The sequence below is a fragment of the Celeribacter sp. genome (assembly GCF_048259695.1).
Lineage (GTDB): Bacteria > Pseudomonadota > Alphaproteobacteria > Rhodobacterales > Rhodobacteraceae > Celeribacter.
Map to the genome: position 1 here is coordinate 172,133 of NZ_JBLXHL010000006.1, position 50,158 is coordinate 222,290.

Annotated in this window: 44 protein-coding genes, 1 tRNA gene and 1 pseudogene (1 of these 46 only partly in view); 19 read left to right on the forward strand and 27 right to left on the reverse strand. The window is 56.0% G+C overall.

The features are described from left to right. The 3 genes in view from nirD to ACN0Q0_RS12765 are tightly spaced (each overlapping or abutting the next) and all read left to right on the forward strand, a layout consistent with a single transcriptional unit that may run on beyond the window. Positions 1-235: the 3' portion of a nitrite reductase small subunit NirD gene (gene nirD / locus ACN0Q0_RS12755; protein ID WP_417243780.1), read on the forward strand. Its footprint begins 101 nt before the window's first position; only the last 235 of its 336 coding nucleotides appear in the window; the start codon falls outside the window, past its left edge; its stop codon occupies positions 233-235. Then, on the forward strand, positions 232-2,811 hold the full coding sequence (locus ACN0Q0_RS12760) for a molybdopterin-dependent oxidoreductase (RefSeq protein ID WP_417243781.1): 2,580 nt from the start codon (positions 232-234) through the stop codon (positions 2,809-2,811). Before nirD ends, ACN0Q0_RS12760 begins: the two co-directional genes overlap by 4 nt. Then, positions 2,808-3,779, forward strand: a complete 972-nt coding sequence (locus ACN0Q0_RS12765; protein ID WP_417243782.1) for a glycosyl transferase family protein — start codon at positions 2,808-2,810, stop codon at positions 3,777-3,779. Before ACN0Q0_RS12760 ends, ACN0Q0_RS12765 begins: the two co-directional genes overlap by 4 nt. 87 nt (positions 3,780-3,866) lie before the next feature. Here ACN0Q0_RS12765 and ACN0Q0_RS12770 read toward each other — a convergent pair whose 3' ends face one another. From ACN0Q0_RS12770 to iolD, 6 genes are all read right to left on the reverse strand, one after another. Then, a complete protein-coding gene (locus tag ACN0Q0_RS12770) occupies positions 3,867-4,409 on the reverse strand; it encodes a hypothetical protein (RefSeq protein ID WP_417243783.1) in 543 nt (180 codons plus the stop codon). Between the two features lie 285 nt (positions 4,410-4,694). Beyond that, positions 4,695-5,681, reverse strand: coding sequence for an inositol 2-dehydrogenase (gene iolG, locus ACN0Q0_RS12775; protein ID WP_417243784.1), 987 nt, complete (start codon positions 5,679-5,681; stop codon positions 4,695-4,697). Positions 5,682-5,691: 10 nt separating this feature from the next. Further along, entirely contained in the window at positions 5,692-6,525 is an 834-nt protein-coding gene (locus ACN0Q0_RS12780) for a class II fructose-bisphosphate aldolase (RefSeq protein WP_417243785.1), read from the reverse strand. After that, positions 6,522-7,376, reverse strand: coding sequence for a 5-deoxy-glucuronate isomerase (locus ACN0Q0_RS12785; protein ID WP_417243786.1), 855 nt, complete (start codon positions 7,374-7,376; stop codon positions 6,522-6,524). The genes ACN0Q0_RS12780 and ACN0Q0_RS12785 overlap by 4 nt, the downstream gene beginning before the upstream one ends. A gap of 11 nt (positions 7,377-7,387) precedes the next feature. Continuing rightward, entirely contained in the window at positions 7,388-8,368 is a 981-nt protein-coding gene (gene iolC, locus ACN0Q0_RS12790; protein WP_417243787.1) for a 5-dehydro-2-deoxygluconokinase, read from the reverse strand. Further along, complete coding sequence (iolD, locus tag ACN0Q0_RS12795) at positions 8,368-10,233, reverse strand: 3D-(3,5/4)-trihydroxycyclohexane-1,2-dione acylhydrolase (decyclizing) (protein ID WP_417243788.1); 1,866 nt, start codon at positions 10,231-10,233, stop codon at positions 8,368-8,370. Before iolD ends, iolC begins: the two co-directional genes overlap by 1 nt. A 129-nt stretch (positions 10,234-10,362) precedes the next feature. On the opposite strand from iolD, the gene ACN0Q0_RS12800 reads away from it, so the two are divergent. Genes ACN0Q0_RS12800 through ACN0Q0_RS12810 form a run of 3 tightly spaced genes read left to right on the forward strand, consistent with a single transcriptional unit; the run spans position 10,363 to position 13,516 of the window. Next, positions 10,363-11,460 carry a Gfo/Idh/MocA family protein gene (locus ACN0Q0_RS12800; protein WP_417243789.1) on the forward strand — a complete coding sequence of 366 codons (1,098 nt, stop codon included), beginning with the start codon at positions 10,363-10,365 and terminating at the stop codon, positions 11,458-11,460. A gap of 19 nt (positions 11,461-11,479) precedes the next feature. After that, entirely contained in the window at positions 11,480-12,370 is an 891-nt protein-coding gene (locus ACN0Q0_RS12805) for a TIM barrel protein (RefSeq protein WP_417243790.1), read from the forward strand. Between the two features lie 12 nt (positions 12,371-12,382). Continuing rightward, complete coding sequence (locus tag ACN0Q0_RS12810) at positions 12,383-13,516, forward strand: Gfo/Idh/MocA family protein (protein ID WP_417243791.1); 1,134 nt, start codon at positions 12,383-12,385, stop codon at positions 13,514-13,516. A gap of 14 nt (positions 13,517-13,530) precedes the next feature. On the opposite strand, the gene ACN0Q0_RS12815 is transcribed toward ACN0Q0_RS12810, so the two are convergent. Further along, the gene (locus tag ACN0Q0_RS12815) at positions 13,531-14,547 is read right to left on the reverse strand and encodes a LacI family DNA-binding transcriptional regulator (RefSeq protein WP_417243828.1); all 1,017 of its coding nucleotides are present in this window, start codon (positions 14,545-14,547) and stop codon (positions 13,531-13,533) included. A gap of 186 nt (positions 14,548-14,733) precedes the next feature. On the opposite strand from ACN0Q0_RS12815, the gene ACN0Q0_RS12820 reads away from it, so the two are divergent. From ACN0Q0_RS12820 to ACN0Q0_RS12835, 4 genes are all read left to right on the forward strand, one after another. Next, positions 14,734-15,684: a sugar ABC transporter substrate-binding protein gene (locus ACN0Q0_RS12820; protein WP_417243792.1), complete on the forward strand. Its 951-nt coding sequence runs from the start codon at positions 14,734-14,736 to the stop codon at positions 15,682-15,684. A 70-nt stretch (positions 15,685-15,754) separates the two neighbouring features. After that, positions 15,755-16,867, forward strand: coding sequence for an ABC transporter permease (locus ACN0Q0_RS12825; protein WP_417243793.1), 1,113 nt, complete (start codon positions 15,755-15,757; stop codon positions 16,865-16,867). Continuing rightward, complete coding sequence (locus ACN0Q0_RS12830) at positions 16,867-17,643, forward strand: ATP-binding cassette domain-containing protein (protein WP_417243794.1); 777 nt, start codon at positions 16,867-16,869, stop codon at positions 17,641-17,643. The genes ACN0Q0_RS12825 and ACN0Q0_RS12830 overlap by 1 nt, the downstream gene beginning before the upstream one ends. Positions 17,644-17,881: 238 nt before the next feature. Beyond that, entirely contained in the window at positions 17,882-19,870 is a 1,989-nt protein-coding gene (locus ACN0Q0_RS12835) for a hypothetical protein (protein ID WP_417243795.1), read from the forward strand. A 78-nt stretch (positions 19,871-19,948) separates the two neighbouring features. Here ACN0Q0_RS12835 and ACN0Q0_RS12840 read toward each other — a convergent pair whose 3' ends face one another. After that, entirely contained in the window at positions 19,949-20,770 is an 822-nt protein-coding gene (locus ACN0Q0_RS12840; RefSeq protein WP_417243796.1) for a helix-turn-helix domain-containing protein, read from the reverse strand. A 126-nt stretch (positions 20,771-20,896) separates the two neighbouring features. Between ACN0Q0_RS12840 and ACN0Q0_RS12845 the strand changes: the two genes are divergently transcribed. Then, positions 20,897-22,432: a YjjI family glycine radical enzyme gene (locus ACN0Q0_RS12845; protein ID WP_417243797.1), complete on the forward strand. Its 1,536-nt coding sequence runs from the start codon at positions 20,897-20,899 to the stop codon at positions 22,430-22,432. After that, positions 22,404-23,267, forward strand: coding sequence for a YjjW family glycine radical enzyme activase (locus tag ACN0Q0_RS12850; RefSeq protein WP_417243798.1), 864 nt, complete (start codon positions 22,404-22,406; stop codon positions 23,265-23,267). Before ACN0Q0_RS12845 ends, ACN0Q0_RS12850 begins: the two co-directional genes overlap by 29 nt. A gap of 10 nt (positions 23,268-23,277) precedes the next feature. On the opposite strand, the gene ACN0Q0_RS12855 is transcribed toward ACN0Q0_RS12850, so the two are convergent. The 3 genes from ACN0Q0_RS12855 to ACN0Q0_RS12865 are packed head-to-tail and all read right to left on the reverse strand — an operon-like array spanning position 23,278 to position 26,234. Next, on the reverse strand, positions 23,278-24,771 hold the full coding sequence (locus ACN0Q0_RS12855) for a tripartite tricarboxylate transporter permease (protein ID WP_417243799.1): 1,494 nt from the start codon (positions 24,769-24,771) through the stop codon (positions 23,278-23,280). A 24-nt stretch (positions 24,772-24,795) separates the two neighbouring features. Then, positions 24,796-25,242, reverse strand: a complete 447-nt coding sequence (locus ACN0Q0_RS12860) for a tripartite tricarboxylate transporter TctB family protein (protein WP_417243800.1) — start codon at positions 25,240-25,242, stop codon at positions 24,796-24,798. Positions 25,243-25,274: 32 nt separating this feature from the next. Further along, positions 25,275-26,234 carry a Bug family tripartite tricarboxylate transporter substrate binding protein gene (locus ACN0Q0_RS12865; protein WP_417243801.1) on the reverse strand — a complete coding sequence of 320 codons (960 nt, stop codon included), beginning with the start codon at positions 26,232-26,234 and terminating at the stop codon, positions 25,275-25,277. Between the two features lie 81 nt (positions 26,235-26,315). Between ACN0Q0_RS12865 and ACN0Q0_RS12870 the strand changes: the two genes are divergently transcribed. Beyond that, positions 26,316-26,633: a hypothetical protein gene (locus ACN0Q0_RS12870; RefSeq protein ID WP_417243802.1), complete on the forward strand. Its 318-nt coding sequence runs from the start codon at positions 26,316-26,318 to the stop codon at positions 26,631-26,633. An 8-nt stretch (positions 26,634-26,641) separates the two neighbouring features. Here the strand turns inward: ACN0Q0_RS12870 and ACN0Q0_RS12875 are convergent, their stop codons facing one another. From ACN0Q0_RS12875 to ACN0Q0_RS12895, 5 genes are all read right to left on the reverse strand, one after another. Continuing rightward, a complete protein-coding gene (locus ACN0Q0_RS12875) occupies positions 26,642-26,974 on the reverse strand; it encodes an NIPSNAP family protein (protein ID WP_417243803.1) in 333 nt (110 codons plus the stop codon). Beyond that, positions 26,971-27,462, reverse strand: a complete 492-nt coding sequence (locus ACN0Q0_RS12880) for a TRAP transporter small permease (protein WP_417243804.1) — start codon at positions 27,460-27,462, stop codon at positions 26,971-26,973. Before ACN0Q0_RS12880 ends, ACN0Q0_RS12875 begins: the two co-directional genes overlap by 4 nt. Continuing rightward, a complete protein-coding gene (locus tag ACN0Q0_RS12885; protein WP_417243805.1) occupies positions 27,459-28,748 on the reverse strand; it encodes a TRAP transporter large permease in 1,290 nt (429 codons plus the stop codon). Before ACN0Q0_RS12885 ends, ACN0Q0_RS12880 begins: the two co-directional genes overlap by 4 nt. Positions 28,749-28,825: 77 nt before the next feature. Further along, positions 28,826-29,797 carry a TRAP transporter substrate-binding protein gene (locus ACN0Q0_RS12890; protein WP_417243806.1) on the reverse strand — a complete coding sequence of 324 codons (972 nt, stop codon included), beginning with the start codon at positions 29,795-29,797 and terminating at the stop codon, positions 28,826-28,828. A 40-nt stretch (positions 29,798-29,837) separates the two neighbouring features. Then, positions 29,838-30,731 carry an NAD(P)-dependent oxidoreductase gene (locus tag ACN0Q0_RS12895; protein ID WP_417243807.1) on the reverse strand — a complete coding sequence of 298 codons (894 nt, stop codon included), beginning with the start codon at positions 30,729-30,731 and terminating at the stop codon, positions 29,838-29,840. Between the two features lie 135 nt (positions 30,732-30,866). Between ACN0Q0_RS12895 and ACN0Q0_RS12900 the strand changes: the two genes are divergently transcribed. After that, a complete protein-coding gene (locus ACN0Q0_RS12900; RefSeq protein ID WP_417243808.1) occupies positions 30,867-31,607 on the forward strand; it encodes a FadR/GntR family transcriptional regulator in 741 nt (246 codons plus the stop codon). 26 nt (positions 31,608-31,633) lie between these two features. Continuing rightward, on the forward strand, positions 31,634-33,271 hold the full coding sequence (locus tag ACN0Q0_RS12905) for a thiamine pyrophosphate-binding protein (protein WP_417243829.1): 1,638 nt from the start codon (positions 31,634-31,636) through the stop codon (positions 33,269-33,271). Positions 33,272-33,383: 112 nt separating this feature from the next. Here ACN0Q0_RS12905 and ACN0Q0_RS12910 read toward each other — a convergent pair whose 3' ends face one another. The 7 genes and pseudogenes from ACN0Q0_RS12910 to ACN0Q0_RS12940 form a co-directional block, all read right to left on the reverse strand. Then, on the reverse strand, positions 33,384-33,572 hold the full coding sequence (locus ACN0Q0_RS12910) for a hypothetical protein (protein WP_417243809.1): 189 nt from the start codon (positions 33,570-33,572) through the stop codon (positions 33,384-33,386). A 419-nt stretch (positions 33,573-33,991) separates the two neighbouring features. Then, a complete protein-coding gene (locus tag ACN0Q0_RS12915; protein ID WP_417243810.1) occupies positions 33,992-34,852 on the reverse strand; it encodes a hypothetical protein in 861 nt (286 codons plus the stop codon). A 23-nt stretch (positions 34,853-34,875) separates the two neighbouring features. Next, complete coding sequence (locus ACN0Q0_RS12920) at positions 34,876-37,992, reverse strand: DEAD/DEAH box helicase (RefSeq protein ID WP_417243811.1); 3,117 nt, start codon at positions 37,990-37,992, stop codon at positions 34,876-34,878. Next, entirely contained in the window at positions 37,985-39,328 is a 1,344-nt protein-coding gene (locus ACN0Q0_RS12925) for an EH signature domain-containing protein (protein WP_417243812.1), read from the reverse strand. The genes ACN0Q0_RS12920 and ACN0Q0_RS12925 overlap by 8 nt, the downstream gene beginning before the upstream one ends. Further along, positions 39,325-40,275, reverse strand: a complete 951-nt coding sequence (locus tag ACN0Q0_RS12930; RefSeq protein WP_417243813.1) for an OmpA family protein — start codon at positions 40,273-40,275, stop codon at positions 39,325-39,327. Before ACN0Q0_RS12930 ends, ACN0Q0_RS12925 begins: the two co-directional genes overlap by 4 nt. 56 nt (positions 40,276-40,331) lie before the next feature. After that, the gene (locus tag ACN0Q0_RS12935; protein WP_417243814.1) at positions 40,332-42,392 is read right to left on the reverse strand and encodes a hypothetical protein; all 2,061 of its coding nucleotides are present in this window, start codon (positions 42,390-42,392) and stop codon (positions 40,332-40,334) included. Between the two features lie 131 nt (positions 42,393-42,523). Then, positions 42,524-42,670, reverse strand: a pseudogene (locus ACN0Q0_RS12940) (IS3 family transposase); the annotation flags it as partial. A gap of 207 nt (positions 42,671-42,877) precedes the next feature. On the opposite strand from ACN0Q0_RS12940, the gene ACN0Q0_RS12945 reads away from it, so the two are divergent. After that, a complete protein-coding gene (locus tag ACN0Q0_RS12945) occupies positions 42,878-43,030 on the forward strand; it encodes a hypothetical protein (protein WP_417243815.1) in 153 nt (50 codons plus the stop codon). Between the two features lie 231 nt (positions 43,031-43,261). On the opposite strand, the gene ACN0Q0_RS12950 is transcribed toward ACN0Q0_RS12945, so the two are convergent. Further along, a complete protein-coding gene (locus tag ACN0Q0_RS12950) occupies positions 43,262-43,825 on the reverse strand; it encodes a hypothetical protein (RefSeq protein ID WP_417243816.1) in 564 nt (187 codons plus the stop codon). Continuing rightward, positions 43,818-44,117, reverse strand: a complete 300-nt coding sequence (locus ACN0Q0_RS12955) for a hypothetical protein (protein WP_417243817.1) — start codon at positions 44,115-44,117, stop codon at positions 43,818-43,820. The genes ACN0Q0_RS12950 and ACN0Q0_RS12955 overlap by 8 nt, the downstream gene beginning before the upstream one ends. Before the next feature lie 314 nt (positions 44,118-44,431). Between ACN0Q0_RS12955 and ACN0Q0_RS12960 the strand changes: the two genes are divergently transcribed. From ACN0Q0_RS12960 to ACN0Q0_RS12970, 3 genes are all read left to right on the forward strand, one after another. Further along, positions 44,432-45,169, forward strand: a complete 738-nt coding sequence (locus tag ACN0Q0_RS12960) for a hypothetical protein (RefSeq protein WP_417243818.1) — start codon at positions 44,432-44,434, stop codon at positions 45,167-45,169. Between the two features lie 284 nt (positions 45,170-45,453). Then, entirely contained in the window at positions 45,454-47,487 is a 2,034-nt protein-coding gene (locus ACN0Q0_RS12965) for a hypothetical protein (protein ID WP_417243819.1), read from the forward strand. Continuing rightward, positions 47,468-47,764 carry a hypothetical protein gene (locus ACN0Q0_RS12970; RefSeq protein ID WP_417243820.1) on the forward strand — a complete coding sequence of 99 codons (297 nt, stop codon included), beginning with the start codon at positions 47,468-47,470 and terminating at the stop codon, positions 47,762-47,764. Before ACN0Q0_RS12965 ends, ACN0Q0_RS12970 begins: the two co-directional genes overlap by 20 nt. Positions 47,765-48,020: 256 nt before the next feature. Here ACN0Q0_RS12970 and ACN0Q0_RS12975 read toward each other — a convergent pair whose 3' ends face one another. After that, positions 48,021-49,919: a site-specific integrase gene (locus ACN0Q0_RS12975; protein ID WP_417243821.1), complete on the reverse strand. Its 1,899-nt coding sequence runs from the start codon at positions 49,917-49,919 to the stop codon at positions 48,021-48,023. 163 nt (positions 49,920-50,082) lie between these two features. After that, a tRNA-Asn gene (locus ACN0Q0_RS12980) sits at positions 50,083-50,157 on the reverse strand. Between the last annotated feature and the right edge of the window lies 1 nt (position 50,158).

A 50,158-nucleotide genomic window follows, 5' to 3' on the forward strand; every position in this document is an offset into this window, starting at 1 on the left:
CACGGATCAGGTCTTTGCGCTCGACAACGCCTGTCCCCATAAAAACGGTCCCCTGGCGGATGGCATTGTGCATGGGGCCTCTGTGACGTGTCCGCTGCACAACTGGGTGATTTCATTGGAAACGGGCATGGTTCAGGGACCGGACGAGGGGCAGGTGGCAACCTATCCTGTCCGCGTTGAACAGGGGCGCATCCTGCTTGACGTTGAATTCCTGCGCCAGAGAGACGTGGCATGACGCCGACCAAAACCACCTGTCCCTATTGCGGTGTCGGATGTGGGGTTCTGGCCTTTGCGGATGGCACAATCAAGGGCGATCCCGATCACCCCGCCAATTTCGGGCGCCTGTGTTCCAAAGGCACGGCGCTTGGCCAGACCATCGATCTCGAGGGGCGCCTTTTGACGCCGCGTGTGGGCGGGGTGGACGCCGACTGGGACAGCGCCCTTGATCTGGTGGCCTCGAAATTCAGTGATGCGATCCGCGAGCATGGCCCCGATAGCGTGGCGTTCTACGTTTCGGGGCAATTGCTGACCGAGGACTATTATGTCGCCAACAAGCTGATGAAAGGGTTCATCGGCTCGGCAAATATCGACACAAATTCAAGGCTTTGCATGGCTTCCTCTGTGGCGGGACATAAACGCGCTTTCGGTGCGGACACGGTGCCGGGGAGCTATGAGGATTTGGAAGAGGCTGATCTGGTCGTCTTGGTCGGGTCGAATTTGGCATGGTGCCACCCGGTGTTGCACCAACGTATCTCCGCCGCCAAAGCCGCACGCCCGTCGATGAAAGTGGTCAATATCGACCCGCGCAAAACCGCCACGTCCGACCTTGCCGATCTGCATTTGCGGGTGCGCCCTGACGGCGATGTGGCGCTGTTCAACGGGTTGTTGTCGCATCTGGCCGCCAACGACGCGCTCGATCCCGATTACATCCGCGCCCATGTCGACGGGGCCGAGGCCGCGATTGCGGTGGCGCGGAACACCGATCTGACGGACACGGGGCTCTCGGCGGATGAGCTATCACAGTTTTACACCCTGTGGGCCTCCACGCCAAAGGTCGTCACCGTCTATTCCCAAGGGGTGAACCAGTCCGAAAGCGGCACAGACAAGGTGAATGCGATCCTCAATTGCCACCTTGCGACGGGGCGGATCGGACGGGCGGGCTGTGGGCCGTTTTCGGTCACGGGCCAACCCAACGCCATGGGCGGGCGCGAGGTCGGCGGCCTGTCCAATACGCTCGCCAACCACCTCGACATCGAGAACGCCGGTCACCGCGCCTGTGTTCAGGACTACTGGTCCAGTCCGACGATCTGCACCGCCGCAGGTCTCAAGGCTGTCGATCTGTTCCAAGCCTGCGCTGACGGGAAGATCAAGGCGCTCTGGATCATGTCCACCAACCCCGCCGTGAGCATGCCCGATGCCAACGCCGTGCGTGCGGCCATCGAAAACGTGCCGTTCGTGGCCGTTTCCGACATTATGGCGCGCACGGATACCGGCGATTTGGCAGATGTGCTTTTGCCCGCCACGGGGTGGGGCGAAAAGGACGGCACCGTCACCAATTCCGAGCGGCGCATCTCGCGGCAACGCGCGTTTTTGCCCGCGCCCGCACAGACCCGTCCCGATTGGAAAATCATCTGTGATGTGGCGGCCAGACTGGGGTGGGGCGCGCACTTCGACTTCGCCTCTCCCGCCGAGGTCTTTGCCGAATATGTCGGGTTGTCGATGGCGTCGCGGGGCTTTGGCTCCGACCTTGATCTCGGTATTTTCGCGGATGTCGATTATGCCGCAATGATCCCGACGCAGTGGCCGCATGACGGCAAACGCTTTTTTGCGAAAGGCGGGTTTTTCCATGCGGGCGGCAAGGCGCGGATGGTCGCGGTGACCCCGCCCACGGGCGCGTCACAGGCGGGATTGACGCTCAACACGGGGCGCAACCGTGATCAGTGGCACACCATGTCGCGCACGGGAAAATCGCCGCGTCTGGGGGCGCATCTGGCCGAACCCTATGCCGAGATGCACCCCACGGACGCCACAGCCATCGGCGTCACCGAGGGCGATCTGGTCACGGTGCAAAGCCCGTTCGGGACGGTTGTGTTGCGCGTTCTGATAACCGGACGTGCGACCGCGGGTCAGGTCTTTGCGCCGATGCACTGGACCAGACAACAGTGCGCCTCGGGCTCCATCAATGGCCTTGTCGCGCCGGTCGTGGATCCGGTCTCGGGGCAACCCGCGCTCAAGGCCGGTGCGATCACGGTGCGGCGGTTCGCGGCGGTGTGGTACGGCTACGGGGTCAGCCTGTCGCAGATGTCGCCGGTCGCAGAATACGCCGCGATCAGCCGCACCGCAGGAGGGTGGAAAGGCGAATTTGCGGGGGTGAAATCTCCCGAAAACTGGGAGTCACAGGCCCGGGCGATTTTGGCCCTGCCACAGGGCGATGCGTCGGTTGTCCATGACTCGCGGACCCAAGTGACACGCATTGCGATCCATGATAATTCCACATTAACGGGGCTGTTTTTCGCAGGCCCGCGGCCCGTGCAACTGGCCCGCACATTTGCGGCGTCGCTTGTCGGGACGCAGATTGCGCCCCTCACGGCTCTGGCGGGCCGGAGCGGGGCCGATCAGGTGGACACGGGCGCGATTGTTTGTGCCTGTATGAATGTAGGGATCAATACCGTGCGTGATGCAATTTCAAACGGGGCGACAACGGTCGAGGCCATCGGGACGGCGACCTGTGCGGGGACAAATTGTGGCGCGTGCAAACCCGAACTGTCGGCGTTGCTGACCTGCGCCGTGATGTCTGTGGCCGCGCAATGAGCCTCGCGCCCTATGTCCGGATCGTCGCGCAGGGCAAGGGCCGCGCGCGCAGCCTGACCCAGGACGAGGCAACGGCGGCGATGTCGCTTATCGTATCGGGCGAGGCCGCCCCCGAGGCAATCGGGGCGCTTTTGATGGTGCTGCGGCTGCGGGGCGAAACAGATGCCGAAATCGCGGGATTTACGGCGGCATTTCGTGCGGCGGCGCAGGCGAGCTTGCCGCCCGCCGATCTGGACTGGCCCTGTTATGCGGCGGGGCGGACACGCGGTGCGCCGCTGTTTTTGCTCGCGGCAAAACTGGTGGCCAATGCCGGATATCGCGTGTCGATGCACGGGTGGAATTCACATCAGGAGGGGGCTGCGGACCTCCGGACGGCGCTGTCCGGTCTGGAGCTTGAGGGGGGCGGGTTGCACTATGCGCCGCTTGAAACACTGATGCCCGCTGCCTTGTCCCTGTTGCGGCTGCGCGATACCTTCGGGTTGCGGTCCTGTATCAACACCGTGTTGCGGATGTGGAATCCTTCGGGGGCGCGGGCCTGTGTGCAAGGGGTGTTCCATCCCTCCTATCGCGGGCTGCAATCACGGGCGGCGCGGTTGCTCGGGGATCATACGCTGACCGTTATCAAGGGCGGCGGCGGCGAGTTCGAATGCCACCCCGCCAAGGATATTGCAATCTTCGGGTTGCGGGCGGGAGAGGAGCTTGATGCCGTTGCACCGGCATTGATCGCGAACACGCGCAAGCTGCATGATCCAGATTATCCCGTTGATATGAAACATCTTTGGTCCGGGTCCGGGTCCGTGACGGATGCGTTTGCGGTCGCAACCGTGGTTCAAACCACGGCACTGGCGCTATGGACGCTTGGCGCCGCGCCGGATTTGGCCGGGGCGGTGCGCATGGCCGATACCCTATGGCATGCGCGTCACACGCCGCACATGCCGTCGCCCGAGGGCCACGGGCAACGGGCGTGAAAAGGGGCATTGGGGTGCCAAAAACTGTGCCACTGTATGGGCGCCGTTTACGCGTAGCTCCCGTGAGATTGCGTTGCGGCGGCGACCCTATTGGGCAGGAAAAAACAGCGAGAAATCGCCACTGACCGCTTGGGCCGGTCCACGATCCTCGTCCTTTTTGTAGAGGGTCGCCCAATAGACCGGATCGCCCGAAAATGTAGCCTCGACCAGAACGCCCGCATCGGATCGCTCGTATTTGGTGAGGGTAATGACGGGATCTATGTCCTGATTTGCGGTTTCCCAACGGCCTGTGTCGCCTGCTTTTGTGATGTCGATGCTCGGCTCTTCAATGCGCAACGCGCCCTCGACACTCCAGACGTTGAAATACACGTGCAGCGTCAAATCGACGGCGTTACCGTCAAGCAGATAGCCGATGGCACTGATTTCATCGACAAAATCGATCGGTGTCGACGGTGTGGGTAACGCTATTGTGCTCCACCGCGATTGGGCGCGGTTGAACGTGGTCGACAGTGGCAAAACCGATTGGTCCCCGTCGATTGTGACGGTCATCGTGTCGGGGGCGGATTGGGCCGTGGCCAGCGTGGCGCACAGGGCGGCGGCGCCTGTGAGGGCGGTGTAAAAACGGATCATGGTAAGCTCCTACCTTTGGGGGGCGAAAGGCGGTTTTGTTGGAGAAAAGTCGTTGGAGTAAAATTTGACAGTAGGGACCGGAATTGAAATCCGTCAACAGAATTCACGCAGGGGCATGCCGGTCAAAAGTTGGCCTGCGGTACTATTGAGCCGGTGACACCGGTCCGCGCCATTGATCGACTGTCAGGGAGGAGGCGCGGGGGTGCGGGGGGCGGCTCTGGCGCGTGGTGATGACCGCCCTGCACCGGATCGGGCAACAGGGCGGTTATCGGATTGTGTTTGCCGTTAAAGCGTAACCGGACGTCCCGTCGTCAAAGACTCTTGGGCGGCATCGGCCAAAAGCTGCGCGCGTAACCCGTCTGATATCGACGGCGAGGGGGCGGTTCCGGCGGTCAGAGCGGTGACGAACTGGCTGAGTTCACTGCGGTAGGCCGCGCCGTAGCGTTCGAGAAAGAAGTTCTGTGTGGGGGCAGAACAAAATCCGGATTCAGTCGCGATTTCAATGGTGTGCTCGCGTTGGTTTTCCGCCCGCAACATGCCTTTCGACCCATGGACTTCGACGCGCTGGTCATAGCCGTAGGTCGCACGCCGCGAATTGCTGATCTGGCATATTTTACCGGTGGCGGTGGTCAGGATAACGGCGGCGGTGTCAACGTCCCCGGCGGCACCGATGGCCGGATCAACGAGAGCGGCCCCGACCGCAAACACCGTGACCGGCTCCTCGCCTAACAAGAACCGCGCCATATCAAAATCGTGGATCATCATGTCGCGGAAAATGCCCCCCGACGAGGTGATATAGCTGATGGGCGGCGGGTTCGGGTCGCGCGACAGGATGGTCACAATTTCGACCGCGCCGATATCGCCGGCGGCAATGCGCCCCTGAAGATGGGCAAAGTTCGGGTCGAAGCGGCGGTTGAATGCGGTCATGAACGGGGTGTTATGGGCCGTTACGATGTCGATGCAATCGCGGATACGGGCGGCGGACATGTCGACGGGCTTTTCGCAAAAAATGGCTTTTCCGGCCTTGGCCGCCGCATGGATGATGTCGAAATGCGTGTCGGTGGGGGTGCCGATGACGATGGCGTCAATGTCGGGGTTGGCGATAATCCCGTCGGTGGTTTGCACCGTTGCTGCGGTTTTTTCCGCCAGGGCCTGTGCCGCTGCGGGGACCGCATCAGACACCGCAACAAGGCGCGCGTTTTCAAGGCGCATCAGAGTTTCCGCATGGACTTGGCCGATACGGCCGCATCCTAAAATTCCGAACTTAATCATGGGTTTGCCTTTATTCAGTGGCGCGAAATGCGCGTAGGACATTGCGGGTTGCGGCGACCATCGGGTCATGGGTATCCGACAGGATCTGAACGCGGTCAAACCGGTCCGGATCGCTGTTGATTGCGCCACGAAGGGCCGCGCCAAAGGCCATGCGCAATTCGGTGCCGATGTTGAATTTGCAAATATTCGAGCCACGCGCAAGTGCGGTGCGCTGTGCGCTCGGCACGCCCGAGCCGCCGTGTATGACAAGTGGCACAGGGGTTGCGGCCTCGATCGCGCGAATCCGCCCGACGTCCAGTCCGCCCTCTTTATCTTGCTGCAAATGTACATTGCCGACCGAGATGGCCATGGCATCGACGCCTGTTTCGTGGGCGAATATGGCGGCCTCTGCGGGGTCGGTTCCGGCGGAGCCTTCGCCGTTGGCATAGCCGACAAAACCGATTTCGCCCTCGCACGAGATGCCCGCCGCATGGGCAAGCTCGACCACGGCGGCCGTCTCGTCGATATTTTGCGCCAGAGGTTTGCGCGATCCGTCATACATCAGCGATGTAAATCCCGCGTCCAGCGCGGCGCGACAGTCCTCGAATGTATAGCCATGATCAAGGTGGGCCACCACCGGCACGCTCACGCTGTCGGCAAGGTGGCGAAACATGGCGCCCAGAACGGGCAGGGGCGTATGCGCGCGACATGACGGGCCGGCCTGTAATATGACAGGACAATTTTCGGCCTCGGCGGCGGCGACAAAGGCGCGCATGTCTTCCCACCCCAAAGTCACCAGTCCGGCGACGGCATAGTGACCTTTGAGGGCGGGTTGCACGACATCTGACAGGGTTGCGAGGGTCATTTGAATTTGGCCATCATGTCTTTGATCCCGGGGATCGTTTCGATCTGATAAGCGTGGGTCGGTTGGAAAAACTGGATCAGGCTGCGCTGTGACAGGCCGCCAAGGATGGTGAAATAATACATCTCGTAGCCGGGCATGACCGCGCAGGGGTGATAACCCTTGTCGAGGCAGATCGTTGATCCGTCCATGAGTTGATAGGCATCTCCGGGCTTGCCCTCTTCGCGTTGCAAAATTTGCACGCCGGAGCCGTGGTTCGGGCGGAACCGGAAATTGTAGGTCTCGTCATGGCGGGTTTCGATGATGTTGCCTTGCGCGTCCGTGCGGTCGGTGTCGTGTTTGTGGGCGGGGAACCCCGACCATCCCCCCTGGCCAACGGTGAACAGTTCGGACACGAGCAGACGCCCGACTTTTCCGGCCTGTTGTTGGCCCAGAATGTGTTTGATTTTACGGTGGGTTTTGGTGTCGTCGGAGCCGTATTGCACCTTGTCGATGCCCCCCACGCGCACGTCGAACGGGTCGAGAACCTTGTCATAGCGGGCGCCGGCGATGAAGGTTTCGGTGTCGCAGGTGGCGACAATCGTAACTTTGGCCCCAACGGGGATATAGACACCCTCGGGTTCGCCATCCCACACGTCTGTGCCACGGTTTCCCACCGCGTCGAATGAGACGCCTTCGACGGAGATGTCGACCGTGCCGGTGGCCGGAACGATGCAGGTTTCATAGCCCGGAACGCAATATTCGAATGCCTCACCTGCGCGCAGTTTGACGATGTTGAAATAGTTCAACGGGACGGTTGGGTCGTCGGCATCCACGATGGGTTTGTTTTTGTTGTCATATGGGGCGATATGCATTGAATAGTCCTTTAATTCGGTTCGGTTGGTCCGGCGTGAGCCGACAGAAATGATGTTAAATCAGCGGGGTACGGCATGGCCGGAGCACAGCCCGGTTTGGCCACAACGATCGCGGCACAGGCCGATCCGTTCAAAACGGATGTTTTCAGATCCTGTCCTGCGCTCAAAGATGTGAGAAATCCCGCCATAAAGCTGTCGCCCGCACCGGTGGGTTTCAGGGCGGTGACGGGGTAAATTCCGGTGCGGATTTCGGTGCCATTGGCAAAGGTGATCGCGCCGTGTTCGCCCATTTTGTAGACCACGATCTGTGCGGTGCTATTGGCCAGTTCGCGGGCCTTTTGCAGACCCTTGTCGAGGCCTCCGGCCATGAACCCGAACTCTTCGTCGTTGGCGACGATGATGTCGGACAGGGCGCCTGCTTTGGACAAAACCTCTTGGGCAACCTGTGGGCCGGGCCAACTGTAGGGGCGGTAATCCACGTCAAAGATAATCGGCAATCCGGCGGCACGGGCCAATTCAAAAGCGCGAAAGGCCGCCGCACGCGAAGGCTCCGCGGCAAAGACCGTTCCGGCTGTGATCAACGCGCCGAATTGACTGTAATCCACCGCCTCGACATCGGCCATCGTCATCTCGAAATCGGCCGCGCCGTTGCGATAGATAACGGATTGATGGCCCTCCAGACGCGTTTCATACAAGGCAAGCGATGTGCGGGCCTCGCCGCCAACTGTGCCCACATACCGGGTCTCGACGCCGTAATGCGCCAGTTTGTTAAGGCAAAACCGCCCGATTGCATCGTCGGAGACGCGGGTCACGAGGGCCGCTTGCCCTCCCAGTTTGACCAGACCTGCGGCGATGTTTGCCGAAGATCCCCCCATGTCGGCGGTAAAGCTCTCCGAATCTTGGGTGGCGATGCCCGCGTGCGTGAACAAATCCATGCCCACACGCCCCACGACAACAAACCGGTTTTTGCGCAATGCAGCTATGACGTCCATCAGATGCCCGCCCGTTGTTTGGTGCGTGCGCTTTCGGTTTCGCGGTGTTTCTCGGCGACGCTCTCGTTTTGGGTGACGTGCTGTGTGCCGACCTCCCACCATGCGTGGCCTTGGGTGGTCCATCCGTCATAGGGGTCAACCTGCATCACGATCACGCTTGTGGTGTCGGCGGCTTTGGCGCGCAAGAAGGCCTCGCCCAGTTCGGTGGCGTTTGACACCGTTTCGGTGTTGGCTCCCATCGCGGCGGCATGGGCCGCAAAGTCGACAGCGAACGGGTCGCGAACGGTGGGGGTGTCGGCGATGAGATTGTTAAAACTCGTGTTGCCGGTGTTGTTTTGCAACTTGTTGATGACGGCAAATCCACCGTTGTCCAACACCAGGACAATCAGTTTGCGTTGGGTGAGAACAGATGAGTAAATATCTGAATTCATAAGCAAATACGATCCGTCTCCGGTAAAGACGATGGTGTCTTTGTCAGGTTCGCGTTCGCATTGGGCAATCCGTGCGCCCCAACCGCCCGCAATTTCATACCCCATGCAGGAAAACCCGAACTCGACGTCGACGGTGCCGATGTCCTTGGTTTGCCAGTGGGCTGTGACTTCGGCGGGCAGGCCACCGGCAGCGGCCACAACACGATCGCGCGGGTCGCATAGATCGTTTACGGCACGGATGGCTTGGGCGTATGAATTGGGGCCATTGCCGACACGGGTGATTTCATCGGTATAGGCAACCCATGTGGCCCGCTCGCTGCGCGCTTCTTGTGTCCATGCCTCGGGGGCCTGATAGGAGGCGAGCGCTTCGCTCAGGGCGGTCAGGCCAAGTTTGGCATCGCCGACGAGGGGCATGGACAGGTGTTTGACCGCGTCATGGCGCCCGACGTTCAAACCGATAATCCGTGCGTCTTTGGCAAAGGCGGTCCATGATCCGGTGGTGAAGTCTTGGAGGCGTGTCCCGACGGCCAAAATCACATCGGCACGTTGCGCAATGGCATTGGCGCTATCTGATCCGGTAACGCCGACCGGACCGATGTTGAGCGTGTGCTCCTGACGCAGGTTGGCGCGTCCGGCGATGGTTTCGACCACGGGAATGTTGTGGGTCTGTGCGAAGGCGGTCAGCTCGGCAACCGCGCCGGCATACTGAATGCCGCCGCCTGCAATGATCATCGGGCGCTTTGCCGTGCGCAAGAGGGCGGCGGCATCCACGATCTCGGCGTGGTCGGGAGCCTGTTTGCGAATACGGTGGACCCGTTTGTCAAAGAAAGCGGCGGGGTAGTCATAGGCCCAACCCTGGACGTCTTGGGGCAAGGCGATGAACGCAGGGCCGCAATCGGCAGGGTCGAGCATGGTGGCGAGGGCGGCGGGCAGGGATTGCAAGATCTGCGCGGGGTGGGTGATGCGATCCCAAAACCGTGTGACGGCTTTGAATGCATCGGTCACGCCGAGTGTGGGATTGCCAAAGTGTTCCAGTTGTTGAAGCACCGGATCGGGCAAGCGGGTCAAAAAGGCATCCCCGCAGAGCATCAACATCGGCAGGCGGTTGGCGTGGGCCAGTGCGGCGCTTGTCAGCAGGTTTGCCGTGCCGGGGCCTGCACTTGCCGTGCAAAACATAAACCGTTGGCGCAGCCACTGTTTGGAATAGGCGGCAGCCGCAAACCCCATGCTTTGCTCGTTCTGGCCGCGATACAGCGGCAAGTGTTCGCGCGTATCATAAAGGGCTTCACCCAGACAGGTGACATTGCCGTGGCCGAAAATGCCAAACCCGCCGCCACAGACGCGCATCTCTTTGCCATCGATCTCGATGAACTGGTTGGCCAGATACTTTATGATGGCTTGTGATGTTGTCAGCCTCAGTGTTGCCTCGGTCATTGCGGTGTCTTTCCACTGTAGTGCGCCGGTCAAAGCGTCGGATTGAGCGATTGTTGCTTGCGTGTTTTCGAATCTAAGGATACAAATTTTGCAACCGGTTGCAATCTAATTTTGGATAAAGAGGCGCATATGACGGAAGTTGGCATTGGTATCGTGGGTGGCGGCTATATGGGAAAGGCCCATGCGGTTGCGATGTCGGCCGTCGGGGCGGTGTTTGATACCGCGCTGCGTCCGCGCCTTGAGATGGTGTGCGCGTCATCCGCCGCATCCGCCGAACGGTACCGCGCGGCCTTCGGGTTTGCGCGTGGGACCGATAACTGGCGCGACCTGGTTGCCGACCCGCGTGTCGAGGCGGTGATCATCGCCTCCCCGCAAGAAACCCACCGCGAGATTGCCCTGGCCGCCTTTGCCCTGAACAAGCCGGTGTTTTGCGAAAAGCCGTTGGGGGCTTCGCTTGAGGATAGCCGTGCGATGGTCGCCGCGGCACAGGGCCAGATAAGCATGACCGGCTTCAACTACATCCGCACCCCCGCGAGCCAGTTTGCCCGTGCGTTGATCGCCGACGGGGCGATTGGCGATGTGACGTGGTTTCGCGGTGAGCATACCGAGGATTTTCTGGCCGATCCGTCTGCGCCCGCCACATGGCGTACACAGGGCGAGGCCAACGGCACGATGGGTGATCTGGCCCCGCATATGATCAACGGTGCCTTGGCGTTGATTGGTCCGATCACCGCGTTGATCGCCGAGGTCGAAACCGTTCATGCAACCCGCCCGGGCGGCGCGGTCAGCAACGATGACCATGCCCAGATGATGTGCCGGTTTGCCAATGGCGCTATGGGGCAAATGTATTTCAGCCGCGTCAGTCATGGCCGAAAAATGGGCTATGCCTATGAGGTCACGGGGACAACGGGGGCGATCCGGTTCGATCAGGAGGACCAAAACGCGATCTGGCTCTACACGATGAATGAGCCGGAAGCGACCCGTGGGTTCCGTAAAATCCTGACCGGCCCCGCGCATCCCGATTATGCGCCGTTTTGTCAGGGTCCGGGCCATGGAACGGGCTATCAGGACCAAATTATCATCGAGGCGCGCGACTTTTTACGTGCGATCGAGACGAACACACCCGTCTGGCCAACTTTTCGCGATGGCATGGACGTGACCCAGGTTGTGACCGCGGCGCTTGCCTCGTCTCATGCAAAAGCATGGGTCGATGTGAGCGCCTATTAAACCCACGAAAGGCAAGACATTGAATATCAAGATCGGCAACGCCCCTTGTTCATGGGGTATCGAATTTGCAAGTGACCCGTCGTATCCCGCATGGCAATCCGTTTTGGATCAATGCGCGGGCGCGGGGTATAAGGGGATCGAGTTGGGGCCAATCGGCTACATGCCCGAAGATCCCGCTATTCTCGCCCCTGCATTGGCAGAGCGTGACCTCGAAATCATCGGCGGCGTGGTGTTTCGCGCGTTCCATGACGCGACCCTGTGGGACGATGTGATGGATGCAAGCAAGCGGACATGCGAGGCTCTGGTGGCGCATGGGGCGCAGCATCTGGTGTTGATTGACAGCATCAGTCCGCGCCGCGCTCCGACGGCGGGGCGTGCCAGTGAAGCCGAGCAGATGGACAAGGCCGAATGGACGGCGTTTCGGGACCGGATCGCAACCATCGCGAAAATGGGGGCCGAAGAGTATGGCCTGACGGTGGGCATCCACGCCCATGCTGGCGGCTTTATGGACTTTGAGCCGGAGTTGGAGCGGTTGCTCGACGAGGTGGATGAGCGCATCTTGAAGATCTGTTTTGATACCGGCCATCATTCCTACGCGGGCTTTGATCCGATTGCCTTTATGGACCGTCACATGGACCGGATTTCCTATATGCACTTCAAGGATATCAACCCCGTGGTGAAGGCGGATGTGGTGGCCAGGCGCACGGATTTCTACACCGCGTGTGGACAGGGTATTTTCTGTAATCTGGGGCAGGGCGATGTTGATTTCGTCGCCGTGCGCGATCGCCTGATTGCGGCGGGATTTGACGGATGGTGTACGGTCGAACAGGACTGTGATCCCGCAATGCCCGGCACGCCGCTCGAAGATGCGCGGGCCAACCGTGAATATCTGCAATCCATTGGTTTCTAAGGATAGAATAACATGAAACGACTAAACTGGGGTATGATCGGCGGCGGCTTTGGCAGTCAGATCGGACCGGCGCACAGGTTGGGTGCGCAGGCGGATGGAAATTTCGTTCTGGCCGCAGGGGCTTTGGACCATGATGCCGAAAAGGGCCGCGCCTATGCGCAGTCTTTGGGGGTGTCCGCGGACCGTGCCTATGGGGATTGGCACGAGATGTTGGCGGGTGAGGTCGGGCGCGAGGACCGGGTTGATCTGGTGACCGTTGCGACGCCCAACAGCACGCATTTCGAGATTACAAAATCCTTCCTTGAGGCAGGGTTCAACGTGCTGTGTGAAAAGCCGATGACCATGACCGTGGAAGAGGGGGAGGAGATTGTCAAAATCGCCGAAAAATCCGGTAAAATCTGTGCGGTGAACTACTGTTACTCGGCCTATCCGATGGTGCGCGAGATGCGCGAGATCGTGCGCTCGGGACAGATCGGCAAGGTGCGTTTGATCGTCACGAACTTTAGCCACGGCCACCACGGGGACGCTACGGATGCCGACAACCCGCGGGTGCGGTGGCGCTATGATCCGGCGATGGCGGGGGTCTCGGGCCAGTTTGCCGATTGCGGCATCCATGCGCTGCATATGGCGAGCTTTATTGCCGGAGATCAGGTGCGTAGCTTGTCGGCCGATTTCGCCTCGACCATTGCAAGCCGGACACTTGAAGATGATGCGATGGTGAATTTCCGCCTTGAGGGTGGCGCGGTCGGGCGTCTTTGGACCAGTTCGGTGGCGATCGGGCGTCAGCACGGGTTTGACATTCAGGTCTTTGGCGAAACAGGCGGGATGCGGTGGGCGTCCGAACAGCCCAATCAGGTCTATTATACCCCTGTGGGCGGGCGCACGCAGATCATGGAAAAGGGCGAGTCCGGTCTTTCGGATGAGGCCGCGCGCCTGTCGCGGGTTGCGATTGCACACCCCGAAGGGTTCCCGTTGGCGGTCGCCAATATCTATGTCGATCTGGCCGCGTCGATCCGTGGCGAGACGCGCGACGGGCTGCCGCTTGCCAGTGATGGTTTGCGGTCTATGGCGGCGGTTTATGCGGCTGTGGCCTCGGCGGACAAAGAGGGCGCGTGGGTCGATGCCCGCCCGCCGATGTACCAGTAGCCGATTGCATCACATCAGGTCGGGAGCGAGCGTAATGTCTCGCGCTCGACCAGATGACAGGGGAAGAGCCGTGCTTCGGGGTAGCGGTCCGGCTCGTCAAGCATTGCGACCATCAGTTCGACCGATGAGGTGATGATTTGCTTGATCGGTTGGCGGATGGTCGTGAGCGCAATGTTTTCCCACCCCGCCATTTCCATATCGTTAAATCCGATCACGCCAAGGGTTTCGGGGACGCGTAATCCGAGATCTTTGGCGGCACTGAGAACGCCGATAGACAGAACGTCATCCCCACAGAAATAGGCCTCGGCGAGGGGTGTTTGCGCTCCGTTGCCTTGCGCCAGACGCAACAGCTCCGTGCGCCCCGCCTGAAAGGAATAGGCGGTGGCAAAGGACGTTGTCATGGTGACGTCGGGGTGTTTGGCGATCTCTTCGGCGAAGCCTTTGAGGCGGTCTTGTGAGGAGGTCGCGCTTTGCGGTCCGCCGAGAAACGCCACTTTGCGGTAGCCACGGGCGACCAGTGTGGCGGCGGCCATCCGGCCCGCCTGGACGTTGTCGATGCCAACCACATGCACCTCGGGCGTACTTGAATAGCGTCCGAATGTATTGACCACCGGAATGTGTTTGTCGCGAAAGGCCATCGAAAAGGCGGGGGGGAGGGTCGAGGAGGTCACGACAACGCCATCCACCGAGTATTGTTGCAGCATCTGTACGGAATGTTCGGGATCGGTTTCATCGGACAGGTTCACCAGAAGCGGCCGCAATCCGCGATCTTGCAGGCTGCGGGTGAACAGGTCGAAAACCTCGAGAAAGATCGGGTTGTGAAAGTTGTTGGACACCAATCCAATCAGTTTGGTCCGGCGTGTCGTCAGGCTGCGCGCCAGAAAATTCGGGCGATATCCCAGTTCATTCGCGGCCTTTTCTACCTTTCGGCGCATTTTGACCGATACGGATGCCCCGTCTGTAAAGGTGCGTGAGACGGCGGAGGTCGATACGCCGGCCCGTATCGCCACGTCTTTGAGGGTGGTTGGCATGGTTTTCGTCCCGTCTGACATCTGTCTTCCTCAATTTTATCGCGGGCTAGGGCGAAGTGCATCAGAAAAACGCCTAGCACAATTTGCAACCGGTTGCAAAATTATCGAATCCGTGCTTGTTTGAGAAAGAGGGAACGGTTGATCCCGGTCCCCGGCCAAAAAATGGCAACCTAGGGAGAGAGAAAAATGAAATCTACACTGCAAAAACTGATGTTGACCGCGGCCGTGATTGCGTCGCCCTTTATGGCGCAGGCGGATGACCACGGCGACAACCTGACATATATTCTGGTCAGCCACGCGCCGGATTCCGATAGCTGGTGGAACACTGTGAAAAACGGTGTGTCCCTTGCGGGCGAACAGATGGGCGTCACGGTGGAATACCGCAACCCGTCGACCGGTGACCTCGCCGATATGGCACGAATCATCGAACAGGCAGCGGCCTCGCAGCCGGACGGTATCATCACAACGCTTGCGGATTTTGACGTGTTGTCCGGTCCCATTCGTGCGGCGGTCGACCAAGGCATCGATGTCATCATCATGAACTCCGGCACACCGGAACAGGCACGCGAAGTGGGGGCGCTTATGTATGTGGGCCAGCCCGAATATGACGCGGGCCACGCGGCCGGCATGCGTGCCGCAGGGGACGGCGTCGAGAGCTTCTTGTGCGTCAACCACTACATCAGCTCGCCATCCTCGACCGAGCGCTGCCAAGGGTTCGCCGATGGTCTTGGTGTAGAACTGGGCGGCCAGATGATCGACAGTGGACAAGATCCCGCCGAGATCAAAAACCGCGTGTTGGCCTATTTGAACGCCAACCCCGATACCGATGCGGTGTTGACGCTCGGTCCGACCTCTGCCGATCCGACCTTGCTTGCGCTCGATGAAAACGGCCTGGCCGGTGACATCTACTTTGGCACCTTTGATCTGGGCGAAAATATCGTTCAGGGGATCAAGGACGGCATTATCAATTGGGGCATCGATCAGCAGCCGTTCTTGCAATCGTACCTGCCTGTTGTCGTTCTTGCCAACTATGACCGCTACGGCGTCTTGCCCGGCAATAACATCAACTCCGGCCCCGGTTTTGTAACCGTGGACGGCCTCGAGATGGTCGAGAAATATGCCGGTGAATTCCGCTAATTATTAACACAGAAGGGCGGGTCGGATCTACCGGATCCGCCCTTTCTCTGGATTTTGGGAGAGTTCGGCAATGTCCGACACAACAATTAACGACGAGCGCGTCAAGGAAATGTCACGCTTGCGCCGCGCCTTGATCCGTCCTGAACTGGGTGGGATTGTCGGCACCGTCGCGGTGTTCACGTTCTTTGCGATGTTTGCCTTCGACAGCGGTATGTTCAATGCGCAGGGCATTATGAACTGGTCCACGGTTTCGGCGCAGTTCATGATTATTGCGGTTGGGGCCTGTTTGCTGATGATCGCAGGCGAGTTTGATCTTTCGGTCGGCTCGATGATCGGGTTTGCGGGGATGATGATTGCCATTTTTGGCGTCGTACTGGCATGGCCGATGTGGCTTGCGATCCTTGTCACCTTTGTCATCTGCATCGCTTGCGGCGCGTTGAATGGCTACATCGTCGTCAAGACGGGTCTGCCGAGTTTTATTGTGACGCTTGCCACGCTGTTTATCCTGCGCGGGTTCACAATTTTCATTCCACAGACCATCGAGAGCAAAACAATTATTGGCGGTATTCGCGAGGCATCCGAGGGGGATTGGCTTGCGCCGCTGTTCGGGGCCAAAATCGGCGGCCCGGTATTTCGTTGGCTCGGGGATGTTGGCGTGATCGGTGTCTTCGAGCGCGGCAACCGTATGGGCGAGCCTGTGGTCGATGGCATTCCGATGCTGATTGTCTGGGCCGTTGGCCTGGTCGTGGTCGGTCATGTCGTTTTGACGCGCACACGGTTTGGCAACTGGATCTTTGCCGCGGGCGGCGACGCACAGGCGGCGCGCTATGCGGGTGTTCCTGTTGATGCGGTCAAGATCAGAATGTTCATGTTCACCGCCTTTTGCGCCACGGTTTTTGCCGTGTGTCAGGTGATGGAGTTCGGGTCCGCAGGGGCGGATCGCGGTTTGCTCAAGGAATTCGAGGCCATCATCGCGGTTGTGATCGGTGGGGCGTTGCTCACCGGTGGTTACGGCTCGGTCATCGGGGCCGCTTTGGGGGCGCTGATCTTTGGTGTGGTCCAACAGGGGCTGTTCTTTGCCAATGTTGAAAGCTCGCTGTTTCGTGTGTTCCTCGGGGTGATCTTGCTGCTCGCCGTGATCCTGAACACCTATATTCGTCGTCTCATCACGGGAGAACGCTAATGGATCCGATTATCCAGATGACAGATATCCAAAAGCACTTTGGCTCGGTCATTGCCCTTGCCGGTGTGACCATCGATTTCTTTCCGGGTGAGTGTCACTGTCTTTTGGGCGACAACGGCGCGGGGAAATCGACCTTTATCAAAACCATGTCGGGGGTGCATAAACCGACCCATGGCGAGATCAAGTTCGAGGGCAAGCCGATGAACTTTGACGATCCGCGCGACAGTATCGCCGCCGGCATCGCCACAGTGTATCAGGATCTTGCGATGATCCCGTTGATGTCTGTGAGCCGCAACTTTTTCATGGGCAACGAGCCGATCAAAAAGGTCGCGGGGTTGCGGTTCTTTGACCATGACCACGCCAATGAGGTGACGATGCGCGAAATGCGCGACATGGGGATCAACCTGCGCGGCCCCGATCAGGCGGTTGGCACCTTGTCGGGGGGCGAACGCCAAACGGTTGCGATTGCGCGGGCGGTCCATTTCGGGGCAAAGGTCCTGATCCTGGATGAACCGACCTCGGCGCTTGGTGTGCGGCAAACGGCCAATGTTCTGGCCACGGTGGATAAGGTCCGCAAACAGGGTATCGCGGTCGTGTTCATCACCCACAACGTGCGCCACGCGATGGCCGTGGGGGATCGGTTCACCGTGTTGAACCGGGGCAAGACCTTTGGCACGGCCCTCAAGGGCGAGATCACGCCCGAGGAGCTACAAGACATGATGGCAGGGGGGCAGGAGTTGGCCACCCTCGAAGGCTCGCTTGGCGGGACGGTTTAGGGCCGCAGCGACATAGCGCCGAGACACGACAAAGCCCGCCCCGGTTGCGGGCTTTGTTGCGTTTGGGGGGCGGATGCGGCCTGCACCTGTTAATTGCGCCGACTTTCCCCCTCGGGGCATCAATTTTGTTGTCAGATCGCCAAAGAGGGCCGTACCATCGGGGATGGTTCGCGACAGTTTGACCGCGCGAAAGGTTTACGGTGTCTCGTCTCCCTCACATGCGAAAGGTGACAGCAGTATGATGGCCAAGGTTATTGGGCTTATGTTCGGTCTTGTCTGTAGTGGCGCGGTGGATGCCGGTTGGGCGCAAACCGCGCCTGTGATCGGTGAAAGCCCGCGGTTTCGCGTCTATTGTGAGGCCGGTCCGGTCTGTAACGATCCGCAGGCCCCCGCGTTCGGTCAGGCCCGTGTGCATGGCGCGGATATTACGCAGATGCTTGAACAGATTCAGGACTGGTTCGACCAGATGCGCTACCCGCCGTCGCAGTTGAACCGTGAGGACGGGCGTTGGGTGGTGACCTACGCCCAAGACGGTGCATGCGGTACGAATGCAACGGCCTGTAACCGAAGATTCATCCGGCCTGCAATGTACTTTATCCGTGAACAGATCATGCAGGGTATTTCTAATTCCGCGACGATTGCGCACGAATTTTCCCATAGTTTGCATGACATTACACCCGCGCAGCCGCTGCGGTGGCTTGACGAGGCGATCAGCAGCGCCATCGGACAGGAGTGGGGGGCGCGCTCGGGCCAACCGTTTCGTGTTGCAGATCCAAAATTCGAATTTTCGCTTGATGTTCCGTTTTATGCGCATCCGCAAGAGGGCTACGGGCAGGGCGACTACATGCAATTTGTTGGCGACCAGTCCGCAAGCACGCCGCGCCTTGGCTATTTGCGGGACTTTTTCATGCTGCCCGACGATGGCCAGAACGGCATGACCTATCTGTATCGTGACGCTTTGGGGGCGGGGTCGTTTGATTTTGCCTTTCCGCAATATGTGGCGCGGTTCAATAGTGTGGAGACGTTCGCGGAGGGCGGCGGAAAGTACTATGATGCGCCTGTTTCGGTCCGTATCGACGTCGGGGCGCCCGATCTTATTGCGAAATATGCTTTTGACCGCACGGCACAGGCCTTTGCTGCGGACGCTGTGCATCTCAATGATATTTCGGTCGAGGAGCCCAGATCAGGGGCCGACCGCGATGCGCTTATGGTTGCTGAAATCAGCCTGACCGAGGCCGAGCGCCGTGACGACCTGCGCCTTATTTACGAACACCGGCGTTTGACGGGGCATTCGGTCAAGTTTCTCATCCGCGCAGGGCAGGCGATGGACCTTGGTTTTGTCAGGGTGACGAATGCGGCACACACTGCCGAGGCGACCGCACCGCAGGGCTACAAGATGAATTTGGAATTACAGCCCGCCGCGTTTTTGTTGCCAAGCTGCCTCGAGACAGGTGAGAGCGCCGCGATTTCTGTGCGCGAGGGGATTTTCGACGATGTCGGGAATTTTCAGATCGTCCCCTCCGCAGGCACCGTGAAGGGTTTGACATTTACCGCCCCTGCACAGGCCCAAACGGTGTCGATGCGTCTGCGGATCCGGTCGACGATCACCCGCGCCGATCACGGGATTGCCCGCACCCCCCGCCTCGACAGGATTGTCGATTTGGGGGAGGTCACCGTGGCAAACAGCTGTATGATCCAGATGGGACAATTTGGTGGGAGCAATGCCACCTATGACGCGGAGCATGACTATACGGGATACGACACCGCAAAGGGTGTCATGATGTTTGCGCGCCCCGGCGAGATCGCGGTCTATGACTCGCAAAAAGGAGGATGGGTGGATATCCCGCCCATGGCGCAGGCCATGTTGTCGGGCCGGATGCAATCCGGTGGTCCGTTTGCAAAGGCTTTCGAACCTCATGTGGCGGGTCTGAATGCGACCCCTGATATTCTGGCGCGGATGCCGTTGATTATGTCGCAACGGTTTGCATGGTCGCGGATTGCGCCTATCGCCAAAGCCAACCATCCCGATGCTCCCGTCAGCCGTCCCGCGCCCTGTCCGGCGGGCAGTGAGGCCACCGGATGCCATGTCATCGAGCATGGTGAGGGGGGTAAAAAATTTGCGATCACCTATGACGGGGCGCGTAAACTTGTCGGACTTAATCTGGACGGGCTACAGTTGATTTTCCGCTACGGGACATTCCCGCTTGCCCGTCCACCCGGGTGGTAGGCGTGCCTTGGGTGATGGACCTCGGGGACGAAGAACGAGAGACGGTCGGGCCGAATTGTCGGTCAGGCCGGTGCGCGGTCAGGTGGTCTGGTTGCGGTGCCGGTAGTCGCGTGGCGCGCAGCCATGGTGGTGTTTGAAATCCCGACTGAAATGGAACGGGTCGGGGTAGCCGCAGCGCAAGGCAATGCTTGCGACGGGGTGTGAACTGGCGACAAGCAGGTGCCGCGCGAGGACCATGCGTTCGTGCCGCAGCCATGATACCGGCGAGGTGCCCGTGCTGGCGTGAAACCGGCGGAACAGTTGTGACGGGCTGAGGTTGGCAATGTCCGCCATGCGGGCCACCGACCACGGTGATGCAATGTCTGTGCGCATCCGGCGCAGAAGTCCGGTGATTGGATCGTGCCGCGGATTGATTGCCCCCTCGCGTCGGGAGGCAAACAGTTTGGCGGCGATCGCGGTGAAGCGGGCATTCAGGACGGCATCCGCATGGAGGGGCGGTTCGACAAGGGTCTGGATCATTGATTGAAAGTCGTGTTCCAGATCACTGTGGCCGTCTTGAACCGGGTGTTCGGCAAATCCCGATTGGTCGTACAGCCGGTCAAGGTCCTGACCGGACAGCGCGAACCAAAGATAGGACCAGTGATGGTCTGCGGCGGCGCCGTGGGCATAGAGGCGCGATGTGTCGAGCCAGACGACACTGCCCGGCGTGGTGGAAAAGACGCCATCGGTGACGGTGATCTGTCCTTTGCCCGCGCGGGTCAGGATCAGCGTATGTTCGTGGTAGTTGCGACTGACAATCCCGTCCGTGTCATCCACGTCGCTGCGACCGCCCGCAACGATCTGATAGGGCCAGGGGGACAACAGCGGGTCACTGCTATGAAAGTAGACATCGGATATCATTCACGCGCCCCACTATGCGAGTTCTGTCTAGGAAATTGCGCTGTAACGCCATTTATAGTGTTCCATGTTGCGGGTATTATCAAGATTGATAACGCCGTGTAATCCCCGTCGCCAAGGATGAATGATATGACTGCCGAAGCCCCGAACCTACGCCGGATTGTGAATGACCCGACGTTGAGCCCCGCACAAAAAGCGCGGGCACTGTCTCTTGAGGCGGAAAATGCGTTGCCCTATCCGGATCTGGATGAGCCGACGCGTGCGGCGCTTGAGGCGCGGGTGATCTGCGATATGTATGAGGGCCATGCGCCGTATAAGCCGCGCTATGTTTTGCCGGACTACAGTGTCGTTTTGAAAAACGGCAGTGAGTGGTTGGAATTGCCCGTGCCGCAGACATTGGAGGAGGCGATCCACACGTTGATGATTGCCTACCACCATGTCCCGTCGGTGACCGGAATGCCGGTCTATATCGGCCAGTTGGATGATCTGTTGTTGCCGTATTGCGCCGATGTGACGGACGCGCATCTGTATCAACAGATCAAACTGTTCTGGCGCTATCTGGATCGTGTTTTGCCCGATGCGTTCATGCATGCAAATATCGGGCCGACGGATAACCGCGTTGCCCGCATGATTTTGCGGGTTGATGCGGAGCTGAAACAGATCGCACCGAACCTGACGTTCTTGTACGATGCGGCAGTGAGCACGCCGGATATTTTACAGATTGCGGCGGCCAATATCGCCGCGTGTTCAAAGCCGCATATTGCCAATCACCCTGTGCATGCGGCAACGTTTGATGCCAAGGGCTACGGGATTGTCAGCTGCTATAACGCGCTACCACTGTGCGGGGGGGCGTCGACCCTGACGCGGGTCAATCTGGCCAAGGTCGCGGAACGATCCCGGGACGTGGACGACTTTTTGGACAACGTGCTGCCCCATTATGTGGATTTGAATTTCCGCCTGACGGAGGCGCGCATTGATTACCTGTTTAACCGGTCCGGTTTTTTCGACAGCTTTCTGGTGACCGAAGGGTGGTTGGACGAAACGCGTTTTACCGCGATGTTCGGCATCTTTGCGATGGCCGAGGCGGTCAATATCCTGCAGGAGAAATCCGGCGCACAGGGGCGATACGGATGTGACGCACAGGCCAACGCACTCGGCTATGACATTTCGGCCCGGTTGGCAAAGATGGTTGAGGATCGTCCGCTGAAACAGGTTTGGCGCGGGCGGGCGATGCTGCACTCACAGGCCGGATTGTCGACGGACACGGGATATACGCCCGGCGTGCGTCTCCCCTATGGGACCGAGCCGGATCCGGTCACGCATATTCGGGCATTGGCCCCACATCACAGGTTTTATGCCTCGGGGGTCAGCGAAATCCTGACACTGGACGAAACGGTAAAGGCCAATCCGGATGCGGTTATGGACCTGTGTCTCGGGGCGTTTTCATTGGGGTTTCGCGAGTTTACCGCCAATGTCGGCGGCAATGATCTGGTGCGTGTCACCGGATATATGATCCGGTTGTCGGACATTGCGCAATTCAACGCCGACTTGGGATCCCGCGTGAACACAACGGCGCTCGGGGCCGAAGCGGCCAATTGCACACCGATTTTGCAACGCAAACCGCGGGTTGTGGCCAATGAGCTCCTTGCTGGCCAGGATCAGTAAAATCCTCACCTGGTCCTGTGTCGATGGGCCGGGGAACCGGATGGTGTTGTTTTTGCAGGGCTGCAATTTCAATTGTGCAGCCTGCCATAACCCGCACACGATCGGTCAATGCAACGATTGCGGGGATTGTGTTCCGGCCTGTCCGGAACAGGCCTTGTCTCTGGTTGACGGCAAGATTGTCTTCGACCCCGCCCTGTGCACCAATTGTGATATCTGTCTGGATGTGTGCCCGATCAAGGCCAATCCGATGGTGCAGACCTATGCCGTGTGCGACATTCTGGAGATGCTGCGCGAAAACAGGACCTTTCTGACCGGAATTACGATTTCGGGGGGCGAGGCGACGATGCAATTGGCGTTTATCAAGGCATTGTTTACCGCGATGAGCCGCGATCCCGACCTGTGTCACCTGACGCGGTTTATCGACAGCAACGGGCATCTCGGTGCGGCGGGGTGGCGGTCGATCCTGACGGTGACGGATCGTGTCATGTTGGACATCAAGGCCTTTGATCAGGAGCTGCATGTCCGTTTGACCGGACGAACGAATACGCGCTGTCTGGAAAGCGTGCGGTTGCTGCATGACGCGGGAAAGCTGCATGAGTTGCGCTATCTGATGATCCCCGATCAAACCGATAGCGATGCAGAGATTGACGCCTTGATCGGCTTTGTGAAATCTCTCGATGGTCCGGTCAACCTGCGCCTGAATGCCTACCGGACACATGGTGTTCGGGGGCAGGCGGCGGCGTGGCCGGCAATGGCCCGCGCACAGGTCGAGGCGGCCGCCGCACGCCTGTGCGCGGCTGACCTCGGGCCGGTGTCGCTCCCCGCGCTTTGGTGATCCGCCGCGCTCACCCCGTGCGCATCCCGGCGCTCGGGCGCCGCGTGCGAAGAACCATCAAGACAACAGCAATGAGTGCTGCAAGGGTGAGGCCGAGAGAAATCGGACGTTGGAGAAATATCCGGACATCACCATGCGACATGATCAAGGACCGCCGTAGATTTTGCTCGGACAGGGTGCCTAAAACCACGCCAAGCAGAAGCGGTGAAAGCGGAATGCGGACCTTTTCAAAGACATAGCCAACGCACCCGAATGCCAGAGCAACATACATATCGAAAAGACTGTAGCGCATGGAATAAGACCCGATCATGCACAAAAACAGGATCACGGGCATCATGATCCGTTGATCAATCTGGATCAGCCGGGCGAAGAGACCGGTGAGGCTCAGGCCCACAATCAACAGTGCGAATTGCGCGAGGATCACGCCTGCGAACAGTGCATAAATCAAATCGAGATTGGTTGTGAAAAACACCGGACCGGGCTCAAAGCCGTGAATGGTCAGCGCCCCGAGCAAGACGGCCGTGACGGCATCGCCGGGGACCCCGAGTGACAGCATCGGGATCAACGCCCCGGCTGTGGCGGCGTTATTGGCCGCTTCCGGAGCGACAATCCCTTTGGGGTTTCCTGTTCCAAGGGTGTTGTCCGGTCCTTCGCTGCGCTTGAGTTCCGAATAGGCGGCAAAGGCCGCGATGTCACAGCCTGCACCGGGAACAGAGCCCACAAAAACGCCGATAAGAGCGGATTTTACCGCGGTCCACTTTGTTGCGAGTAGATCCGAGCGCCGTGGAAAGTAGCGTTCCCCCGCGATGGCTTTCGGGAACACCAATAGCTTTTCGACCCGCATGAAAACTTGGGTGACGCCGAACAGGCCGACGAGAATAGGGATCAACTCAACGCCCCCCAACAGCTCGCGAATACCGAATGTATAGCGTGACGATCCGGCTATCGGGTCAAAGCCGACCGTGGTGATCCACAGGCCGATTGCGGCGGCCAGAACACCGCGCACGAGGTTGTCTCCCGAGACAGCGACGATCATCGTTAATCCGAAAAGGGTCAACGCGAAAAACTCCGGTGGGCCAAAAGCAAGGCCGAGCTGTGCGAGCTTTGGCGCAAGGACCGTCATCACGAGCGCCCCTATGGTCCCGCCGATAAATGAAGCCGCAGTGGCCAGTCCGATGGCGCGACCCGCCTGACCTTTTTCGGACATTGGAAAGCCGTCCATCATCGTGGCAACGGCGGCCGGTGTTCCGGGTGTTTTGAGCAAGATGGCAGAGAGAGATCCGCCGTAGATCCCGCCGCAAAAGACACCAACCAACATCAAAATTCCCTGTAGGGGGTCATGTCCGAACGTGAACGGCAAAAGCAGCGCACAACCGGTCGTTGCCGTCAGGCCGGGGAGCGCGCCGACGAAAACCCCTGCGATTACGCCCAAAAAGACATACATCAGGATCGATGGCTCGCTTAAAACCGTCGCCATGCCGTGGAATATATTGAAAAGTTCCATAGTGCGTATCCGTCGTGTCGGGTGTTACAAAAAGCGGTCGAACAGACCTGCAGGCGGCGGGGCAAAGGCCAGTCGGGACAAAAGGATCCATGCAATGGCGGATACTCCGATCGCGATTATGAAAAGGGTCTTGAGGTTGCGTAGCCCAAAGGTCCACATCGTTGCCCCGACCCAAATGGGGGCAACCAACGGGTAACCGACCGTCGGCATGAGCATCAAGAACGCGAGACTGATGGCGGCCAGAACCAACGGCTTGGTTGCGTCGGTTGTGGCCGGATCAACGGGGCGAGATCGCACCGATTGCACAAGGGCCAGAATGGCCATTGCGAACACCGTGCCGGAGGCGAGGCGTGGAAAGACGTGGCCGCCGCTAGGGGTATTGTCGCTGAAATCACCGGCCAGATGAAATGCCGCAGCGGATAAAAGCGCCAGAATGATCAACACGACGGGGTCAAGCAGACCTCCCGCCAAGAGAGGTCTGCCTGTGTTGTTTGAGGGGGGGATCACTTGCCCAAGCCCAGATCAGAGATCACCGCGGCCAAACCGGTTTCCAACTCTGCAAGGAACGTTTCGAACTCTGCGGGGTCTTTGTAGGTCAATGGCAGACCGCGCTCTTTGGCGAGGCTTTGGAATGCGTCGGACTCGAAACACGCCTTGAACCCCTTGACGATTGCGGTTTTCACCTCCGGATCCAACCCTTTAGGTGCGGCAAGACCCCGCCAGTCGTAGATGGGAGCCTCAAGAGCATAGCCCGCTTCGGCCACCGTGGGGACATCTGGAAAAGCGTCGGCGCGTTCACGTGCGTTGACCGCAAGAATGCGCACTTCTCCGGCTTCCAACAGCTGTTTCATCTCGTCGATCCCCGTGGCCGCAACCGCGACATGTTTGCCGAGCAATGCCGTGCGCACATTGGCGGATCCGTCAAAAGGAACGTAGTTGAAAGAGGCTTCGTGTTCGGCGGCCAAAAGGGCTGCCGAGAGGTGCCATGCGCCACCGGTCCCGGAGTGTCCCATGGTCACAACACCGGGGTTTTCTTTGCTGTAGGTCATCAGATCATCAAGCGTTTCAAACTCGGAATCGGCGGCTACGGAAAGGGCGCCCGGGCTTTGGTTGATCAATTGGATCAAGTCATAATCGCGGTAGCTCAAATCGGCCTGACCCAAAGGGCCATAGGTTGACAGGTTGAAGGTAATCAGACCCACCGTATAGCCGTCATTGCGGGCTGTCGTGACCGCGCCCATGCCTACAGCACCGACTGCGCCGGTCTTGTTGACGACGTTGATATTTTCCCCGAAGCACTCTTGTGCATCGGCCACCAAACTGCGTGCGATTGTATCGGTGCCGCCCCCCGCGGACCATGGCACAATCAGCGTGACATCTTTGGCCGGATACTCTTGTGCAAAGGCGGTCGAGGCGAGTACCGACATCGATACACTCACAACAATATTTTTCAAAACAACCATCAAATTTACTCCCTAAGTTATTGACTTTATTTGTATATTATAAAATGCTACTCGTAACTGATCACGAAAAGGAACCTCAAAATGATCATTCGCATGGCCCTCTTTCGCGGCGCCTTAAGCGTCGAAAATCGACCCGCATTTATTGAACATCTCGAAACACGTATGCTCCCTCTCATCCATGATTTCCCACGCATTTCCTCCGTAAGCGCGCTCTTTCCGGTGAGCAGTGATCCCGCTCTTGATGATGTGCAGTTGATCCTCGACATGCGTTATGTCGATGCCGGGGCCATGGAGGCGGCGCTTGCCTCTCCCCAGCGCAGTCAAAACGCCGAGGAGACCAAAACATTGCTCGCGTTCATGACAAACCCATCTGTCGAACACATCGTTTTGAACAACTGACCGATGCGTTAACTTGGCTCCTGCGATGGTTTGAAAAACGGGGCAGGGGTCAAGATTTTGTTGACCTGAGACACCAGATTTCCGGCCTCACTCGATTTTTTCAAGAACACTTGCCACTCCGGATCAGCCGCCATTGCCGCACGTTTGGCCGCGCGATCTGCGGCATCTTTGTAGACCCAGATGTGGACATAGGAATTGACGTCGCCGGTCTCGGTCGCGGCATACACCGCAGGATATCCGAGATGGCGTGATTGTGGTTCCCAACCGAACTCTTCGTAGAGTTTCATGTGTTTTTTGATCGTGCCGGGGCGGCATGTATAGGTGCGATGATCATAAATCATACGTTCGGGTCTCCTGTTGAAAATGTGTTGAGGGTTTCCGTGATGAGGCGTCTCACAGAGTGAAGCATCATCACCGCGCCCGAGATCGGGATGGCTGCGTAGAACAGCCGTTCCGGAATTTGAAGGATGGGCGTCATGGCGTTGGCTTTGTTGAATAAAATCCCGCCGTAAAAGGTCATGACGAACAGGAATCCGAGACAGAGCAGCGCCACAAAGCTGCGCAATGCCCATCGGGCTTTTCCCGGCCCGAGCATGGCATCAAGAATATCGACGTGGAAATGATCCTGTTTCAGCCAAAGCGATGCTGCGCCAAAGAACACCATATAGGCGAAACAGCCGCGCACGATCTCGTCGAACCATGCAAAGCTTGCCAGCTCAAAGCTGCGTGCGGCGACGTTGATCAAGATCAGGCAGAACAAAAGTGCGAGCGAGAGCATGGCGATGACGCGCAGGACATATTCCAATGCGTTTTCAATCTGTTGCATCATTGCGCTCCCATAATCAGGTTGGGTAACCAGACGGAGATGGCGGGGATCGTCACGACGGCAAGCAGCACAATGATCAGGCCCAAAAGATAGGGAACCAACGCGCGTGAGAGGCGTCCGACAGTGATGTCTGCGATGGAGCTGACAGCGAATAGAACCATGCCGACCGGCGGCGTCAAAAGGCCAACCATGGAGCACATGATCATAATCACACCGAACTGGATTGGATTGACCCCGATCTCGGTAATCACGGGTAAAAAGAGCGGGACCGTCAATACGATCACGGCGATCCCTTCCAGAAACATTCCCAAAATCAATAGGATGCCGACGATGATTGCGAGAATGATCGCGGGGTTGTCTGAAAAGTTAAGCATGGCGCTGACAAGCTGGTTGGGGATGCGTTGTTGGATCAACAGCCAACCGAAGAACCCCGCCGAGGCGATGACAAACATCACGCGAATTGTGTGAATGAGGCTGTCCCAGAGAATTGCGGGCAGGTCGCGTGGCTTCACTTCGCGATAAACCAACATCGAAAGAACGAGCGCATAGGCGGTGGCGACAACGCCGGCTTCTGTGGGGGTGAAAATGCCACCGAAGATACCGGCGATGATGATGACCGGCGTCATGAGCGAGAGCAGGCTATCGAGGCCACTCACGGCCACTTCGCGCCAGTCAATGCCATCACGACGGGGCATTTTGTGCAGGCGCGCAACGATATAGACGGCGATCATCAGGGCGATGGCCATAAGCACGCCGGGGACAACGCCCGCGAGAAAGAGTTTTGCGACGGACACGCCCGTAATCGATGAATAGAGGACGAACGGAATGGACGGTGGAAATACCGGCCCGATGGTGGAGGAAGCGGCCGTAATTGCGGCGGAGAAATCGGGATCATAGCCACGTTCGTTCATGGCCTTGAGTTCCACCTGACCGAGGCCCGCAGCATCGGCAACGGCGGCGCCGGACATGCCCGAAAAAAAGAGCGAGGCAAGAACATTAACCTGTCCAAGGCCACCGCGAATGTGGCCGACACAGGCATCGGCGAACCGGAAGATCCGGTGGGTAATCCCGCCCGTGTTCATTAAGTTTCCCGCCAGAATAAAGAACGGAATGGCGAGCAATGTGAAACTGGTTGTGGCCGCAAACATCCGCTGTGGCAGCATCGTCAGGATGAAGTAGTCACCCTGTAGGACGTAAAAACCGACCGCCGTGATGCCCAAGGCAAAGGCGATCGGAACGCCGATGACAATGAGTAGGACCAGCGTGCCTAAGATGAGGAAAGTTGTCATGTTTGATCCAGGGGTTAGGGCGCCAAAAAAGGCTCTCGCACGAGACTGGCCGGACGAGAGCCCGTTTTTGAGGGGGGTTAGTCGAGCATGTTCAGGAACTTATCCATGTTTTCCTGGCCGCTATACTCGGCCACACGCGCACGGGCGGGACCCATCTTTGCCGCAAACGGAGCGAGATCCGGTTCGGTCACTTTCATGCCGCGTTCGATCAGGCCCGCAATTTCCTCGGCCTCCTGCGCTTGCACCGCGGCCCGCATCATGGCGCCGGCTTTTGCACTTTCCTCACGGAGAATGCGCTGTTGGTTTGGCGACAGTTGTTCCCACTTGTCCTTGTTCACAACGTGGATCATCGCGTTGTAAACGTGACGGGTCAGCGCTAGGTGCTCCTGGAAGTCGTTGAGGTTGTAGTGATAAATGACACCGATCGGATTTTCTTGTCCTTGTACGACGCCCTGGTTCAGCGCATTCGGAAGTTCGGGGAATGCAATTTGTGTTGTGGATGCGCCAAGGCCTTCCATCGCGGCGACGATTTGCAGCTCCGGCGGGGTGCGCAGTTTCAAACCTTCAACGTCTTCGGGGGTGTTGATTGGCCGGACCGAGTTGGTGATGTTGCGGAACCCGTATTCCCAGTGGGACAACATCACGAGGCCTTGCTCTTCGAGTTTTGGCGAAACCCAATCCGTGAACTCGCCATCCAGTACGGTATGGGCATGTTGGTAACTTGAGAATGCAAATGGTGTCATTGCGGTGCCGAATGCACGGTCATATTTGTCGAGCCCCCCATGCGTGGGCAGATTCATATCGATTGCGCCAAGGATGGTTTGTTCAAGTTGCTCGGGTGGCGAGCCGAGTTGGTTCGCAGGGTAAAGCTCGATCTTGACCTCACCGCCGGTGCGCGCCGCTACGTTTTCGGCAAATTGCACAGATGCGGCATGTCCCGGATGGGATTCCGCGGCGAAATGCGCAAGGCGAAGCGTGACCTCTTGTGCATGTGCTGCTGTCAGGCTGGCCGTCAGGACCAACCCTGTGAAGAGTGTATTGCGCAACATATTGTTCCTCCCTAAGTTGCTGTTTTTTTGGTCTTATTCGTCAATCAAGGCTGGCAACCACTCCCGTTAGCTCCTCATATGCCTTGATGACAGCTGTGCAGCCTTCGTCGCCATGCCCCATGATGGAGGCGAGCGCGTAGGTCTGATGAACGGAGTCCGCCATGAAGCCGGGCAGGCCGGATGCGGACAGCATTTCAGTGTAATACCGGACGTCTTTTTGGGCGTTCGAGAGCGACATGTGCGGCGTGAAATCGCGCTTCAGTGTTTTCTCGCCGTAGAGATCCATCATGCCGGATTTGCCACCAGCGGCCGAAATAATACCGATGACTTTTGACATATCCAGCCCCTCGTTTGCCGCAAGCGCGAAGCCCTCGCAGAAGGCGGCCACATTGGCGAATGCAATGAAGTTGTGGATCAATTTGAGGCGGACGGCGTGTCCTGCCGGCCCGACGTGAAATATGTTTTCGGCATAGTAATCGAATGTGGGGCGCAGCTCCTCCATGAGGGTTTCCTCGCCGCCAAAGAGAATATTGACCTCGCCGCGATCCGCATGGATCGGTGTGCGGGTCATCGGGGCTTCGCAGTACCGAATGCCCCGTGCCTCGCATTCTTTGCGCATCTTGTCGACATGGGCGACGGAGACCGTTGTGTGGTCTAGAAACACAGCCCCTTTTTTCATTTTGTCGAGAACGCCATCCGCACCAAGAGCCATGTCTGCGACTGCATCTGCGGTGGTGATGCACACGGCAAAAACGTCACAATCTGCTGCCATTTGCGCGGGCGAAATCCCGCGTTTGGCACCAAAGCCTTCGGCTTGCGTGATTTTGTCAGCATCCAGATCAAAAGCCGTCACGTCTCCGCCCTTCAATGCGATGTTTTTCACAACGCCACGGCCCATGCCGCCCAATCCAACAAATGCGATCTTTTTTGTCATGCGAATCTCCCTTGTTGGATGAACCATACGTTAAAACAGTTGTCTGACAACCTTATTTATGGTTATCATATTGCGAACCGAGGGCGCAGCACCTACGATTGAGTGCAGCACAAACAACAGATTGAACAAATTCCGATGAAAAAAGGCACCTTATTCGATACGATCGAGCGCCCCCGTCGCCTTCCCGATGAAATTGCGCAGACAATCATGGCGGCAATTACAAGTGGCGACCTTGAAGTCGGTGACAAGCTTCCGAGCGAGACGGAGATGTCCGCAAATTTTGGTGTGGCGCGAACCGTCGTGCGCGAGGCGGTGTCGCTGTTGAAATTTGACGGTGTCGTTGACGCAAAGCGCGGGGTCGGGGCCTTTGTTGCCGATCGCACTGTGCGCACATCGTTTCGCATCAGCCCGGCCTGTTTTGACAAGCGGTTGGAGATTGTGAAGCTGTTACAATTGCGGACCTTTGTGCAGTCGGGGGCCGCGGCCCTTGCTGCGGAACTTCGAAGCGACGCGCAGATGGATGTTATCGAGGGTGCCTTTCAGGAGGTGATGCATGCGAATGACATCGGTCCGGATGCTGCCCTCGAGGCGCGCGTGGATGCCGAATTGCACTTGTATCGCTTGATCGCTGAAGCCTCTGGAAACGAGTACTTTTGCGATGTCATCAATATGATCGAGACCAATATCCAAACCCATCTGCGCTCTGCCTTTCTGAAAAATGCGGCGGCCTGCGAGTTTGAGGCCTCCGTTATCAAAGAGCATGAGGCGGTGGTTACAGCGATACGGGCCATGGATCCGGAAACCGCACGTACAGCCACACGCATTCGATTTGAAAATGCGGCAACCAGTTTGGCAAATCGCAAGGATTTCGCCTGAATCAAAGGAACTATACGGTGGGACAGATGAGACACGGCGGAAAGGTGCTTGTTGAAGCACTTGAAAATCAGGGCGTTAAACGCGTTTTTAGCGTTCCGGGCGAGAGCTTCCTTGCGGCACTTGATGGCCTTTATGATGCAGGCATCCAAAATATCGTCGCCCGCCAAGAGGGTGGTGCCGCGATGATGGCCGAGGCTCAAGCAAAGCTGACGGGTCAGCCGGGGGTTGCCTTTGTTACCCGCGGTCCCGGTGCGACCAATGCCTCCGCAGGCGTCCATATTGCATTTCAGGATTCTACACCGATGATCCTTTTCGTGGGTCAGGTTGCCAGTGATCAACGTGACCGCGAAGCCTTTCAGGAGGTTGATTACCGCGCGATGTTTGGTCCCTTGGCCAAATGGGCCGCCGAGATTGATCGGGTCGACCGGATCCCCGAGTATGTCGCGCGTGCCTTTAGTGTCGCACAGTCGGGGCGTCCTGGTCCGGTGGTTCTGGCTCTGCCCGAGGACATGTTATCCTCCGCTTGTGATGCGGTGGCGGTGCCTAAAGCCTGTTTGCCGTCCGGCCGCGCGGCACAGACGGATATCGACCTTGTCCTGTCGCACTTGAAAGCCGCGAAGCGTCCATTGGTTATTGTTGGTGGCGGGCAGTGGTCCTCACAGGCCGCGACCGCTTTGGCACAGGTGGCTCAGCGCCTTGACCTGCCTGTCGGCGCCTCGTTTCGGTGTCAGGATTTTCTCGATAACCGGCATCCGAATTATGTCGGTGACATCGGGATCGGGATCAACCCGAAGCTGGCCACCCTTGTGCGGGAAGCCGATGTCATTTTCAGTCTGGGCGCCCGTCTCGGAGAGATGACCACAGGGGGCTACACGCTTCTGACCTCGCCTGTGCCGGCGCAAAAACTTGTTCATGTTCATAGCGATCCGGAGGAATTGGGGCGCGTTTACTACCCCACGTGTGCTGTTGCGGCACATGCCGATCAATTTATCGAACAATTGAATGCGCACCTTCAGGATGCCGAGACAGCGGTGCGCTCGGAGTGGACACAGGCTGCGCGTGATAATTACGAGGCATGGCAAAACCCTTGTGAGACGCCTGGTGCACTCAAAATGGAAAATGTCATTTGCCATCTCAACGATGTGCTGTCTGACGATGCGATTGTGACAAATGGTGCGGGAAATTATTCGGCGTGGTTGCACCGGTATTACCGCTATCGGGACTACCGCACGCAACTGGCCCCGACCAGTGGTTCTATGGGGTATGGCCTGCCTGCGGCTGTGGCCGCCAAGATCGAACGCCCTGATCGGGAGGTTATCTGTCTGGCCGGCGATGGCTGTTTTCAAATGAGTATGCAGGAGTTTGGTGTCGCCTGTGAACACGGCGCGAACATCATTGTGCTGATTTCCAACAACGGCATGTACGGGACTATTCGACTGCATCAACAAAAGAAGTTTCCGATGCGGCCAAGCGGAACCAGTTTGGTGAATCCCGACTTTGCAGCCCTTGCAAAAAGCTACGGAGCCTTTGGAGAGGGTGTCGAAACCGATGCTGAATTCAAGGATGCATTGGCTCGCGCCCGCGTTGCGCAAAGGCCCGCGATTATCGAGCTGCGTATCGACCCCAATGCCCTGAGCCCAATGGCGACACTTGAAAAGGCGTAGGTGTGATCGCGGGTGATTAAGGTCGCGTAACGGGTCAACTGTGCGCCAGAACGCTGATTGGCGTAATTTAGAAACCTAGGCGGGTTTTGATCTTTCTCCCTCGCTTATGGCGTCACACGTCCCCCGCGTCATGTTTGGCGCGGGGGTTTTTAGATGTTGCCCCTTGAGTTAATATTTTCCCGAAAAATTGGCTGAAGTTAGATTCTCTCAATTCGGCTGCGGTCGTTTTGGATAAAGGTTCTGTATTTCTTAGGCGCATAATGCGTGAACTCAACTGAACTTTTTCGACATCACTCAACATAGGCACGTCCTGTTGGGGCGGTGATTTCAAACAGATTTTCGCTTTGAGGTTACAGGCTAGGCCTGACGACACCAGGGTAAAAAGTTTATTAGACACTGGAATTCAGTGTTTCCCCAGAGACTTTAAAAAACCAAAAGGACCTAGCTGAAAATCAGCCAAGCCCTTGAAATCTTTGGCTCCGGCGGTAGGGATCGCAACCTAAACTGTAACGCATTGAATCTAAAGGGTATACTTGGCATGAATTCTGTCCGAATCCACGGTGTGCCACAATCGATTTACTATTTTTGCCAGTGCGCAAGAAAAATTTTATTGAGCCGGTGGATAAAGTTATGCCGATGATTTGCAGTATGGGCGGGCCCACGGATTTATAAGGCTGTTCAAAAACGGGATTAGACTGAAGAGTGTTCCTATTGCACCAATCACTCACCGCGCTCCAAGCGAACCGAAGCCTTGTAAGGGGCGGTCTGTATGACCTGCACATAATTACCTTCTTGCGCTTGCGATGCTTCAAAGAAACGCCGTACCCAGCCGCGCCCCCGAAAGATAGATTTAGATCCATCTATATCGGTCAGGATCGGTTTAGGCCCGCCCCAGTCAATCGCAATCTGCCGTGGGGCTACATCAGATTTGTTTTTGTCGCCAATCACGTCCTGTGGGAAGGCATTCAAGAAATTTGAAAGATTGATGTGATTGTTCCGTACATTTCCACCTGTCAGTCGGCTCCGGCCAAGAACTCTAAACTTGCCTTCTGGCAAAGGTGGTACAGGACCATTTGCCGATCTGTTAGAGACGGGTTTCGCAATAGGGCGTTCCACCTCAGAGAGTTTTACGCTTTCTTGCAGTGATCGGGTTGGCGTTGATATGCCCGAGCTGGATGAAGCTCCAGCCTCATGGCGAAGACGGTTCAGTTCTCGTGTCTCCTCTGAGGAAAAAGTAACCCAAGTGACCGTGCCTGACTTATGTTGGTAGGGGACAGGGCGCTCCAAAGGAATGATGTCCGCGAGTTTCCAAGGGATGACCCATTTTGCGACTTCACCGCGTCGGATCATATCCCCCGGAATTTGATGATGGTTGATATTTGCAATCCTCTTTGACGGGATGAGTGCTTTCCCACAATCGGCGAGGCGGGCAAGGTCAACGACATGGCCGCTGCCTTTTTGGATCAAGCCAAACCACCCGCGTATAGAGGTCGCTTGTGATCGCATCTCCCAATCTTTGCGATCTTCAAGAATGTGGCGGATCCAGAGGGCGGTGATGACAAGTCTGCGCGTTACATCCATTTTTGTGTTTGTTTACATGTTCATCATAATTCGTAAGCCCCCTCTGAATTGGGGGAGATAGGGGGCAAGCTGTCCCGATTAAACTGTTCGACCATAATGTCTGCGATGGCCGCATGTTGGCCACGGTTCGGCTGTGCCACTGCCTGCGTGAGGCCGGTCACATCGGCTTTGTTGTCTCCCATAGGCCAAAGCGCTTGTTCTGCCAGCCGCCGTTTGCGTTGCATCAGGCTCTGAAGCAGGCTGTCAAAGCTTTGAGCACCCAGTTCCGGGTGCAGCGCCATAGGGATATGAATGGAAACGGGCTGCGTTTGACCGATGCGGTGTACGCGGTCATTGCATTGCTCTTCGACCGCAGGATTCCACCAGCGGGATAGGTGAATGACGTGGGTTGCGGCTGTCAGGGTCAACCCTGTGCCCGCTGATTTTGGGCCGAGGATCAACATGTCAAAACCGCCATCCGTCTTTAGATGTTGTTGAAAACGGTTCACGATGTCTTGCCGGCGAGGGATCGGGGTATCGCCATTGATCACGTCAATTTTCTCAAGACCAAACATGTGACGCACGATTTCACCAAAACGGAACTGCATGTCCCGGTGTTCGATGAAAACCAACACACGCTCATTTGCTTGTTTGATCTTGCGCAGTATGTCGATGACAGCGTCGAGACGTGCGCTCTTTGCTATAAACTGGTCAGGTTGTGTGGCTTCCGTGTCACCAGGATGCACCGAAACTGATCGGATATGATGCAGCATTTTCAACGCGGCACCGGGGCCTCCATTGGCCAATTTCAGCTGCGCCAGGTCATATGCATCTGCCTGAACCTTGGGCATCAGGCGTGGGTGGAGGTAGCGCCGTTTGGAAGGCAGATCACGCGCGACTTCTTCCTTCAGGCGGCGCAATCCAAGGGGAGGCATTGTTCCGCGGCCCTTAAAAACTCTTGCGTGTAGTTCGGCCATGTTTTCAGCATTGGGCGCGGCATAGCGCTCGCGAAATTCAACGCCAGAGCCAAGGCTGCCGGGTGCGATACGATCCATAATGGTCCACAGATCAATAGCTGCGTTTTCAATGGGCGTACCGGTCAGGCCAATTCGAAAATCGGCATTCATCGCCTCAACGGCCTTTGAGGCAAGCGTTGAGCGGTTTTTGATATTCTGGATTTCGTCCATCACGATTGCTGAAAAAGGGATCTTGCCCAAGGAGTGTTGGTAATTGGCAAGTGTTGTATAGGTGGTGAGCAGCCAGTATCGATGCGCACGGCCGTCTTCAAAGGCCTCATCCAGCCAGTCGAGATCCAGCAGTGGCAGGCCCGATTGCGTTTCTGTTCCCTGTGCATCACGGCGTTTTTGAGATCCCAACGCCCCGCCATAGAGACGGATCAAAGATCCGAAGCCACGCCCTTCAACATGGTGTTCGACCTCCTGTTCCCAGTTACGCAAAAGCGAGGTCGGCGCCACAATTAGAACTGGCCCACGGTTCGCCGCATCTGGTTGTTTCATGTGTTCTTTCAACCAAGTCAGAAAGGCAATTGTCTGAAGCGTCTTACCCAGACCTTGTTCGTCCGCATTCAGAATTCCGGGCAACCCAGCTTTCCAGGCCTTTTGTGCCCAATCGAAACTGTCTAATTGGTGTTGGTGCAGGGGGGTGCGGATGGAGTCGGGCAATTCGGTCGGGACGGTTGAAATACGCGGTGCAAATTTGGCTTTCCATGAAAGGTCGTTATAATTGTCGAGCGTATCGAGGATGATCGGGCCATCGGTTTCTGGCGCTGCTTCTGGGGCGTCAGCCGGAGCGTCCTGTGCTTCGCGGTGTTCGATCTCACCATTTATTGCCGCAAGTCGGGCAGGCGTGATCTGCACGGTTTCTCCTGCGATTTCTGCCGGTATATCCTTGCCGGTTGCCAAGACATCCGCCATGTGATCCCGTAGGGTGTGCAGCTCCGAGGTTGGCATGGCGTGAATTGCCTCTGCCAAATGTTGGGCAAAGGCCTCTGGTAGCCATGTGGTGCCGCTGCCCTCGATCTGGTTTTGTGGGCGCTCATAGACGACCACGCCGGTAACCCGTTCCGAATATTCACGGCTTTCAATCAGCGCAGGCCCAGCAATCTGTTCAACCATCTCCTCTTGTGCCGCGGCATCGAGATTCTGAAATGCTTCGGACTGTTCAAGGTGTCGGTTCACGGCCTCGGTAATGAAGACGCGCGGGTTTTTGATAAAGGCCTGACGTTCTTCGCGTGGTGCGTTTTGTACCCGCAGCATTTCTTCAAGAACAGGTGCGGCACCCTTATCAATCACAAGATAGGAATTATTGCCAAGCTGGTAGGCTGGCCGTGCACCGCGCGCGTGCAGACGGTGTTGAAACACGGCCAAAGCCTCACCCGAGAGTTCGGCATTATGCTCAGAGATATCATCATCCGAAAGCCCTGCATCGTTAAGCTGTTGTGCGGAATAGGGTACGATTTCAAACTGTCCTAGGGAGGCATCTGGGGACACTGAAAACCTGTCCGCGATGCGTACCTCAAGACCCCGCAGAAAGGCTGTCATTGAAAGGCCTGCCATGTCCTTATTGGCGGGCATTTCGCTTTCAATAACGTCTTCGGGTTCAATGGCGCGGCGAAAATCGGCCAGCGCACGCCAGTGCTGTTCAACGGGCTGCGTCGCATCAAATGTGTCAGCCAGATCCAGAGCGCGCTTCATCCATAGGGGGAGGCGGCGTGGTCCATTTGACGTATGTAAAATCGCGCCGGTTCTTTTGGGGATTTCGCGCAAGCCATTACGGGACCATTCATAGTGAAGTCGAAAATCAGGACGTCCCAATACGCCGGTCACATCGGTTTTAAGCATCAGGTCGACTGTCGCGGGAAGGCCAAGGACCTCGGCAGACGGAGCAGAAAGCTGGGCCGCAGCATTGTGGGAGATGCGCAGCTGATCGGTTGTGATTTCAACGTCTTGGGGGTGCATGTCTGCCCATGCACGCAAATCACCGATTGCAAACAGAAGGTTGCGGTCTTCGGGTGCAAGATCGGTAAAGCTGCGTGCGGTTGGCTTTGAGATCAGGCGTGAGAGGATGCCTTGTCTTTGCTGTGGAAAGCGGATCTCGATGTTGTTGTCGGTAACAATTGGGCTGGGTGCGCTATCAGACATGTTGGAGAACCCACTGTGACCAATTTCGAATGGAGTTGTGAGGCTTCGAATTTCGGGATGCTCGCATAATGTCGTCGCAGTAATATTGGCGCTTATACAGGGCTGGGGCGTTTGTGTCGTCGATTTTGAAGATATGCGTTCGGTAGTTGTGGCAACCATCTACAACTATTTTGTTGCCAATGCGCATGATCAGCAGCGATGTGCTGCCGCCGCGATCAAGTTGCCGTGCGAACCGTCGGTTCATGTCCGTTTTGTCACCGCGCAACAGATTATTTTCGGCATACCGACGTGCCTCCGACCCGAAAGCGACCCAAGCCTCGTCGATCATTTTGTCGTCGTATAGCTTCAGCCAGAAATCGCGCCGTGGTGGCCACATGTGACTGTTTTGGGTGGCTGTGACCATGTTGCAGAAGAACTTCATGTCCTGATGGGTCAACCATCGTAAAAGGACCGCGCGTAGATCGGGGTCAAAGCCGGACCAGATGCCGCCTGCGTGCAGGCGCGGGTCATTCCAAGCGGCGATGATTGCCTCGCTGAGTTCATTGCGCAGGGCATCGGGGGGCGTTTTTGTGCGCCAGACTGACAATAGGGCCTCAACCGCAGGACCGGCACCTGCTTGCAGTACTGGCCCATTTTGCGGGGTCAGCCAGTTGAAAAGTTTATGACGGGCTGAAGTATTTGCAAGATCGGGCGCGAGAGATTTTACAAAGAGTTTTTGTGCGGCTTTGGCCAGACCAGAGGTGTGGGGACTGCTCAATCCGATGGATTGAAGTTTGGCATATGCATCGTCTGTTTCAAGCATGAGTTGCGCCAAACCTCTCGGCGCAGCATCAGGTGTGAATACTTGGGGTAGGGCAGTTATTAACTTCCGATGCCGCCCTCCCAAGTCGCTGCCGCGGGCAGACAGGGTTCTTGCAAGATCGCGGGTGTGGTCTGCGCCAACCGTGAAACTGTCCAGATAGACACCCACCATGCCGTCAAGAAAGGCCCCTGGTTCACGAGTGGCGATTTCATCGAAGTAAAATTCACGCACGTCGCTTAGGTCGGGCCGATTGCAGCGTTCCTTGTCAAAGACTGCAACCGCAGCCGAGATTACCCTCTGGGTGGTAATGTTTTCCCAGTTCCACTCAGAGACACGCAATCGCATATTTTGCGCAAGCTTTTCTCGATCCCGGTCCTCTGGGGTGCGGACAACATCCGGCCAGCGGCTCAGGATGTTGTCGACGGAGCGCTTGATTTGACCAAGCGGTGGTAGAGCCCGTGTGCGGAAAGACTGGCGTCGTTGTAGTAAGGCTCGCGTCGTTTCACGGGGGCGGGTCGTCTCGGGGGTGTTCATGGCTGGTCCACGACGCTTTCCAGCGCCTCTCGTACTACTTCTATCCCGTCGGTATCCTGTGGCGTCACCATAATGAAGCGAAGGTCAATCCGGCGGTTGGTTGCCCGGCCTTCCTGTGTGTCGTTGGGCGCGACAGGGCGATCGGGCCCATATGCGGCGACTGAAAGAACGGGCTGACTCTTCAGGTTTAGGTGCTCCATAACCCCCTGGGCTGCTTGTGTCATGGCGAAGAAAGTGTTGTTGGCGCGTGCCGCTGACAGCGTACGGTTTAGCCGATCTGTTCCAACATTGTCAGTATGACCTTCAATTTGGACGGCCTCAATCATAACAAATCCGGAGTTACATGTGCGATCAAATTGCGATGCTTGACCAATTGTAAAACAGGGCAGTACCTCATTCAGCCGCTGCGCGAGCCGGGCGACGATGTCGCGTCTATCGCGGGCCAAATCTGACCGGTTCGAAGCAAATAGCCCTTCACCCTGAAAGCGCAACGCGTCGGATTCTTCGCTTAATTCGATCTGCAAGTCCGGGAAATCAGCCCTGATTGCGTCTCGTAGCCGCGTTAACATCTCTCGCCTTGTCTGAGTTACTCGCGCCAGGTACGCCTCAAGTGGGTCGACTATTTCCAGGTCTTTCAACCGTTGTTGCAACCGTTCAATTTCTTTTTCCAGTTCGGAGATGGTTTGATCCTTCTTGGAAATTTCCTCGTCTTTTCTTTCGATGGTGAGAAGAAGAGCTGCCCGCTCTTTCTTCAATTTTTCTAACTGGTCTTTGAGGTCTGTAATGGTGGCCTCTTGCGCTTTTGCAGTTGCACGCCACTCATCGCGTTCGGACACCATGCTCTCGAACCTGCTCATTGGTACCGTTTCGGTTTCTCGTGTTTGGCTCGCGAAAAATGCAAGCAAAATCATCATGATGAATAGGAACCCGACCGTCATGTCGGTCATTGATACGAAGGCGCTTTCTTCTTCCTCTTCGTGCCGTATGCGTTTTGCCTGCGCTCTCATGTTTGCCGCTGCCGCTGTGCAGGAAGGAAGGCCTCGGCCTGTTCAACGACGCTTTTGAGCGTGTCCAGACCAGGAGCAAGGGCATCACGCATTTGTCCAACGTGATCTTGCGCCGACCCGAGAGCAGCTTCCAGTTGCGAATTGTACTCTGTCAGGGCACGGCCAAGCATTTCGTCAATCTGGTCAAGCTTCTCTGCTTCGTTGGAAAGTTGTGACATAGCGGCATGTGTTGCTTCAAGAGAACGACGGATACCTTCCCGTTCGTTCCCAAGAGCGGTTTGAGCGGTATCAAGAACATGTGTGGCATTCTCAGCAATAGAAGCTGAATTTTGCATCAGGGTCTCGGAGACAGTTTCAACCAGTTCACCAACCCGGCGCAGGGTTGTTTCTATGCGCTCTTGCGAGGCACGGATCGGATCGGCTGCAGATACGAGGCTTTGGCTTGCAGTGCGGAATCCTTCGGATGCACCGTGTATCGCATCTGCGCCGCTGTTCATGCCCTGCGCCGCACTTTGGGCACCGGTCGCTCCGCGCTGCACCGCCTCTGCCATAGTCTCCAACCGTGTACTGATCGTATCGAGCCGCGACAAAAGTTCTTCGCCGATAACGCCCCCCATATCGGAGCCAAGCTTTGCGATATCCGTGCTGGTCTTATGGAAGCTGTCCATCAGGGTTTTTCCGACACTTTCAATTGCTTGCCCGGCTTCGGCGCTGGTTTGGGCCATGCGGTCTCTCGCGGCCTGACTGCTTTCTTCGCTGGCGTTGGCCAGAGTGTCCCGGAAACCTTCGGCGGCGGTCCGCATTTGTTCTGCGGCAGTGCGCATAGCTTCTGCTCCCTGGCCGGTGTTGTCGCGTATGCCTTCCAGCGTGTCATTCATGACGGACAACAAGCGATCTGCCCCCTCATTCATTGCCTCGGATGCCGTGCGACCGCTGGCTGCGACTTCGGTGCGCATTTCAGCCATGGCGCGTGCCATCTGATCCAACGCATCCCGCAGCCCGTCACCTGCTTGAGTGTTGGTTGAGTTCATTCGATCAACCATCGTACCTATGCGGTCGGTCGCCTCACCCAAAGACTCACTGGCGCGGGTCAACGCGTTCCCGACAGAGTGGGAGAGCTGTTGAGAGAGATCCCCGACCATTCCTTCCATGCTGCTTGTACCCATGGACGTGACACGGTCAAAAATGGGATCCATCCGATCCGCGATAGCGCTTGTGATTTGTTCTGGCAGAGCCTCAAGGGGCTTTTGAAGCTCCGCGACCATTCCCATGCCGATCTCGCGCAGATGTTCGCGTTGTTCGGTTGCAGCGCGCAGTTGGCGAAATCCAATGTCCTCCAAGCTGACAAAAACGAGACGTCGTTCTATACCGATACAAAGGCGATGCAGGGCTGCATCCATCGTGTTTTGACGTGCGCGAAGCAGGAACGTGAATAAGATTGAGCAGAATAGGCCCACAAGCGACATGACAAATTTAGCAGATGCAATCTGCATAAAGTCCTGCATTGCCTTGTCCATTCCCCCAGTTCCAGCGTTCATGGATTGTGAAAACTGGTGCAAGGCTGCGACCAATCCCAAAAATGTCAGCAGCAAACCAGCTGAGACCAATGTATTCGGCAATATGCGGAAAACCCCCGGGCCAAATCCCAAGTCATCGACGTTTAGGAAAGATGCTGGCCGGATCGAGTTACGTAGCCTCAGAGGGCCGTCTACATCATCGAGTACGATGGTTTCATTAAACTCATCGAAAGCTTCCCAAACCGTTTCCCGTGGGCCTTTTTTGCGATAGTCATTTCGGAGTTCATGGATGAGTTCTGAGTGACCATCCGCAAATTCCGGAATTCCCTCAAAAGCTCTGACTTTTTGGTCCAGCACTTTAATGGCACTCAATTGGCGGCTCGATCGAATAAAGTACCAAATCGCAAATATAATGGTGGCAAAAAAGATTACACCTGCAATCTGACCAGGGCGGCTGTCAGAAAGAGTCAGCGCCTCTGCAACAGAGATGATACCATTCTTGAGGAAAAGGCCTAATTGTTCACTAAATGTTTGAAACACTAAATTCTTCCTCAAATATCTAATAAGGCTGAGCCCAGACCTTGATGCTATTTTCCATCATAGGTTTCTTCAAGGTTGGAATGCTTTGTCTTGAATAATAGATTTGGCGAAACTGAGGTGCCCCTAGCTTCCTAGACGCCTGCCTCGTTCATTTGCTGCTGTTTCATTTCATAGTCAACCGGCGACAGCATGCCGTTGTTTGTGTGCTTGCGTGTTGGGTTGTCGAACATCGCGATGTAGTCGAACACGTCCTGCCTTGCTTCTTTGCGTGTGAGGTAGCCCGACGCAGAGTCTTTCTGTTATGATCTCTGCCTGCGCGCACATGGCGTGAAGCGGCGAAGATGTTCACACCGTTCGAGGCCCCACACGGTTCTGGCTTGGTCCATTTCACGCTCTCCATGCCCGCGGGGCGTAGCTTGTCAGATGCGGTTTTCGTTTCCAACCAAACGGCGGTGCTTGTGTCCGGCCCGCATGGAGAGCGTGTCATGCACGATTTGGCCGATGGAAGTTTTACTGGGAAACAAGAGGGCTCCTGCTCGGGCTGGGCACAGTTCATGGGCGAAATTGAGAAAATACCAGGTTGCTGGAGGGAGGGGGCAGTTGACAAAAATGAAGAGATTGGCCCGTTATTGGAATGACTATATGGACAACTACCGAGTGCAAAAACGCGACTCGAAGAATAGGTTTGCTAAGCTGCTCGATCACTTTGATCGCTATTGTCGTTTAGGGTTTTGTTTTCGATTTTCAAAGATTCGATAAAAAAGGTATTGTCCGCTTGCGGCCCAAAGCGGACAATTGTCGTGACGACCGATGCTGCGTTGCAGCTTCTTCAAAGTTGACCTTGGGCTTAAAAATCCCCGATGGGGCAGTTAACCCCAACCAAATTCTTCGACAATGCGAGTTCTGTAAGCGGTTGTAATCTGGTCGGGTGCTTTACGAACGTACTCTTCAGCCCTAGCGAAAGAATGTCCCGAAAGACCGCCGAGGTGCGAGATGACATCCTCAATAGAAGGATGATCGTTGTTCTGCTCAGTGATTGGTGATTTTGGGGGTAGACCAGTCCATACGACGCCCGCGAAACCAAGTTTGTTTGCCCAAGCCTCAACAAGCTCTGCGCCATGATGACCAGATGAAGCATCTCCAGTCCAGAATGCCGCATTCTTTGTGCTTGGTAGGCCTTCGCGCTTGGCAAGTGCTTCGCGTGCTTCCTCTAACGAAGTAGATGACAGAGTGTTCCAGAGCGTCGGACACACAGTGCCCCGCTCGCAAACAACAAGAGTCATGCGGCCATCATTCGATTTTCGCGCGAATTCAAGCGGCATCTTGGGCCCGTCTTCACGCCACTCATGCGAAATGGGTAGATCGCCGGGCTCCCAAATCAACGATCCCCAACCGAGGCAAGCAAAACTAGCCTTGTCCTCATTTCTATTCATTTTCGTGCCATTCGCGGATGGTTCTGGTCAGGTTTGACAACGCAAACCCTCGACTGGTCCGGACATCGAGCATTGCAAAGCCTTCAGCGAACTTCACAACATTCTCCCCATCCAAAAAGAACTCAAATTGCCCACTCGAATACTCGTCTTCGTGGTCATAGTCTACAACCCGCCAGCTTCCGAGAACTTCGCCATCGCGAGTGATCACATCGCCATGCGCCAGTTTAGGTTCATATCCGCTGTCCATCCACTCATCGTGGCCGACGAAGTTTATCGGGTAAATCAGATCCATATGTCGCAGATTAGATCAAATGTCAGGCAGCACAAGTAGTGCATAGAAATCGGTCGTTTGCACCTCCCGGCCCACTCCTTCCATTCATCAAAGACGCCTTTGCTGCGGTGCAGCCTCACCAGACCAGCCTTTCGTCCACAGCGCAGCATTTTCGGACGGTTGAAGTTGGCAGTACCGACCAAGTCGCCGATAGAGCTTCCGTAGCTTTGCTCATTCTGTTCGCCAAAAAGGTGCTGGACGCATTGGGAGCGAAGCGAATAGAAGCTCTACATTAGTAATAAACACATTCCGCAACCAGACTTGGGCAATGATATTTGAGCGAGAATAACTTCGGTCATGAGCAAGAAATTCGATTGATGGGCTTTGTCGGACAAGACAAAGTCAGGGAATGCATTTGCAGTATCGTCTCGAAGCGCGAAAGACTGCGAGAACTCCGTTTCGCGGGGCGCGAGGTTTCCACCCGAGAAAACCTCGAAGAAGAGTTTAGCGGACTTCTCCGCGAAATCGACGATCTGGTCGGCGAAGTACAAAGTACTATGGCGCAGGATGATCTTGATTTGTGGGTAGGGCAAAAAAACTTCCCAGCCGTTCATGATGATAGCTGGTCATTGGGAGCAGAAGAAATTTGCGGGCCACTCATACCCTTCCTGCGGGGAAACCTTGAGCCTGTGCAACGTGTCGTCGTTGCTCCCGACCTACCCAAAAACGTTTTCGCCCTCTTCCTGACTATCCCTGGCCTAAAGGAATTTCTTAAAAGGGAAATCCACGGACACTGGGGGTATCACTATCACTACCTTGATGCAAAGGAGCGTCGGTCAGACACGCTTCTGACCTTCAACCGACAGCTCAAAATACTACCAAGCGGCCAGCAGGTTAAGGTCGTCACTTGGGAAAGGCATAGCGAGAAGAGCCACTTCGCAGCGCGCGCGGCGACTTGGGGTGCCAAGAAAAGAAAAAGCGTCCACGACGCCTGTGTTGGCGACAGCGTCAAACGAAACCTGAACGACTTCAAGAAGCCAGCCAAAGAGGCAGAAGCGCTTTGGCCTGTCTGACATTGCCAAAACCATGCAATGGCCAGAACGGCCCATTGTGATGTTTGAGAGGTCCTACGGTTGCCCGGAATATAGCGGTGAACTCTTACCAAGAGAATGACGACCGGCGGTCTGTTTCAACATTGAATACACAACATATGGTTGCCGACCTGCCGTTCGCGGTGCAGAATAAGATTGACGACCCATTGAGCGCGCCTTGGGCGAATGCGTGAAAATAGTTCCAGCCAGCTCAAGTTGGCTTGTCCTTTAGGCAAGACGCATCTTTGTGGCAAGAGTTAAGATTTATGAAAAAGATTGATTTACACATTCACACGAAATCCAGCAGCCAAGATCAGGATTTTTCGTTTAGCAAGGAAGTTCTGCAAAAATATGTGAGTGAAGCCGATCTGAGCTGCATAGCTGTAACAAATCACAACCTTTTTGCCAGGAAGCAATTCGAAGAAATCAAATCCGCCTTGGAAATACTCGTTCTTCCAGGAATTGAGGTTGATGTTGAAAAGTGTCACATGCTCGTCTTGGCGGACGGTCGGGATTTGGATGATTTTTCTCAAATATGTGAGGAGGTTGAACGAAGGTGGCAAGCGAGTGGGGTACCTCTTGAGTATGCAGGTTTCCATGAAATTTTCGGAGATCTCCGAAAGTACATCCTTATACCTCACTATTTGAAAGAGCCAAAAATTAGCGTCGAGTCCCTGAAAAAATTTGAGGGGCACATTCACTGCGGTGAAGTCAGCAGCCCTAAGAAATTTATCGCGTGCCGCAATGACCCCGAGATGCTCACGCCAGTTTTTTTCAGTGACTGTCGGGTAAGTGATGACCTGACTATCCCACCAACCAAACATACGTATGTCGATTGTGAAGACTTATCATTCGGTTCCCTGCGGCATGTTTTGAAGGATAGGGACAAAGTGTCTATCTCCAGGGAGGGAGGAGGTAGCCATTTTCAGATTTTCCCCGATGGGCAAAAGCTCTCAACTGGACTCAATGTAATATTAGGCGATCGATCGTCCGGAAAATCTCATACCCTTCAAAAGATCTGTGATTGGTTCGGTGCGGAAAACACAAGGTACATCCGCCAGTTTGACTTAGTCTCACGAAATGAGGCGGAGGACGAGAAGAATTTCAAAGATTTCCTGAGTGAGAAAACCAGTCTATTTGCGCGAGATTATCTGGCTGACCTGCAGGATGCTGTAACGCACATGCTTGATATCGACCTCCAAGCAGATATGCTCACTATGGAGCAATACATTTCATCGTTGCTCAATTATGCGCGCGAGACGAGTCGGCATGATGCTTTTTCAAAGGCCAAGATATACAATGAAGAGCCGTTTTTACGGAAAGACTTAAAAGGTCTACAAAGCCTCATTTCGTCAACTAAGCAGCTTGTGAGCAATGTGGAGTATAGAGGTGTTATTGATAAGCATGTAGATCTGGATGCGCTCAAAGCTTTGTACGTGGAGCTCATGAGAATTTACTGCGATCATCAGGAATTAAACGTCAAAAAGGATTGGGTGAACACTGCAGTTCATGACATCAAAGAAAAACTTCAACGAAAGTCATCAGCACCCAGTGTGGCCGACGTCGATCTCCTTCAGATTGCAAAGAACACAAGGGCAGTTGAAAGATTTGAAACCCTGGTAAAGGCTGCGCGGAAACCCAAGACTGCACTTCGGAAGAAGAAGGGAAGTTTCGAAATTGTTGCACAAGTAGGACCATTCAAGGGGAGCGGAGAGCTAAAAAACCTATCAAGATCGAGTAGAGCCTTCAGCGCCGCGTTTGAAAAGTATGACAAGCCGTATGAATACCTTCAAGAGCTCCGGAAAATTGGAGCTCCAGTCGAAGCTTCTGATTTTAGCAAGTATCTGACTAAGGTCGAATACAAAATCCTCAATAAGGATGGAATGGAAGCATCAGGAGGAGAGCGATCGGAGTTTTTCTTACTTGACAGGATCCAAGGCGCAAGCTCTGCAGACGTACTTCTCATCGATGAACCAGAATCGTCCTTTGATAACCACTTCCTGAAGGAGGAAGTGAATGAAATAATCAAAGAGATATCGAGAAGGATGCCGGTGGTTGTTGTCACTCACAATAACACAGTCGGCGTTTCAATTCGGCCAGATTTCATTCTTTACACGCAAAAAGAGGTTTCAAATTTGGAGATTAAATGGCGAATTTTTTCCGGCTCACCAACAAGTAAAAGGTTGGTGTCCATGGACGGATTGGAAATTCCGACGAGAGACGTACTCCTTGGGAACTTGGAGGCTGGAGTTATGACCTATGAGGAGCGGAGCGCGGCTTATGAAGATCTTAAAGATTGATGGGGGATGCGGATATTTTTTGGCGAACTCCTCAAGTGAATGGCGAAAAATAGACGAAATTGACAAAGGAGAGTTGTTACATCTTCTTAACCGATTTCTGGAAGAAGATGTTGAGATGGACGCTCCTGACGGAGGCAATCTTCAGAATGAGGTTCATAAGATTATTTATTCACACATTTTTCAGAAATTATCAGCGCTGACAGAAAGTAAATCCTCTTTCAAGGATGATAGCGAAAGGCTCTATTTCGATGAAATAAACAAGTACTCGTCAGTATGATGGGAGGCTAAATTTCGCCATGGTATTCTTAGATAGACAAGAGTCTCTTGGGTAATTTATTGCACTCCCAAAACGTTGGATACTTAAACGAAGCTGAATTGGACTTCGAATTTCATTCTCAATGCCAATTGTTTCGCCCTCGGTCGTTTTGGCTTGGATAAATGTCCGCTTTGAACGTGGACAGGGTTGCCTTCGCACTTGCAGCGAACGGCAACTCTCCGCCGTGTGATACCCTAAGACGTCCACGCCTAAGCTACTAAAACAAACGCGGTTGCAGGTCGATCGCTGCTTTCTTCATTTCGAATGGCATGCCTTCTTCGTCACCATAAATCTCTTCGTTTAGGTCTTCGCCGGCGTGTCCGAGGATATCAAGACGCACCTCTTTTTTCACGTCTTTCTGGTTCTTGAGAAACTGGTTGAATGAGTGTCGAAGGCTGTGCCCGTCTAGGCCTTTGGGATTTCCATCAAGCTGTTGGCTGCGGAGCTTTTCCCAATTGTATCGTAAAGCCGAAATGAACTTTTTCTTTTCGCTTTTTGGACGCAGTTCTGGGAACAGAAGGGTTTCACCTTTGGAGCGCATGCGGTTCCGATGCTCGATCAAGCCTTGGGCAATAAGATGCTCGTGAATGGGCACAAGGCGCTCACTTTGGAGGTTTTTCAGTCGGCGTTCGGCATGTGGGCGAATATCAAGCCCATATGAACCGTCAACTTCGATAATTGAATCGACGGTAAGGCCTGCGATTTCTTCCATCCTGCCACCAGTGTATGCGACGATCATTGGGACGTAGTACAACCCGTCCTTATGAACCAAATCACCCTTGTCGTGCCGCCTGTTTTCATTCCTACAACCCTGCCACACTGGGTGTTTGAATAGCTCTTGTACTTCTTTTTCTTTGAAGGCTGCCCGCTTAGATCTTCCACGTTTCGTCTCGGGTTTTCGAAGCTTGCTCGTATCAATTTTACTGTTGATCGAAGTGTCTTCGTTTCCCTGTGCATAGCTCAGGATTGCAGACACCTGCTCAAGATAAGTGTTGAAGGTTTTCGGCGCGCGCCCAAGGTCATCGTCTGCTGACGCGTTGGCGAGCTCTTGGATGTCATCCCAGGTAAAGTCGAGGTGAGAGGGACTCCGCATGAAGTTCTTATGAACCTCGGCGAGTCTGCGCTCCAAAATTCTCAGGTGGTACTGCTCGACTTCTGTCACCAATTGAACGCCTGTTAACAGACAGAAGAGTTTGATCTTGGAGCGTCTGGCATCTGCGGTCTTATTGTCCATCGTTCCGTTGATCTGTGCGTGTTTGATGCTGCGTTCACATACCCCCGCGAAATCGACACCGAATGGGTCTTTCTCAGTTGATCGGTCTAGCTCTTCTTTACAGGCTTTTGCAGCTTCGAACTGATCGTTTAGGAGACGAGTGGTGAGTTTCGATGTGATCAGGTTTACCCTTGGGGTTAATAAAGGTGCAGGCTCGTTTGCGACAACCGTTGCCGGTTGCTCGGAAACGTCAGGTGCATTGCATTCCTCTGTTCGCTCCAAGCGGGGTTGACGGGCTTCTTGCTCGGGCTGCGCTGCGGCAAGCATAGATTTCAAGTATGCTTGCATGATTTGTGCGTCATGTTCGGCAGAACGGGGGGCATAGTCCGTTGCTTCTTTGAATTCGCGAACCAAGTGATCCATCATGCCAGGAGATTTTAGCTTGCGGGCCTCCTGATCGAAAATCTCCATTACGCGACTAAGTTCTGTTGGTGACCAATCCGGATCGATGGCGTCTACTGGAAATGGGTGATGTGGCCCGAACTTGATGAGTGTCTTCAAGGCATGTTGAAGGGCTGAGCGATCACATTCAGAGAAACTATGTTTGCGGCCGGTGAACCATGCCATCCGGCTCTGTCGCTTCAGGTCATCAACGAACTGCTTCAAGCGCCTCTGCATGAATTTATGCACAAGTGCGTCCGGAATCGGATCATGGATGAATGCAAAGGAATTAAGCACGGTCTCGAACTCTTTGGTTAGTGATAGAGACCAGATATGCGCTTGGTTTTTGTTTTTCGTCCCCAGCGACACCATGAGGGGTGACTTACATGTGGATAAGGTCGGAATTCGCCGACGATAATAGAACCGATCGGACTGTTCGTATAGGTAGGTCGGGGCAGACATAAGCTCTCCTCGAAGTGGAGAACGCTTTGTTAGAGAAAAGTCCGCAATCAGCAGGGAGGCAACCTTGTGTGCAACCAGTTGTGCAACCTAATTGCGCTTACAGCCCGAAGTCCCTCGGAGGGAACTTCGGGCTTGTAGCAAAATCAACCACTTAGGGGAAGATTGGCTCCGGCGGTAGGGATCGAACCTACGACCAATTGATTAACAGTCAACTGCTCTACCGCTGAGCTACGCCGGAA

Coding starts and splice junctions, on each gene's coding strand:
- ACN0Q0_RS12760 (WP_417243781.1), top strand. CDS start 232: ATGACGCCGACCAAAACCACCTGTCCCTATTGCGGTGTCGGATGTGGG.
- ACN0Q0_RS12765 (WP_417243782.1), top strand. CDS start 2,808: ATGAGCCTCGCGCCCTATGTCCGGATCGTCGCGCAGGGCAAGGGCCGC.
- ACN0Q0_RS12770 (WP_417243783.1), bottom strand. CDS start 4,409: ATGATCCGTTTTTACACCGCCCTCACAGGCGCCGCCGCCCTGTGCGCC.
- iolG (WP_417243784.1), bottom strand. CDS start 5,681: ATGATTAAGTTCGGAATTTTAGGATGCGGCCGTATCGGCCAAGTCCAT.
- ACN0Q0_RS12780 (WP_417243785.1), bottom strand. CDS start 6,525: ATGACCCTCGCAACCCTGTCAGATGTCGTGCAACCCGCCCTCAAAGGT.
- ACN0Q0_RS12785 (WP_417243786.1), bottom strand. CDS start 7,376: ATGCATATCGCCCCATATGACAACAAAAACAAACCCATCGTGGATGCC.
- iolC (WP_417243787.1), bottom strand. CDS start 8,368: ATGGACGTCATAGCTGCATTGCGCAAAAACCGGTTTGTTGTCGTGGGG.
- iolD (WP_417243788.1), bottom strand. CDS start 10,233: ATGACCGAGGCAACACTGAGGCTGACAACATCACAAGCCATCATAAAG.
- ACN0Q0_RS12800 (WP_417243789.1), top strand. CDS start 10,363: ATGACGGAAGTTGGCATTGGTATCGTGGGTGGCGGCTATATGGGAAAG.
- ACN0Q0_RS12810 (WP_417243791.1), top strand. CDS start 12,383: ATGAAACGACTAAACTGGGGTATGATCGGCGGCGGCTTTGGCAGTCAG.
- ACN0Q0_RS12815 (WP_417243828.1), bottom strand. CDS start 14,547: ATGCCAACCACCCTCAAAGACGTGGCGATACGGGCCGGCGTATCGACC.
- ACN0Q0_RS12820 (WP_417243792.1), top strand. CDS start 14,734: ATGAAATCTACACTGCAAAAACTGATGTTGACCGCGGCCGTGATTGCG.
- ACN0Q0_RS12825 (WP_417243793.1), top strand. CDS start 15,755: ATGTCCGACACAACAATTAACGACGAGCGCGTCAAGGAAATGTCACGC.
- ACN0Q0_RS12830 (WP_417243794.1), top strand. CDS start 16,867: ATGGATCCGATTATCCAGATGACAGATATCCAAAAGCACTTTGGCTCG.
- ACN0Q0_RS12835 (WP_417243795.1), top strand. CDS start 17,882: ATGATGGCCAAGGTTATTGGGCTTATGTTCGGTCTTGTCTGTAGTGGC.
- ACN0Q0_RS12840 (WP_417243796.1), bottom strand. CDS start 20,770: ATGATATCCGATGTCTACTTTCATAGCAGTGACCCGCTGTTGTCCCCC.
- ACN0Q0_RS12845 (WP_417243797.1), top strand. CDS start 20,897: ATGACTGCCGAAGCCCCGAACCTACGCCGGATTGTGAATGACCCGACG.
- ACN0Q0_RS12850 (WP_417243798.1), top strand. CDS start 22,404: ATGAGCTCCTTGCTGGCCAGGATCAGTAAAATCCTCACCTGGTCCTGT.
- ACN0Q0_RS12855 (WP_417243799.1), bottom strand. CDS start 24,771: ATGGAACTTTTCAATATATTCCACGGCATGGCGACGGTTTTAAGCGAG.
- ACN0Q0_RS12865 (WP_417243801.1), bottom strand. CDS start 26,234: ATGGTTGTTTTGAAAAATATTGTTGTGAGTGTATCGATGTCGGTACTC.
- ACN0Q0_RS12870 (WP_417243802.1), top strand. CDS start 26,316: ATGATCATTCGCATGGCCCTCTTTCGCGGCGCCTTAAGCGTCGAAAAT.
- ACN0Q0_RS12875 (WP_417243803.1), bottom strand. CDS start 26,974: ATGATTTATGATCATCGCACCTATACATGCCGCCCCGGCACGATCAAA.
- ACN0Q0_RS12880 (WP_417243804.1), bottom strand. CDS start 27,462: ATGATGCAACAGATTGAAAACGCATTGGAATATGTCCTGCGCGTCATC.
- ACN0Q0_RS12885 (WP_417243805.1), bottom strand. CDS start 28,748: ATGACAACTTTCCTCATCTTAGGCACGCTGGTCCTACTCATTGTCATC.
- ACN0Q0_RS12890 (WP_417243806.1), bottom strand. CDS start 29,797: ATGTTGCGCAATACACTCTTCACAGGGTTGGTCCTGACGGCCAGCCTG.
- ACN0Q0_RS12895 (WP_417243807.1), bottom strand. CDS start 30,731: ATGACAAAAAAGATCGCATTTGTTGGATTGGGCGGCATGGGCCGTGGC.
- ACN0Q0_RS12900 (WP_417243808.1), top strand. CDS start 30,867: ATGAAAAAAGGCACCTTATTCGATACGATCGAGCGCCCCCGTCGCCTT.
- ACN0Q0_RS12905 (WP_417243829.1), top strand. CDS start 31,634: ATGAGACACGGCGGAAAGGTGCTTGTTGAAGCACTTGAAAATCAGGGC.
- ACN0Q0_RS12910 (WP_417243809.1), bottom strand. CDS start 33,572: ATGTTGAGTGATGTCGAAAAAGTTCAGTTGAGTTCACGCATTATGCGC.
- ACN0Q0_RS12915 (WP_417243810.1), bottom strand. CDS start 34,852: ATGGATGTAACGCGCAGACTTGTCATCACCGCCCTCTGGATCCGCCAC.
- ACN0Q0_RS12920 (WP_417243811.1), bottom strand. CDS start 37,992: ATGTCTGATAGCGCACCCAGCCCAATTGTTACCGACAACAACATCGAG.
- ACN0Q0_RS12925 (WP_417243812.1), bottom strand. CDS start 39,328: ATGAACACCCCCGAGACGACCCGCCCCCGTGAAACGACGCGAGCCTTA.
- ACN0Q0_RS12930 (WP_417243813.1), bottom strand. CDS start 40,275: ATGACCGACATGACGGTCGGGTTCCTATTCATCATGATGATTTTGCTT.
- ACN0Q0_RS12945 (WP_417243815.1), top strand. CDS start 42,878: ATGCACGATTTGGCCGATGGAAGTTTTACTGGGAAACAAGAGGGCTCC.
- ACN0Q0_RS12950 (WP_417243816.1), bottom strand. CDS start 43,825: ATGAATAGAAATGAGGACAAGGCTAGTTTTGCTTGCCTCGGTTGGGGA.
- ACN0Q0_RS12955 (WP_417243817.1), bottom strand. CDS start 44,117: ATGGATCTGATTTACCCGATAAACTTCGTCGGCCACGATGAGTGGATG.
- ACN0Q0_RS12965 (WP_417243819.1), top strand. CDS start 45,454: ATGAAAAAGATTGATTTACACATTCACACGAAATCCAGCAGCCAAGAT.
- ACN0Q0_RS12970 (WP_417243820.1), top strand. CDS start 47,468: ATGAAGATCTTAAAGATTGATGGGGGATGCGGATATTTTTTGGCGAAC.
- ACN0Q0_RS12975 (WP_417243821.1), bottom strand. CDS start 49,919: ATGTCTGCCCCGACCTACCTATACGAACAGTCCGATCGGTTCTATTAT.